53 protein-coding genes and 1 tRNA gene (2 of these 54 running past the window's edge) are annotated in these 57,671 nt (G+C 33.3%); 22 read left to right on the top strand and 32 right to left on the bottom strand.

Annotated elements, in window-relative coordinates:
• Nucleotides 1-358: the 3' portion of a 2-isopropylmalate synthase gene (locus AW729_RS06195; RefSeq protein ID WP_112124290.1), read on the top strand. The gene continues 1,142 nt to the left of window position 1, outside the view; only the last 358 of its 1,500 coding nucleotides appear in the window; its start codon lies beyond the left edge, outside the window; the stop codon is at nt 356-358.
• Nucleotides 359-515: 157 nt separating this feature from the next.
• The gene (albA, locus tag AW729_RS06200; protein ID WP_112124291.1) at nt 516-788 is read left to right on the top strand and encodes a DNA-binding protein Alba; all 273 of its coding nucleotides are present in this window, start codon (nt 516-518) and stop codon (nt 786-788) included.
• Between the two features lie 288 nt (nt 789-1,076).
• On the opposite strand, the gene AW729_RS06205 is transcribed toward albA, so the two are convergent.
• Genes AW729_RS06205 through AW729_RS06220 form a run of 4 tightly spaced genes read right to left on the bottom strand, consistent with a single transcriptional unit; the run spans nt 1,077 to nt 4,949 of the window.
• Nucleotides 1,077-2,315 carry a PQQ-binding-like beta-propeller repeat protein gene (locus tag AW729_RS06205; protein WP_162685823.1) on the bottom strand — a complete coding sequence of 413 codons (1,239 nt, stop codon included), beginning with the start codon at nt 2,313-2,315 and terminating at the stop codon, nt 1,077-1,079.
• Nucleotides 2,316-2,326: 11 nt separating this feature from the next.
• Nucleotides 2,327-3,457: an ABC transporter permease gene (locus tag AW729_RS06210; RefSeq protein WP_112124293.1), complete on the bottom strand. Its 1,131-nt coding sequence runs from the start codon at nt 3,455-3,457 to the stop codon at nt 2,327-2,329.
• Nucleotides 3,454-4,518: an ATP-binding cassette domain-containing protein gene (locus AW729_RS06215; protein ID WP_112124294.1), complete on the bottom strand. Its 1,065-nt coding sequence runs from the start codon at nt 4,516-4,518 to the stop codon at nt 3,454-3,456. Before AW729_RS06215 ends, AW729_RS06210 begins: the two co-directional genes overlap by 4 nt.
• Entirely contained in the window at nt 4,515-4,949 is a 435-nt protein-coding gene (locus tag AW729_RS06220) for a PadR family transcriptional regulator (RefSeq protein WP_162685824.1), read from the bottom strand. Before AW729_RS06220 ends, AW729_RS06215 begins: the two co-directional genes overlap by 4 nt.
• 263 nt (nt 4,950-5,212) lie before the next feature.
• On the opposite strand from AW729_RS06220, the gene AW729_RS06225 reads away from it, so the two are divergent.
• Both AW729_RS06225 and AW729_RS06230 read left to right on the top strand, forming a co-directional pair.
• A complete protein-coding gene (locus AW729_RS06225) occupies nt 5,213-6,322 on the top strand; it encodes a DUF362 domain-containing protein (RefSeq protein ID WP_112124296.1) in 1,110 nt (369 codons plus the stop codon).
• Between the two features lie 4 nt (nt 6,323-6,326).
• Complete coding sequence (locus tag AW729_RS06230) at nt 6,327-7,172, top strand: MoxR family ATPase (protein ID WP_112124297.1); 846 nt, start codon at nt 6,327-6,329, stop codon at nt 7,170-7,172.
• Nucleotides 7,173-7,200: 28 nt separating this feature from the next.
• Here the strand turns inward: AW729_RS06230 and AW729_RS06235 are convergent, their stop codons facing one another.
• The 4 genes from AW729_RS06235 to AW729_RS06250 all read right to left on the bottom strand — a co-directional run bounded on the left by AW729_RS06235 (nt 7,201) and on the right by AW729_RS06250 (nt 12,186).
• A complete protein-coding gene (locus AW729_RS06235) occupies nt 7,201-7,986 on the bottom strand; it encodes an HAD family hydrolase (protein ID WP_112124298.1) in 786 nt (261 codons plus the stop codon).
• 54 nt (nt 7,987-8,040) lie between these two features.
• Entirely contained in the window at nt 8,041-9,684 is a 1,644-nt protein-coding gene (locus AW729_RS06240) for a methylamine methyltransferase corrinoid protein reductive activase (RefSeq protein ID WP_112124299.1), read from the bottom strand.
• Between the two features lie 248 nt (nt 9,685-9,932).
• Complete coding sequence (gene mtaC, locus AW729_RS06245) at nt 9,933-10,781, bottom strand: methanol--corrinoid protein MtaC (protein WP_112124300.1); 849 nt, start codon at nt 10,779-10,781, stop codon at nt 9,933-9,935.
• 19 nt (nt 10,782-10,800) lie between these two features.
• The gene (locus AW729_RS06250) at nt 10,801-12,186 is read right to left on the bottom strand and encodes a methyltransferase MtaB domain-containing protein (protein ID WP_112124301.1); all 1,386 of its coding nucleotides are present in this window, start codon (nt 12,184-12,186) and stop codon (nt 10,801-10,803) included.
• A gap of 462 nt (nt 12,187-12,648) precedes the next feature.
• Between AW729_RS06250 and AW729_RS06255 the strand changes: the two genes are divergently transcribed.
• Nucleotides 12,649-13,248 carry a hypothetical protein gene (locus AW729_RS06255; protein WP_112124302.1) on the top strand — a complete coding sequence of 200 codons (600 nt, stop codon included), beginning with the start codon at nt 12,649-12,651 and terminating at the stop codon, nt 13,246-13,248.
• A 233-nt stretch (nt 13,249-13,481) separates the two neighbouring features.
• On the opposite strand, the gene mtaA is transcribed toward AW729_RS06255, so the two are convergent.
• Nucleotides 13,482-14,495: a methylcobamide:CoM methyltransferase MtaA gene (mtaA, locus tag AW729_RS06260; RefSeq protein ID WP_112124303.1), complete on the bottom strand. Its 1,014-nt coding sequence runs from the start codon at nt 14,493-14,495 to the stop codon at nt 13,482-13,484.
• A gap of 666 nt (nt 14,496-15,161) precedes the next feature.
• Between mtaA and gatA the strand changes: the two genes are divergently transcribed.
• Nucleotides 15,162-16,529, top strand: coding sequence for an Asp-tRNA(Asn)/Glu-tRNA(Gln) amidotransferase subunit GatA (gene gatA, locus AW729_RS06265; protein WP_112124304.1), 1,368 nt, complete (start codon nt 15,162-15,164; stop codon nt 16,527-16,529).
• An 89-nt stretch (nt 16,530-16,618) separates the two neighbouring features.
• Here gatA and tfrA read toward each other — a convergent pair whose 3' ends face one another.
• The 3 genes from tfrA to hisG are packed head-to-tail and all read right to left on the bottom strand — an operon-like array spanning nt 16,619 to nt 19,960.
• Complete coding sequence (tfrA, locus tag AW729_RS06270; RefSeq protein ID WP_112124305.1) at nt 16,619-18,283, bottom strand: fumarate reductase (CoM/CoB) subunit TfrA; 1,665 nt, start codon at nt 18,281-18,283, stop codon at nt 16,619-16,621.
• A gap of 12 nt (nt 18,284-18,295) precedes the next feature.
• Nucleotides 18,296-19,072 carry a fumarylacetoacetate hydrolase family protein gene (locus AW729_RS06275; protein ID WP_112124306.1) on the bottom strand — a complete coding sequence of 259 codons (777 nt, stop codon included), beginning with the start codon at nt 19,070-19,072 and terminating at the stop codon, nt 18,296-18,298.
• An 18-nt stretch (nt 19,073-19,090) separates the two neighbouring features.
• Nucleotides 19,091-19,960, bottom strand: a complete 870-nt coding sequence (gene hisG, locus AW729_RS06280; protein WP_112124307.1) for an ATP phosphoribosyltransferase — start codon at nt 19,958-19,960, stop codon at nt 19,091-19,093.
• Nucleotides 19,961-20,200: 240 nt separating this feature from the next.
• Here hisG and AW729_RS06285 point away from each other — a divergent pair, with 240 nt between their 5' ends.
• Nucleotides 20,201-20,599: a DUF120 domain-containing protein gene (locus tag AW729_RS06285; protein WP_112124308.1), complete on the top strand. Its 399-nt coding sequence runs from the start codon at nt 20,201-20,203 to the stop codon at nt 20,597-20,599.
• Nucleotides 20,600-20,735: 136 nt separating this feature from the next.
• Nucleotides 20,736-21,179: a hypothetical protein gene (locus AW729_RS06290; RefSeq protein WP_112124309.1), complete on the top strand. Its 444-nt coding sequence runs from the start codon at nt 20,736-20,738 to the stop codon at nt 21,177-21,179.
• Nucleotides 21,180-21,300: 121 nt separating this feature from the next.
• Here AW729_RS06290 and AW729_RS06295 read toward each other — a convergent pair whose 3' ends face one another.
• The 7 genes from AW729_RS06295 to AW729_RS06325 form a co-directional block, all read right to left on the bottom strand.
• Entirely contained in the window at nt 21,301-22,803 is a 1,503-nt protein-coding gene (locus AW729_RS06295) for an AAA family ATPase (protein ID WP_112124310.1), read from the bottom strand.
• A gap of 144 nt (nt 22,804-22,947) precedes the next feature.
• Nucleotides 22,948-23,019 (bottom strand) — tRNA-Arg (locus AW729_RS06300).
• Nucleotides 23,020-23,164: 145 nt separating this feature from the next.
• Nucleotides 23,165-24,349 carry a hypothetical protein gene (locus AW729_RS06305; RefSeq protein ID WP_112124311.1) on the bottom strand — a complete coding sequence of 395 codons (1,185 nt, stop codon included), beginning with the start codon at nt 24,347-24,349 and terminating at the stop codon, nt 23,165-23,167.
• Nucleotides 24,339-26,210 carry a right-handed parallel beta-helix repeat-containing protein gene (locus tag AW729_RS06310; protein WP_112124312.1) on the bottom strand — a complete coding sequence of 624 codons (1,872 nt, stop codon included), beginning with the start codon at nt 26,208-26,210 and terminating at the stop codon, nt 24,339-24,341. Before AW729_RS06310 ends, AW729_RS06305 begins: the two co-directional genes overlap by 11 nt.
• Nucleotides 26,211-26,769: 559 nt before the next feature.
• On the bottom strand, nt 26,770-27,882 hold the full coding sequence (locus AW729_RS06315) for an RNA-guided endonuclease TnpB family protein (protein WP_112124313.1): 1,113 nt from the start codon (nt 27,880-27,882) through the stop codon (nt 26,770-26,772).
• 193 nt (nt 27,883-28,075) lie between these two features.
• Complete coding sequence (leuS, locus tag AW729_RS06320; RefSeq protein ID WP_112124314.1) at nt 28,076-30,937, bottom strand: leucine--tRNA ligase; 2,862 nt, start codon at nt 30,935-30,937, stop codon at nt 28,076-28,078.
• A gap of 594 nt (nt 30,938-31,531) precedes the next feature.
• The gene (locus AW729_RS06325; protein WP_112124315.1) at nt 31,532-32,341 is read right to left on the bottom strand and encodes an NAD+ synthase; all 810 of its coding nucleotides are present in this window, start codon (nt 32,339-32,341) and stop codon (nt 31,532-31,534) included.
• A 311-nt stretch (nt 32,342-32,652) separates the two neighbouring features.
• Between AW729_RS06325 and AW729_RS06330 the strand changes: the two genes are divergently transcribed.
• Nucleotides 32,653-33,651, top strand: coding sequence for an ArsA family ATPase (locus AW729_RS06330; protein WP_204355174.1), 999 nt, complete (start codon nt 32,653-32,655; stop codon nt 33,649-33,651).
• A 431-nt stretch (nt 33,652-34,082) separates the two neighbouring features.
• The gene (locus tag AW729_RS06335; RefSeq protein WP_112124317.1) at nt 34,083-34,292 is read left to right on the top strand and encodes a histone family protein; all 210 of its coding nucleotides are present in this window, start codon (nt 34,083-34,085) and stop codon (nt 34,290-34,292) included.
• Between the two features lie 141 nt (nt 34,293-34,433).
• On the opposite strand, the gene AW729_RS06340 is transcribed toward AW729_RS06335, so the two are convergent.
• Nucleotides 34,434-35,504 (bottom strand): hypothetical protein, encoded by a 1,071-nt coding sequence (locus AW729_RS06340; RefSeq protein WP_112124318.1) that lies wholly within the window; start codon nt 35,502-35,504, stop codon nt 34,434-34,436.
• Nucleotides 35,505-35,516: 12 nt separating this feature from the next.
• Nucleotides 35,517-36,608, bottom strand: coding sequence for an oligosaccharide repeat unit polymerase family protein (locus AW729_RS06345; protein WP_112124319.1), 1,092 nt, complete (start codon nt 36,606-36,608; stop codon nt 35,517-35,519).
• A gap of 164 nt (nt 36,609-36,772) precedes the next feature.
• Here AW729_RS06345 and AW729_RS06350 point away from each other — a divergent pair, with 164 nt between their 5' ends.
• Together AW729_RS06350 and hisB are read left to right on the top strand one after the other, a co-directional pair.
• Nucleotides 36,773-38,329, top strand: coding sequence for a flippase (locus AW729_RS06350; protein ID WP_112124320.1), 1,557 nt, complete (start codon nt 36,773-36,775; stop codon nt 38,327-38,329).
• A gap of 25 nt (nt 38,330-38,354) precedes the next feature.
• The gene (gene hisB / locus AW729_RS06355; protein ID WP_112124321.1) at nt 38,355-38,939 is read left to right on the top strand and encodes an imidazoleglycerol-phosphate dehydratase HisB; all 585 of its coding nucleotides are present in this window, start codon (nt 38,355-38,357) and stop codon (nt 38,937-38,939) included.
• Between the two features lie 107 nt (nt 38,940-39,046).
• On the opposite strand, the gene AW729_RS06360 is transcribed toward hisB, so the two are convergent.
• Together AW729_RS06360 and cfbB are read right to left on the bottom strand one after the other, a co-directional pair.
• Nucleotides 39,047-39,904: a F420-dependent methylenetetrahydromethanopterin dehydrogenase gene (locus tag AW729_RS06360; protein ID WP_112124322.1), complete on the bottom strand. Its 858-nt coding sequence runs from the start codon at nt 39,902-39,904 to the stop codon at nt 39,047-39,049.
• A gap of 120 nt (nt 39,905-40,024) precedes the next feature.
• Nucleotides 40,025-41,386, bottom strand: coding sequence for a Ni-sirohydrochlorin a,c-diamide synthase (cfbB, locus tag AW729_RS06365; protein ID WP_112124323.1), 1,362 nt, complete (start codon nt 41,384-41,386; stop codon nt 40,025-40,027).
• Between the two features lie 162 nt (nt 41,387-41,548).
• Here cfbB and AW729_RS06370 point away from each other — a divergent pair, with 162 nt between their 5' ends.
• Both AW729_RS06370 and thiI read left to right on the top strand, forming a co-directional pair.
• Nucleotides 41,549-42,670, top strand: a complete 1,122-nt coding sequence (locus AW729_RS06370) for a VWA domain-containing protein (RefSeq protein WP_112124324.1) — start codon at nt 41,549-41,551, stop codon at nt 42,668-42,670.
• A 9-nt stretch (nt 42,671-42,679) separates the two neighbouring features.
• Nucleotides 42,680-43,831, top strand: coding sequence for a tRNA uracil 4-sulfurtransferase ThiI (thiI, locus tag AW729_RS06375; protein WP_112124325.1), 1,152 nt, complete (start codon nt 42,680-42,682; stop codon nt 43,829-43,831).
• A gap of 129 nt (nt 43,832-43,960) precedes the next feature.
• Here the strand turns inward: thiI and AW729_RS06380 are convergent, their stop codons facing one another.
• Together AW729_RS06380 and AW729_RS06385 are read right to left on the bottom strand one after the other, a co-directional pair.
• Nucleotides 43,961-45,178: a GMC family oxidoreductase N-terminal domain-containing protein gene (locus AW729_RS06380; protein ID WP_112124326.1), complete on the bottom strand. Its 1,218-nt coding sequence runs from the start codon at nt 45,176-45,178 to the stop codon at nt 43,961-43,963.
• A complete protein-coding gene (locus AW729_RS06385; RefSeq protein ID WP_112124327.1) occupies nt 45,168-45,728 on the bottom strand; it encodes a hypothetical protein in 561 nt (186 codons plus the stop codon). The genes AW729_RS06380 and AW729_RS06385 overlap by 11 nt, the downstream gene beginning before the upstream one ends.
• 185 nt (nt 45,729-45,913) lie before the next feature.
• Between AW729_RS06385 and nucS the strand changes: the two genes are divergently transcribed.
• The gene (nucS, locus tag AW729_RS06390; RefSeq protein WP_236951202.1) at nt 45,914-46,675 is read left to right on the top strand and encodes an endonuclease NucS; all 762 of its coding nucleotides are present in this window, start codon (nt 45,914-45,916) and stop codon (nt 46,673-46,675) included.
• Nucleotides 46,676-46,682: 7 nt separating this feature from the next.
• On the opposite strand, the gene AW729_RS06395 is transcribed toward nucS, so the two are convergent.
• Together AW729_RS06395 and AW729_RS06400 are read right to left on the bottom strand one after the other, a co-directional pair.
• Nucleotides 46,683-47,093 carry a hypothetical protein gene (locus AW729_RS06395; protein ID WP_112124328.1) on the bottom strand — a complete coding sequence of 137 codons (411 nt, stop codon included), beginning with the start codon at nt 47,091-47,093 and terminating at the stop codon, nt 46,683-46,685.
• 8 nt (nt 47,094-47,101) lie between these two features.
• Nucleotides 47,102-47,359 (bottom strand): ferredoxin, encoded by a 258-nt coding sequence (locus AW729_RS06400; RefSeq protein ID WP_112124329.1) that lies wholly within the window; start codon nt 47,357-47,359, stop codon nt 47,102-47,104.
• Between the two features lie 73 nt (nt 47,360-47,432).
• Between AW729_RS06400 and AW729_RS06405 the strand changes: the two genes are divergently transcribed.
• The gene (locus AW729_RS06405) at nt 47,433-48,263 is read left to right on the top strand and encodes a carbon-nitrogen hydrolase family protein (protein WP_112124330.1); all 831 of its coding nucleotides are present in this window, start codon (nt 47,433-47,435) and stop codon (nt 48,261-48,263) included.
• Between the two features lie 109 nt (nt 48,264-48,372).
• On the opposite strand, the gene AW729_RS06410 is transcribed toward AW729_RS06405, so the two are convergent.
• Nucleotides 48,373-48,960, bottom strand: a complete 588-nt coding sequence (locus tag AW729_RS06410; protein WP_112124331.1) for a HEAT repeat domain-containing protein — start codon at nt 48,958-48,960, stop codon at nt 48,373-48,375.
• A gap of 447 nt (nt 48,961-49,407) precedes the next feature.
• Here AW729_RS06410 and AW729_RS06415 point away from each other — a divergent pair, with 447 nt between their 5' ends.
• The 5 genes from AW729_RS06415 (at nt 49,408) to dmpI (ending at nt 53,653) form a co-directional block, all read left to right on the top strand.
• Nucleotides 49,408-50,406 carry an AraC family transcriptional regulator gene (locus tag AW729_RS06415; RefSeq protein ID WP_112124332.1) on the top strand — a complete coding sequence of 333 codons (999 nt, stop codon included), beginning with the start codon at nt 49,408-49,410 and terminating at the stop codon, nt 50,404-50,406.
• A 264-nt stretch (nt 50,407-50,670) separates the two neighbouring features.
• Nucleotides 50,671-52,269 carry a sodium:solute symporter gene (locus AW729_RS06420; protein WP_112124333.1) on the top strand — a complete coding sequence of 533 codons (1,599 nt, stop codon included), beginning with the start codon at nt 50,671-50,673 and terminating at the stop codon, nt 52,267-52,269.
• Complete coding sequence (locus AW729_RS11715) at nt 52,266-52,379, top strand: symporter small accessory protein (protein ID WP_335645344.1); 114 nt, start codon at nt 52,266-52,268, stop codon at nt 52,377-52,379. Before AW729_RS06420 ends, AW729_RS11715 begins: the two co-directional genes overlap by 4 nt.
• Before the next feature lie 131 nt (nt 52,380-52,510).
• Nucleotides 52,511-53,407: an exopolyphosphatase gene (locus AW729_RS06425; RefSeq protein WP_162685825.1), complete on the top strand. Its 897-nt coding sequence runs from the start codon at nt 52,511-52,513 to the stop codon at nt 53,405-53,407.
• Nucleotides 53,408-53,458: 51 nt separating this feature from the next.
• Entirely contained in the window at nt 53,459-53,653 is a 195-nt protein-coding gene (dmpI, locus tag AW729_RS06430; RefSeq protein WP_112124335.1) for a 4-oxalocrotonate tautomerase DmpI, read from the top strand.
• Nucleotides 53,654-53,851: 198 nt separating this feature from the next.
• Here dmpI and AW729_RS06435 read toward each other — a convergent pair whose 3' ends face one another.
• Complete coding sequence (locus AW729_RS06435; RefSeq protein ID WP_112124336.1) at nt 53,852-54,544, bottom strand: hypothetical protein; 693 nt, start codon at nt 54,542-54,544, stop codon at nt 53,852-53,854.
• Nucleotides 54,545-54,715: 171 nt separating this feature from the next.
• The gene (locus AW729_RS11755) at nt 54,716-54,835 is read right to left on the bottom strand and encodes a DUF3990 domain-containing protein (protein ID WP_112124337.1); all 120 of its coding nucleotides are present in this window, start codon (nt 54,833-54,835) and stop codon (nt 54,716-54,718) included.
• A 319-nt stretch (nt 54,836-55,154) separates the two neighbouring features.
• Between AW729_RS11755 and dusB the strand changes: the two genes are divergently transcribed.
• Complete coding sequence (gene dusB / locus AW729_RS06445) at nt 55,155-56,153, top strand: tRNA dihydrouridine synthase DusB (RefSeq protein ID WP_112124338.1); 999 nt, start codon at nt 55,155-55,157, stop codon at nt 56,151-56,153.
• Nucleotides 56,154-56,170: 17 nt separating this feature from the next.
• Here the strand turns inward: dusB and AW729_RS06450 are convergent, their stop codons facing one another.
• A complete protein-coding gene (locus AW729_RS06450; protein WP_112124339.1) occupies nt 56,171-56,737 on the bottom strand; it encodes a GNAT family N-acetyltransferase in 567 nt (188 codons plus the stop codon).
• Between the two features lie 400 nt (nt 56,738-57,137).
• Nucleotides 57,138-57,671: the final stretch of an NAD(P)-dependent alcohol dehydrogenase gene (locus tag AW729_RS06455; protein ID WP_112124340.1), read on the bottom strand. The gene runs 534 nt beyond the window's last position; only the last 534 of its 1,068 coding nucleotides appear in the window; the start codon falls outside the window, past its right edge; the stop codon is at nt 57,138-57,140.

Here is a 57,671-nt window from a genome sequence, read left to right on the forward strand (position 1 = left end):
AAAAGTAAAACTGCTTGGAATTAGTGTAATGACCGGAGACCATGTATTACCAACGGCTTCCGTAAAACTTGACTTAGATGGAGAAATTAAATCATGTGCCCATATTGGTGTTGGACCAGTGGATGCGGCACTTAGTGCAATTCAATCATTAATCAAGGAACTAGTAGACATTACCCTGGAAGAGTACCACATTGAAGCAATAACCGGAGGTACAAATGCTTTAGGTGAAGTTATTGTAAAAACAGGGGATGAACAGGGCAATAAGGTTACCGGTAGATCCACCGATGAGGATATTGTAAAAGCTAGTGTAGAAGCAATAATAAGTTCAGTTAACAAATTACTAATGTTACGAAAATAAACATCAAATAATCAATTACAAGTATAATTGAGTAATTTTTATGTAATATTGAATAAAATAATAGTTATTATAATTAATAGATAATATTAAATAGGATAATAGACATAAATTTTAATAACTATTTAATTATAGTTTAGATGAAACGGAGGATACAAAAATGCCAGAAGAAAATATAGTATACATAGGAAATAAACCAGTAATGAACTACGTATTAGCCGTAGTTACACAAATGAACAGCGGAGTTTCAGAAGTTGTATTAAAAGCAAGAGGTCGTGCAATTAGCAGAGCCGTAGATGTTGCTGAAATTGTAAGAAACAGATTCATATCTGATGTTGATGTAAGTAACATTGAAATCAGTACCGAAGAAATTGTTGGAAACGAAGGAACATCATCCAACGTATCCGCAATTGAAATAAAACTCAGCAAATAAAACTATAATATCGGTTAGAAAATATTTTGATATTTTCTAAAACCTTATTTTTTTAAAATCTTTTTTTTAAGCCCCTATTATTTTTCATTAAATTAATCAAAGTCCATACTTAAACTTTTATCATTCCAATCTATGCAATAAACTATTTCATCGAGAATTATCTCCAAAAAAATTATTCAATTTATGTGCTAAAAAAGGCTTATTTTAAAAATAGACTACAATATAATCATTGTTTCTAAAAAATAAAAATTTATATTGATAAAATAAAAAAAAGTGGTAAAAAAAGTTTCATCTTTTTCTACGATTGTACAAAATCTTTGCAGCTACTGCAACAGCACCCAATGCTATTATACCAGCAAGTATATAATAGGTGTAAACGCTTGTCGGTCCAACCTTTTGATCTGTATTCAAGGAATACACATTCCCATCTTCAGATACGAAAAATAGTGAACCTCCACTACTTATTAATGAAGATGATATCGGACTGGCCATTTCCCCAACATATCCAGGATTATAGGACCATACCTCATTTCCCGTGAATTTATTTAACATTACAACCTGACCAGATGATGTTCCGACGGCAATGTTATTACCGAATAACGTTGGAGTGGAGGTTATCTTGTTTGCAATACCTTTATCCCATTTTTTAAGTCCATCCCTCAAATCCAATGCAAATAATTTACCTTTCTGTGTAGCTACATATAATGTGGATTGTCTGTGATCTATTACAATGGATGATGATACCTTTGATTCTGCATTAAAGGTCCATGACTCCGAACCGTCCTCAATATTTAATGCATAAACCTGATTGTCATCAGAGCCAACATAAACCTTATCATCATAGACTGCCGGTGAAGAACGGATGTTATCTCCAGCCGTAAAGCTCCACTTTAAAGAACCGTCATTAACGTCTATAGCATATAACTTATCATCATCAGAGCCCACATACAACACGTCATCGACCACTACAGGTGATGATTTTACACTGTCATCAGTCTTAAACTGCCAGGTTTCATTTCCAGAATCCCTATCGATAGCATATATGATTCCATCATCTGAGCCCACATAAACGTTATTTTCATCAACTGCAGGGGAGGATTTAATGGCGGAACCTGTTTTATACTTCCAATTGTTTGAACCGTCATGAATATTGTTGGAATAGATATATCCATCATTTGATGCTATGAATATATCATCACCAGCTATTGCAGGTGTTGATTCTATAGCACTTTTAATATCATAATCCCAGGATTTATCCCCATCTTGAGCATCCAATGCCTTGATTTGACCATCCATTGTTGATACGATTACTTTATCATTGTATAATATTGGTGAAGCAAGTACCTGACTGTCCACGTTTGTTGTCCAGGTTTGTGTTGAAAAGGACGTATCCTGTATTACATAACCCGTATGTCTTGGATTGTTTTGATACATAATCCAGTCTGATGCGGACAGACAGTTAAATGAGCTTATTAATATACAGAACAATACAAGAAGTATTGTCAGTTTCTTCATATTACTTTTCATCATTAAACCTCCTAAATATCCCTATTGAATCTCATAACACCTACTGCAAAAAACAGCAGTGTGAATAACAGCAGTATTAACAAGTCATATGCCACTATATCGAAGCTTGCTCCCTGTAGCATTACCGCCCGTAATGCATCATTCGCGTATGTTAATGGCATGAAGTATGCAATCTTCTGAAGAATCCATGGCATTGTTTCTGTTGGGAAGAATACTCCACATATAAACATCATAGGCATTACTACCGGCAGTATTATTTGAATATAATCTTCCTGTGTTTTGGCTGTTGCTGAAAACATCATTCCAAATCCTACAAAACATAATGTGGAAATCAACAATACTAAAAACAATAGCAGTATGTTTCCATTTATTACAACATTAAATAATAATACCGCCACGACAATCAGTAGGATTGTTCTTATCATTTCACGCAATAGCTGTGAAATAATTTTTCCACCTATTACTGTGGATACACTTGTTGGTGTCATGAACAGTCTTGCCAATTCCCCCCGTTCACGTTCTCCGGCTATTGAATTTCCCATTGTCATCATTGCAGACATGGATATTGTCATTGCAAGAACACCGGGCAGTAAGAAGTCTATGTATTTAATGTCACCATAGATTTTGTTTACCTGTAATTTAATTGCCTGTGCAGTCCGAGTCAATGCATTCATATTTTGATAGGATGATGCCATCTCTTCCATCCTTACCTGTTCTGATAGAGAAGCAAATACCTTCTGGGTTGTTGGAACAAGTGTTTGTGTTGTTAATTGATCTGAGGAATCTATATAAAGAACCGCACTTCTTGAATCGCTATCCTCAAAATTGCTCGACAATATTATTGCCGCTTTTACCTCACCTTTATCGACCTTTTGTTTAGCCTTATCGGCATCATCGATAATGTCCTTAACATCATATGTCGTATCAGATTTTATAGTATTTATCGCTTCATCGGTTATGTGTCCGGAGGTCTGTTTGACTATTATAACGGGGGTATTTTCTACCGTTCCACCCATTCCCCATCCACACAATGCTACCATCACTACCGGAAACAGTATTAAGGAGACGAATTGAACTTTATGTCTCCATAATGTTAAGAGATCTTTTTTAATCATCCATTTGAATTTATTGAATTCCATTATTTAATCCCCTTTCTTTTTTTAGCCGTTATTGCTACAAAAACATCTTCCAATGTTGGATCGTTAGTCTTTATGGAAGCTATGTTACCATCATTTTTTAGAATTGCCGTGACCACATCGTTGACTGACGTTTCAGAACGTTTTAGGTTGATGTTTAATCTTCCCTCTCCAATGTGTGAGACATCCCTTACAACATCCAAGTTTTCCAGTGCATTGATCATGTCAACATTGATATGGGATACCATCACGGTAATGAGTTCATCTTCACTTGTCAATGATGATTTAAGCTGGTTTATCTCTTCCAGGTTTTCATCATTGCCCTCCTGTTCCAATTCCAATATCATCTGTCTTATGTGGTTGTTGTTTTCTTCCTTGTTTTTAAGCAGCTGATCTTTCAGTCCCTGTGGAGTATTATTTGCCACAACCTTTCCTGAATCTATGATATTTATGGTATCACAGATTTTATCCACCTCATACATGTCATGTGAACAGAGTATGATTGAACGTCCTTCCTGGTTTAGTTCCACCATCAAATCCCATAATACCCTTTTTGTAGTTGGATCTAGTCCTACTGTCGGCTCATCCAGAAACAAAACATCAGGACTATGTACCAAACTTGCCACTACCGATGTTTTTTGTTGCATTCCACCTGATAACTGTTTTACATATTTATCTTCGGCATATTTTATATCAACCAATTCCAGCAGGTCATCTATCTTTTTATCTTTGATTTTTTGATCTACATTATAGAAATCAGCACATAACTCTACATTTTCACGTACTGTCAAATCCTGATATAAACTCACCAATTGCGGAACCATACCTATATGGTTTCTTACCTCATTGGCCTGAGTAGTCACGTCAAATCCTGCAACTGTTGCTTGCCCACTAGTTTTTGGTATGAGGCAGGTCAACATTTTTATTGTGGTCGTTTTTCCGGCACCATTCGGTCCCAATATCCCACCGATTGTTTTATCTTCAATAAACAAGTCCAAATTATCCACTGCCTTAAAACCGTTGTCATATACCTTTACCAGGTCATGAGTTTCTATAGCGTACTTCATCCAACATCACCTCCTTTTAAATTAAATGTTTTTTCATTAAACATCATGTCATCCATAAAGGATATCAGATAATCATTATGAGGTTTTGATTTGATGCACTGCTTTAATGAGTTTAACATCATTATGCCCTCATCGGTTATCTCATACATCTTTACTTCATTTTTTCCATTTAATTCCATTGAGCTTTTTATAAGTCCCTCCTTTTCTAATGAATGTAATATGGGATATACTGTACTTCCATGTATTACTTTCTTATTAGATAATGAGGAGATTGACTCGTTTAGTTTGGATATTATACCATAACCGTGAATCTTTTTTTGACTTATAATCCACAACAGGAATACATTTCGCACACCTTTCAATAGTGCTTTTTCAAAGTTAGAATTATCCTGATAGTTTAAACCAGATTTATTATCATCATCCTCTTCCAAAAAAATAATCCCCCTTTATAATGTTATGATAATTACATATGTATAAAATATTATATGTATAAAATAATATATATAAAAAATTATATATATAATTTTTTAATAGGCCACCTTTGTCAAAAAATCCTTGAAAAAAAGTGGACATTTGCCATTAAAATTCATAATGGATATCCAAATATGTTTTAAAGAAAAAATATTAATCATACATCTATCAAATATATTCAACAGTAATATGAGAAAGACCTTAAAAAAGGATGTTGTGTTCTATGACAAGTAAAGTTTTCTTTATGAGAATAACAGATGATGATGAAGATAAAGATAATGCGGCAAAATTAAATAAATTGTTTGACAAATCAGATTTCATAAACAATCTTGAGGAAGATGATAAGATAGCCATTAAGACTCATTTTGGTGAAAGAGGAAACAACACTTATCTAAATCCCGCGTTTTCACGGAAGATAGTGGATATATTGGAGCCGGCAAACGTGAAGGCATTTTTGACGGATACCAACACATTATACCATCATTATAGAACAAATAGTGTGGATCATTTGGAAACTGCAAACAGGCATGGATACACCTATTCTGTGTTGAACGCACCTGTAATTATAGCCGATGGGTTAAATGGAAATAATGAGGTTGAAGTTGAAATCGACCAGGATCTATTCAAAAAGGTAAAAATTGCGGGAGACATTTATGAAAGTGACGGGTTGATTGTATTAAGTCATTTTAAAGGCCACTGCATGTGCGGATTCGGTGGTGCTATTAAAAACTTGGCCATGGGATGTGCTTCAAGAAACGGTAAGAAAGATCAGCACAAATTAGTAAAACCAATAATTTCAAAAGTCAGATGTCTTGCATGTAAAGTATGTGAACAGATGTGTCCTGAAGAGGCAATTACCGTTACATCACATGCCATAATTGATAGCACAAAATGTATCGGATGTAATGATTGCATTGATGTTTGTCCTGCACATATCATTAAATTAAATAGATTAAACAGTGATGAATTTTGCAAAGCCCTAGCCGAATATGCCCTTGGCAGCATCATAAATAAAAAATTTAATAAAGTAGTTTATATAAACTTTTTAACAAACATCACTCCTGATTGTGATTGTAATAACTTCGAACAAAATAAAATGATTGACGATATAGGAATCTTGCTTAGCTATGATCCTGTTGCCATTGACAAAGCATCATATGATTTGGTTAACAGACAGGAACATGGCTTGGATTCACTATTCGACTCAGATTATGTTTCGGGTGAGGATAAATTTAAGAGATTGTATAGAAATATTGACTCCACAATTCAACTTAAAGAAGCAGAAAAGTTAAGACTCGGAACACAAGATTATGAATTAATAGAAGTAATGTGATAATATGAAAGAAATTGAAGAAATAAATGAGAAATTAGAACAACATAATTACATATCTAATGATCAAATCAATACAACACTATTCTTAGCATTCGCCCTGAAAAAACCCATATTGATTGAAGGTCCACCTGGTACCGGTAAGACCGAACTTGCAAAGACAATTGCAGAATGTTTTGATAGAGATTTCTTCAGAATCCAATGTTATGAAGGAATTACTTTTGAACAGGTTGTTGGAGAATGGAATTATCAGAAACAACTGTTATATCTGGAGTTGGCCAGAGAAAATAAAGAGGACATGACAATATTTTCAAATGAATTCTTTATACAAAGACCGTTGTTAACGGCTTTCAGTAACCCGAAAGATTCCGTTTTACTTATTGATGAAATAGACAAGGCAGATGAAGAATTGGAAAGTTTTTTATTACAGGCTTTGGGGGAAAAAGAGATAACCGTTAATGATTTGGATACTTTTGAATTGAAAAATGATTTGATTGTAGTGTTAACATCAAATGCACAAAGATCTTTACTTGATGAAACCAAGGACAGGTGTTTGTATTTATACATTGATTATCCTGAATATGACAGGGAAATAAATATTGTTAACAAGAGAGTTCCCCTTGCACAGGAAAATTTGGTAACTGAAATTGTTGAAAAAACTCAGAAAATCAGAAAACTGGATTTGAGTAAGAAACCTTCAATAAGGGCTACCGTTGATTGGGTCGAATCACTTATAGCATTAAATCAGATACCTCCAACCAGGGAAGCTCTTGAAAATACATTAAACGTTATTGCAAAAAATGAGGATGATAAGGAAAAAATCATCAAGGAAGTTTTAAATAGAATAATGTAATAGATTCTCATTATTTTATTAATTTTTCCTAACTTTCTTTTTTTACGACGTCAATCACCATATCTATAGATGAAATTACATAATCTGCCTGTGATACCAATCGTTTTGGCAGCAACTCTTTTTGTTGTAATGTTAAAATTCCAGTATCCGCTTTTTTTATAGCCAATATATCGTTTGTATGATTTCCCACCATATATACATAGTATCCTTCTTTCTGTAACTTTTCAACAACTGACTCCTTGCAGTTGACATTACAAGTACTGTAAATATTGTTTTTAGCTATCTTTAAAATGGATGCTATTTGGTTAAGTGAATGTTTATTGTCACCTGAAGCTATGTATATTTCAAAACCTTCGTCTTTCAAATAATTTATCACGTCTGATGTATATTTGAATAACAAACCACCGGCAGTATAGACATAAGTAATGATTCCGCTTTGACTATCTACGATTAATGCTGCACCACTTATTACTCGGACATCCCTAGTAAGCAAAACCTCATATGTCTCGAGGATATCTCTTATTTTTGCATCATCCTGTAATACGTCCAGTAACTCTTCATTGCTGACTTTTATCTGAGAGTAAGCTATTTCAAATGAAGAGTTAAATTTAAGCATATACTCTTTTATGGACATATCAGCATAGTCATATAATTCATCAACGGGTGTTTGAAATACAACTATAATATTTTTATCATTTTTATTCGTGATCCCTATAGTATCCGTATTGAAAAATACTTTTTTTGTAGACATGTCCTTTATAACGTTTTTACGTTCAAGAATTGTACCTGCATTATCAAAAACTATGGCTTTCATAACAACACTTTATAATTAAATCAAAAAAAATAACGGGGGAGAAAAATGAATAATTTATAAACTGACCGCATCTTCCCCTTCGATGTATAACATTTTATCATATGAAAATACTTTTGAAGGACAGATTCTTTCACATCTTAAACATGCACTACCGTTACAGTAATCAGAACGGATGGTGATTACACCGTCTTCAACTTTTAAAGCACTTTCTGGACATTCATTTTCACAGGCCTTACAGCTGATACATCCATCCATTTCTGCAGTAAGTTTTGTACCGACTTCTTCAATAATGGATAAACCGTTTCTACCAATATCCGGAATATCACTTTCATATATTCTGTGTATTTCTGGGTCTTCTTCAAGTTCAGGTACATTACCGTATCCGTAACTTTCCAGCCATTCATCATATTTCCACATTGGCATGTTTTGTTCACATACCGCTAATTCCAGACCATATATTTTTTCAAATATTTCAGATGTAGCAAGTGTTATGTGATTTCCCTGCATTCCATCTGCTACTTCCTGTAATTCCTGCAACAGGTCAGGGTTTTCAACGATATCTCTAGCCATAGCAAGGGATGTGTTACCTATCTGATAAATTTCCCATGAACATGCAGGTATTTGACCTACTGTTAAAGATTTGAGAGGGTCTACATAGAAACCGGATGCTCCTGCCATGTAAACAGCGTCAATATCTTCAATATCAATATCTGCTTCCACACATAATGTGAAGTGTGCTGCTCTGAAAGCTCCTAATGCCTTACCTATTTCGGTCATGTCTTTTTCTGATAAGTAAACTCCATCTTCTAAGTTGATTTTGTCGTTTGGTGTTTGGATATCGGGTATTGAAATCAATCCTTGTTCCGTTCCTAAACTGTATGATGAAATTACACCGGTACCTGTAATACCTTTAGCTTTGGTATCGGTAGTTCTTGTTTGTTTAACATCCCCTGTGGAAACATCCATCAAATCTCCGGATTCTACTTTCAATTCACTGTTTAGAACTTCTATTTGCCAGTCGTCACCTACAGCCGTTACGTCACAGATAGCTCCAGGAGATGCTAACATACCACATTCAATAGCTTGTCCTTCCATAGCAGGACCTGCTGCTGCTGAACATGAGAATATTTCACCATCAATTACCAATGCAATTTCAGCGTTTGTACCGAAGTCTGAAACCAGGTAGATACCTTCTTTGTTTACCACATCAGATTTTACTAACATAGCAAGTGCATCTGCACCTATTTCGTGTTTAATTGCAGGTGGTATGAATACATCTGCATCAGGGTTAATGTCCAAATCAACATCTGCAGGTTTAAGAATTTGTGAATTTCTTTTTGGAGGTTCTATGTTTAACCTTTCCATTGCATTTGTACCCCAGAATGCTAAATCCCTTATTTCAATATTTTGGAATAGGGATAACTGTATAGGGTTACCACAGACTGCAAATCTTTGAACTTTTGATTTGTCAATTCCTAATTGATCAACTACTTTATTTACAGCTTCAAGCATTAATTGGTGTGCTTGTTCAGCACCCACGTTAACTGCAAAGTGTAAATGGTCCATTACGTTTGCACCAGGAAGTGGATGTCTTAATGTTACAGTTGTGGAAATTGTACTGTTATCTGCCATGTCAATTGCTTGAGCACGAATACCACTAGTTCCAATATCCATTGCTATTGCATATTCTTCTGCCATATAAATCACTTTATTAATTATACTCCAATTTTACATTTAATCAGTAAATAGTTTTAAACATATATAACTTTTTTACTCTAATTAAAATATAGTCTTTTTTAGGATATAAATATAATTAAATTATGTTAAAAAAAGTAGTTAAAATAAGTTAATACAATATCAAAAATTAATTGATTAATAAAAATAATAAAAAAGGGGCAATCTAATATATTGCCCTCCCAAAAAATTATATGTCAAGTGGTTTTAGATTAGGAGTATGCTGCTACATATTCTCCAACGATTTCAGCATATTCTTTTCTGATGTCCTCCCATGTTTTTCCTTTATCTACTATTGCATCTGCTAATTTAGGCGTGTGGTAAGCTTCTACACCGTAGAATGTTTGAGGTGTTTCTTCTACGAAGTCACGACGTACAGCTCCCCCACCACATCCAATAGGAGTGTCTACACCTTGTTCCTGCATGATGGCAACGATTTTACCGAAACCTGTCATGGTTGTTGTCATTAAAGCTGTTGCAGTGACGAATGCTGCGTCGTTTTCAACCGCCGCCTTTACCACATCTGCATGAGGTACATCACGACCAAGGTCTACTGCGTTGTAACCGTTTGCATTTAAGAACATACAAATTAGGTTTTTACCTATGTCATGAGGGTCACCTTCCACTGCACAACATACAACGTTTGCCTTGGAATCCGCTTTGTGTCCTAGTTTTGCTTCACATAAAGCTACTCCACTCATCATGGCATCCCCTGCCAGCATCAAGTCAGGTAGGAAAAATTCACCTTTGGTGTATAAGGCACTTACTCCATCCATACCTTTCATCAATGCATTGTTGATAAGGTCAATAGGATCGGCACCATCATCCAACGCCTTTTGTACTTTGGCATCACAGTCATCTTTGTCACCATACAGGACCGCTAATGCCAATGTTCTGTGAACACCTTCTTCTTTAGGTAATATTTCAACTACTTCAGGGTCATCTTCAGGTTTTAAAGCCGGACCCTCTATTTTTACATTGTATCTTATAGCAATTACTTCATAATCTTCAACGTTTTCGAAATTATGATAATATTGTTCTAATGGACTAGTTTCAGGCATAAATAACACTTCCTAAATTTTATAACTCATATTCTTTTGGATCATGTTCTTTTACTTTTCTTCCATACCTTTTGATACAAGTTTTTACAAATTTATCTTGATCGTCAGGTAGTTGCTCGTATGTTTTTTGGGTAGAGTCAAGGGTATCCCTTTCGAATCTGGTTAGCAAGATTCTTCCCTGATCAACTGCTTGATTGATTAATTCAATAGCTTTAAGTGCTGCTGCACGAGATCTTAGATAGATATCTTCCCCTTCTTCGGTTATTGCTTTTCCTATTAAGTATGCATTGTCGTATGCCAATATTACACCTTGAGGGTCTCGATATTTATCTGCCAATACATATGTATCCCTTAACTGTTTTGCTGTTCCGATTTGAGTAGCTGTGTTCATTAATGCACATTCGTAACCTAAGGATTGTAACCATACACCAGGGGTTGGTCCACCCATTTCTTCTCTGTTATATACAGATTCGTTACTCCATACATCACATACACCAGCGGTTAAGTTACCCATTAAGTCTGCGTGAGCACAGGTAGCGTTTTTACCTTCTGCACAAATAGGTACAGATGCAATTGATTTAACAATAGGGTTTTCATATCCACAATCTTTTGTAGGTCCGGTTGCACCACATTCAATAGCTACTAAACTTCTTGCACCTGCAATAGCTCTAGCTACTGCTGCGATTGTGTGTGATACGTTTTTAGCTAATAATCCACCAGCTAAGAACATTGCAGTGTTAGCTTGTGCACAGTCTGTGTCTCCACCAGCAACTACATTGTTTCTTTTTGCACAGTCTACAATTTTAGTCCACATGTATTCCATATCGTTGGAACCGAGTACACCTATACCGTAGAGTATAGCTCTTGCGTCTCCTCTTGAAATACCGTAGTCTGATACAACTTTTCCACCAACGGTTTCGATACATAACATGGAAGCACCGTTTTGAGCACATGCTTCGAATGATTCATCCATAGCTATGTCGAATTCGGATCCTCTTAATCCGTTTTCTTCTTCTCTCATATCTGCTACTGTACTCATTAAGGATACTCTTGTACCGAATTTATCGTGTAATTCTTCGAGTTGTTCCCATGTTACAGCTGTACATCTTTCGGATGCTTCTCTGCTGATAGATTGTTGCTGTACGTGTTCAGTTTCAATCTGCATTGCAGGTAATCCTATATCTGCTGCACGTTGAGTTGCTGCAAAAGCAATGTTTTTTGATGTTGCTTCTAATCCATCAATTGTTTCTTCTGATCCTTCTGCTGGAGCTACTTTAATGTTTGGATAAACAAGTCCTCCACCTGCTACTTGGTCTAATCCTAATTTAACAGGATGTTTGGTTTCCCCAAATAACATGTCGTCTGCTGATTTAGTTTCCATTTTTGTAAATGCTTTTCTTGACATATAATTTCACCACTAAAAATTTTTTTAATCTTATACCCACATAGTTATTACTTTAGCCCTTATGGATATATAATATATTACCTTATTAACAACAATTATGATTGAAAAGTGGTAAAGTTTTTTTTAAATCGGCAGTTTATGAAAAAATAAAAAACGAGTAAATCCCCATAAAATCAAAAATAAGCGATTTAATCAATTTAAAATTATTAAATTAATACCATTATTTATGAAAAATTCGGAAAAAAATGGTTAAAAATACCTATATCAAAAAAGGATGCGTGTAAAAAAAAGTAATAAATTAATAAAAAAATGAGCTATTTTTGAATTTGTTTAATAAAGTCCAGTTGAAAAAAAATCAATAGTCCATTTGGATTTGAAGAAATTACTTAAGATAACAAAACACAAATATTAATATGTACTTTAATAAAGTATTATTTAGAACATTAAATTAGAGATGGTTAAATGACAAAAACAGGTGACGAAGTACTTCAAGAAGTATTGGATACTATAGAACCCCTAAGGGGAGTTTTAAATGTAGGAGTTCTTAATGATGAGGTAAGAGCAAATATCCTAAAAATAGAAATGGAAAAAACGGGTGAATTAATTCCTGTAATAAACCTTGGTGTAAAAGAATGCCTGGAAAGGGATTATACAGTAGCCATAATAAAAAATGCTTCATTCAGACCACCTCCAACTGCAACAGTGCAATTTGTAGACAACCATGGAAACTTGCTTGGTGAAGAAATTGTTAATGTTGACCAAAAGAAAAAATATGAAAACGATGAGAAAGCACAATTTATACACCCAGACTTTGTTCTTCTGAAAAACCAACAAGAACTTCAAAATGATTTGAAACAAGAAAACATTCAAGAAACTGCTAAAAAACAGGCATTCGTTTTACCTCCAGTTCAATTTATAGAGGTAGAGGAATTGGAAGATACATGTGATGTAGTATCAAGTAGTCCTGATCCATTAGCAGATTTGTACTTGAAGGAATACTTTAACTTTGAAGATGATCCTAAACTAGCATCAATACTAGTTGGATTTAACGTCAAAAAATAATTTAATCCCCACTTTCTTTTTTTTAGAAAAAAATTGCTTATTTTAAAACAAACTTTCAGTAAGTTGTCAATAAACTCTCAAGTAGTAAATAGCAACTAATTACCTCAAGAGCATAGACACAAATAAAAAGTCAGTTTAATATTTAAAAAGAGTAATTGTTTTTGTAATGATAATATAAAAAATAGTTGATTGAATTAATAAAGTAGAAAAAAGAAAAAGAAAATGAAAATTATCTATTGATAAAATTCATCTCTTGCTTCTACAAATGCTTTTAAGTTTTCAAGAGGTGATTTAGGTGCAATACCACAACTTGGAGCTAAAACATTTATTCCTTTTTCTAAAGCTTGAGTTGCTTCAGCTTTTACTTCGGATGTAGGTTTACTGAATAAGGTTTGACTTGTTGATACGTTACCAACTAATACTGAGTCTGAACCTTCAGCAGCTCTTACTTGTTTAGCTTCTTCTACATCTACAGCTTCTTCGAATGAAATTCCACTGAAACCACAGTCTAACATACCTTCCATAATAGGTCTTGAGTTACCACAGATGTGGAGAATACTGTCACATTCAAATGCATCAGATAAATCTTCTAATGCAGGTTTTGCGAATTCATCAAAGTCATTAGGGTCTAATAATTCAGGTGAGGATGTTGGGTCTGCTACACAAATAACATCTACACCAGCTTCATTAAATGCTTCTACTAATTCGGTTTGTGCATCTAATGCAACTTCTACTACATCTTCTACTACGAAACTGTCAGTTTTTAACATTTTTACTAAATCTTCTACACCTAATAAGTGTCCTGCTAATGTGAATGGACCAGCCATACCTACAACTACAGGTACATCAGGGTATTCTTCTTTGGTTTTTTCAATTGCTTGAACAATAATTGGTAATCTACCTTGTTCTACATAATCATCAGGTACTTCTAAATCCTCTACATCATCAAAAGGAGCATGTGTTCTTAATGTTGGAGTTGATTCCATGTCACCTAAGTCAACTTCACAACCAAATGCTTCTGCTTCTGCGGTTAAGTCGAAAGGAATTCTTGCACATTCTAATCCTGCTTGTTCGTGTAATGATACACCTAATCTTACCATTTCATCAACATCTTGGTGTGCTTTAGGCCAGGATACGTTTGCTGCAGGGAAAGCATCTTCAATTGCTGCTGCTGTTGCACTTATTACAGGTACTTTTTCTACTTCTTCGTCGTTTAATGCTGCTTTTAAATTTTCTATAAGATCCATTTGTTCACCTTTATTATAATATATATTATGAGTCTATATTTTTTTTTAAACTCTTCAAATTTTAAATGTTATAATTATAAACATTGTTAATTGAACTTCCAATCTGTAGAAGATATGGATTCAAGGGTTATTAAAATCTAACGATTTTAAAGGTTACCAAGCTATCCCCCCAGTTCCTGAGGTTCATAGTATTAATGCATTATTTATTTAAACATATCTAATCAAATTTTTAAGAGCTTTTTTACCCTTAAATAATTTTAAGTATTTTTTGATAACACATCGATAAATGTTCAAATTAGTAAAATACATTACCACATTAGATATTTAACAAGCTAAAGCACATAATACTCTAACATGTGAAAATTAGTTCAAAATGTGAGTATAAGACTAATTTTACAGTTATTATAAATATTTTTTATAATCATATTTTTAGCATTAACTTGTTATTGGTATAATATATAATCTTCAATACATATATAATTTAAGAAAATTTCTATGATTATAAACTATTTTTTATATACATGAAAAAAAAATTTTTGTTGATGAATAGTATACAAGAAAAAATAAAAAACAACACCAAATTATATTAATTTCATTAATTAAATATATTATACATATAGTAATTTTCTAGAGTACTATTTCAAAAATTTTACTAAAGGTGACTAAATGAAAGTAATAGAAAAAGTTGAAGCGATTAAGCAACAAGAATTAACTGCACAAGAAAACTTAGATCAGATGTATAGCGTCATCGAGGAAAAAAATGATGATATAAATGCATTTGTAGAATTAGATTATGAACGAGCACAAAAAGTAGCACAGGATATTGACAACAGAATAAAAAATAACAAAGAAACAGGTAAACTAGCAGGTTTAGTTATTGGAATCAAATGTAATATAAATGTCGAGGATTTCATTGTATCAGCAGCATCCCCTACACTCAAGGAATACTATGGAAGTTACAATGCCACTGTGATAAAAAATATAATTAAAGAAGATGGAGTAATCGTCGGATTAACAAACATGGATGAATTTGCAGCCGGAAGTTCTACAGAAACGTCAATGTATGGACCTACAAATAACCCTAATGCTTTAGGACACATCCCTGGTGGTTCAAGTGGAGGTTCAGCAGCAGCTATTGCAGCAGACATGTGTGACATAACACTTGGTTCTGATACAGGTGGTTCAATTAGAAACCCTGCATCACACTGCGGAGTTATGGGATTTAAACCAACATATGGTATGGTTTCACGTCAAGGATTACTTGACTTATCAATGAGTTTAGACCAGATTGGTCCATTTGCAAATGATACAAGCGGTATTGCATTAATGCTTGATGTCATAACAGGTTATGACCCATATGACCCTACAACATTTGAAAGGGAAAGTGGAGAATTCTTAGATGACATTGAATGTGAATCATTGGATAATACCACTGTCGGTGTTGTTAAAGAATTTATGGACGTTACGGATGAAAAGATTGATTCCCAGATAAACAAATCCATAGACAATCTATCATCACTAGGTGCAGAAATCAAGGAGTTAACCTTTGAGGACATTAACCTTGGTCTTCCTACATACTACCTTATAAATTACGTGGAATTCTTCTCCGCTACCAGAAAATATGATGGACGTAAATATGGTGAAAGAATTGAAGAAGTATGTGGTCCGGAGGTTGCACGTAGAATTCAAATCGGTTCATACATAAGCCAAAAAGAATTCAGTGGAAAATATTACAAAAAGGCACTGCAGGCAAGATCCCTCATACGCAACGACTTTAACGCACTGCTGAAAGATGTTGATATAATAGCAGGTCCTACAGTTCCAAAATTACCTCACAAGATTGGTGAAAAACTGGAAACAATGGACATGTATGCTTATGATGTGTTAACCGTTCTTGCAAACATCACCGGTATTCCTGCAAGCAGTATGAATGCTGGCAGAGTAAATGACATACCTGTAGGTCTACAGCTACAGGCAAAACCTGAAGAAGATCATAAAATATTAAGTACAATGAGTGCTTTAGAAAAATTATAAAACATAGCCACTTTTAGTAAAGAGAAAAAAAAATTAGATGTTATTTTTAATAATAACATTATAACTTATTTTTTAAAAAAAAAGATTTATTAGAATAAACCCCTTTCAACTGTTTTAACATCTTCATCCTTATTTAAAACAAAGCTTTTGAGGTATTCTTCATCGTTGAGCTCAGGATAATCACTTCTGAAATGAGCACCCCTACTTTCTTTTCGGAGCAATGCTGATTTTACTATTAATCTAGCTAGTTGAAGCATGCTTATTACTTCAAGGGCAATCATCAGTTTAGAGTTGTATTCCTTGAATGATGGTACATCCATATCAAGTGTCTTCTCTTCCAATTGCTTTAACTGACTTTGAGCTTCAAGCAAACCTTGTTCATCCCTGACAATTGCAACGTATTTCCACATTATATCTTGAATTTCTTCCTTGATGTCTTCAGGATTATATTTTCCCTGAGTCCATATATCTTCAATACGTTTAATTTCATCATCCACTTCACTCTGAGATGGAGCAGTCAACTTCAATGTTTGAATATTTTCAGAACATTTCAATCCGGCCCGATTACCAAATACCTGCGTATCGGCCAGTGCATTACCGCCCAACCTATTTGCCCCATGTACTCCTGAGGTAACTTCCCCTGCAGCATATAGGTTTTCGATGTTTGTTTCACAATCAGGGGTTATCCTTATACCGCCCATGAAATGATGGGCCGTAGGTGCTACTTCCATAGGTTGATTGACTATATCAACACCCACATCCTTAAACTGTTGAACCATGGTGTGCAGTTTTGTCATTATCTGCTCTTCCGGCAAGTGTTCAACTGACAGATAAACTCCACCTAATGGTGTTGCCCTACCTTCTTGGATTTCACTGTATATTGCTCTTGCAACAACATCCCTTGTAGCCAATTCCTGACGTGAATCATAATTTATCATGAAACGTTCACCTTCTGAATTGATTAAATGACCGCCTTCTCCCCTTACAGCCTCTGTGATCAATACACCTCTACGAGATTTTGGTGAAAGCATACCGGTAGGATGGAATTGGACCATTTCCATGTCCATGACATCTGCACCGGCATTATATGCTATCATTACACCATCCCCGGTTTTTTGTGATGCATTTGAAGTAACAGGATACAGCCATCCACATCCACCTGCAGCGATTACGGTAGTTTTGGAGTTATATATTACAATAGATGAATCATTTAGATTTAAACCCATTGCTCCGACAATTTTCGTATGATTTTCATCAAACAACAATTTGGTAATCATTATTTCATCATGTGTTGTGATGTTTTCACGGATAATCTCTTCCCTTAATCCCAACATCATTTCATGACCCGTTTGATCCCCTTTAAAACATGTTCTTCTATATGATTGACCACCAAATGCCCTTTGGTTTAATCGTCCATCATCCTGTCTGTCAAATAGTGAACCGTAGTCTTCAAGTTCTATTAAACGTTGAGGGGATTCTGTTACGAGTTTATGCACCAATCTCAAATCATTTAAGAATGCTCCACCTTTTAACGTGTCCTGGATATGTAACTGTAATGAATCCTCTTCATCAACATAGCCAAACACCGCATTATAACCACCTTCGGCTAGCATTGTACATCCTGATTTAAAGGTAAGTCCTTTCGATACAATTATGACATTTGCATCGTTTTTACTAGCCACAATTCCACATTTACAACCGGCCCCTCCAGAACCGATTATTAATACATCACATTCATATCTTTTAATATCCATAATCACACCTCTTTATTTAACTGTATTTTCCAATGTACCTATACCTTCAATAGTGATACTGACTGTATCGTTTTTATGTAACTGACCAACACCGGGAGGAGTACCTGTCGCAATAACATCACCCTTATTTAATGTCATAATTGACGATACGTATTCAATTAATTCCATTGGTGAAAATATCATATTGGACGTACTTGAATTTTGTCTTACTTTTCCGTTTACTTCCAACTTAATATCCAAATTAGATGCATCCATATCAGTTACAAGACACGGCCCAATTGGACAGAATGTGTCAAAATTCTTTGCCCTTGTCCATTGTCCATCTTTTTGTTGTAAATCCCTCGCCGTAACATCATTGACGATAGAGTAAGCGAATTTAACGTTTTCGTTAAATTCATCGTATTTCACATCCTCTAAGAGGACAATCGCCAGTTCTGCCTCATAATCAACTTGCTGTGATATTTTTGGATATATGATTTCATCATGATGTGCTATCATGGACGTGGATGATTTCATAAACAGCAATGGCTCATCAGGTAATTTCATCTTCAGTTCACTGGCATGATCCTTATAATTCAAACCCACACAAATTATCTTAGAGGGAATTGTAGGTGTCAAAAATTTCACATTATCCATATCTTCCACATATAACTCCTTTAAATAATTATTCTGACAATATTCATCATATGCCTCATAAATACTGGAATAATCAATTTTTACTATTGAATCATCCCTTATTATCCCTATAGATTCAGTATCATTTGAATCTTTATATCGAACGAATCTCATGTTAATCGTTATATATCCTTAATAATCCTGCAATATTCTTTCAATAGGCACTACAAGTATATCCTTGGCACCAAGTTTTCTTAATTTGTTCAAAGTGATGAATACGTCCCTTTCTGAAATAACTGAGTTTACCGCTACCAACTCATCATCGCCATATATTTCAGATATCGTCGGTCCTCCCATACCTGGTATGGCTGCCTTGATTTCTTCAAGTTTATCCTTTTCAACGTTTATCATCAGAAGTTTTTTACCTTCAGCATGCAATACCCCTGATATTCCCAGTTTAATCTCATTTATTTTAGTGGTCTTTTCTTTAAAGCTATCCTTATTGGCTATTAATACAATTGAACTTTCAAAAATCGTGTCAATTTCCCTTAAATGGTTGGTTTTAAGTGTAGTACCCGTACTTGTTAAATCCGATATTACATCTGCCACTCCTATTAATGGTGCTACCTCTGTAGCTCCAGTCAATGCCAATATCTTAACGTCAATACCCTTTTGTTTAAAGTACTGTGAAGTCAAAAATGGAAACTCCGTTGCCACCGTTTTGATATTTTTCAAGTCTTCAACACTTTGTATATCAGAATCTTCCGGTGCTGCAATAACCAGGCGGGTTTTACCAAAACCAAGATCATATAAAATTTCAACATCAGCATCTCTTTCTGCAATCAAATCTTTACCTGTAATACCCATATCGGCAGCTCCGTCTGCAACATAATCAGGAATATCTGCCGCCCTTGTAAACATCACATCTATATCCGAATCAAATGTCTTGGAAAATAATTTACGATTTGAATTATCAACCAAACCGATTCCCGCTTTTTCTAGCAAATTTACTGATGGTTCACTAATACGTCCCTTTGATGGAATAGCTATACGAATCTGCATTATAATATCCTCCCTACTCTTTTAATAAAAATTGTTAACTTAATATTTTTTTTTGTTTTTATATTTATTCATATTATTTTAAAGATAATAATTATTTATATGTTTCTTTACATATTTTTCTTTTTCGTAATATGAGAATATTTTAATGTGAAAATACAAAAACAGATAAGAATTTTAAAACAGATATAATAGTATAAAGAACATTTTTAGCATATATATAAAAAATAATAAGGTAAAAACATGTTAAAATTTAAAGGAAAAATAACATCAGGATTGAATAGAGCCAGTGAATTTATGAAAAAGGAGATATACACCGGACAATATCAGGACAAATTGGGTTATGCCCCATATTTTGGAACATTGAATATAACATTGGATGATGACATCCATTTGGATGTTAATGGCAAACTTAAAGAAGATTTGAAAATTATTCATGGAAACTCCGAGTATGGTGATGTGTTCTTTTTAAATGCGAAAATAACGAATCCTAAAAATAACATCAGCAAAAAAGGAGACATACTGTTTCCTACAAAGACTGTATATACCTTTAATACCCTGGAATTTGTTGCTGATGAAAAGCTACGTGAATGTTTAGATGTTAAGGATAATGATTGTGTTATCATAGAGTTAATTTTGTAGTCATGAAAGAATAGTTTAGATTTTTACAAAAAATATTAAGTATAATAAAATTGAAATATTATAGTATATTAAAAATATTTACGGAAAAAAAATAATTGCATAATTAATTACAGTATATTTCAGGAAGCAAGATATTATGGTAACAGACTACAAACTGGTTAGCGAGGCAAAAGTGGACAAATCAATGATTCGGAAAATAGGAGAATACGAATTCATTAAGATTATCCCTGGCGAAAAAAATGTCCAAGTAAGTAAAATAACACAAACAAAGATTACAGAACCTATCGTCCAAGAAGATGAGATAATCATTAAAGCATATCCCCAGGAAGTAAAATTATTTAAAAACGAAAATAAAGACGTTAAATATGAAACCCGATGGTTATCCATGGACAATAAACGGTTTGATATTCCATTAGCAGATATTAAAACCATTCATTCATTATTACAAGCTAAAAATATCATGGACGGCAATATATTACATTTATCCAATGTATTGAGTTTAGTCATTAAACAAAATACGCTTAAGGAAGAAATAAATAAGATAAAACATGAATATAATGCTGAAGAAGAAAAAATTTAAATTATGCAAAAAATAATAATAAAAAAAAGATTTGAAATATCTTTTTTTAAACCCTTTTTTTATAGAAAAAATTTCATTTACTACTGATTCCCTTATTTACCAAACACCCAAATAGTTAAGATTACTCTTTATACAATTTACATATTTCTTCATGAGTCAAATATCCTCTGAACTCAGGTTTTTTAGCCAGTTCATATATTTTCATCACATCAATGTCCTTATTGACAACGTCCATCGCTGCCTGAGTAAATGTTTCCAGTTGCAGGTAATCCTCAGGAACCCTTCCCTTATTTTCAACCTTGGCCTTTGTAATGCTCCAAATATTCTCACGGCTGACATTGGACTTGTTGGATAAAAATTCACTTACATGATTTACTATTTTCTCATCATAAGTCCTGTTTAATATTATAGCACTGGTATCCACGTCCAACTTATCCAATAAGTCTATGTGTGCCTTAATGTCTATTGCGGCCGTTTCAATACCACCCTTACTTACACTTGATACCATGATTACCGGAATATTACCTGCACGTGCTATTTCAACTGTGGAGTATGGTGTTTTCTCATTTAACAAACCTGTTGCCGCACTCATAACACCCTCTACCAATACAAGATCATATCCTTTATTCTTAACCTGTTCAAGCACATCCTCCAAAGGCGTCCATCCTATGTTACTTATTTGTATTGAAGCATAATCCTCCAATTTTTCCTTGTTGACATATAATGATGGAGACAAATCCCTGATATCAGGTCCTACCTTAATGACATACGTATGTATTCCACGTTGTCTTAAGGCACCTACGATACCGCTTGCCAAAAATGTTTTACCTGACTCAGAACCCGTACCCATCAACATTATCATAGGAGGTACTTCGGGTTTTTTTCTATTAAATACACAGATCTCATTAGTGCCAACGGCCAATTCATGGAATACCCTGTCATGAAGCTTCTTATTTCTTTCCTGTATATCCTCATATTCATCTACAGCATCAATATACTCGAGGATATTATTTACCACCTGCGGATTATTATCCAAGAGACAATGAACGGTAGTACCAAGGATATTACCTTTCTTATTGGATACACCTGATAAAACCCTTTCCGGCTTATATTTATAATTTGATCGTTCTATGTTGGAATAAATTACGTTCTTATCTTTGGATTCTATTTGTCCATAAGTGTGACAGTGAAAACCATTGACTGTTGTATCCTTTAAATTCTTTGTAAATAATGTGGAATCATCAACAATTTCCGCATTTATCCTGTTGGTATTTATCAATGGTTTAAATGAAACATCCAATAAATTCAATCCTTTTCTAATAATAGGCACCGGAGAGTTACGTCCAACATCAGTTTGTCTGCCCAGTATCTGAAAACCAGCACACATTCCAAATATAAATCCATCATTATCATTTATGAGATTTATTTCCTCTTCTAACTCAGGAGTTATCGTCTCTGATTCTACCAGTGTTCCCCCGGGAATAATCAGTCCATCCAATTCTTCATGTGCCTTATTACCATTTTCTATTGTTCCGTCAGATTTAACTATATCGGTTGGTAAATGTCCGAAATGTTCATATAATGGTAAAGCACCTTTTACTTCAAGTAATCCTATTTTTTTCATTAATAATCACGGCTATCAATTTTTTCGTATATGTAAAATTCATTCATTATTATAAAATATGTATAATATACTTAAAAAGAATTACTTTTATCAGCAGATAAAAATCAGAATCAGTTTAAAAAATATTAAAAAAAGTAGAAATAATGCCCTGACGGGGATTTGAACCCCGGTAAAGGGATCCGCAGTCCCTCGTGATATCCGCTACACTACCAAGGCATAAAAAAATTATGCAATATTACAATTACAATATACTATTTGTCATTGGCATTTATTAAATTTTTCGTTTATTTTGGAAAATATAAAAAATCAAAAAATATATTTTGTTGGGAGAGAGTTTGGAAAAAAGATAAAAAAGATTAAACTAATCTCGTTTAATCAATTTTTTAATCTGTATCGATACCTTTAACTTTTTGGAAAGATAATCCTTGGGATAATTATTTAAAAAATAATGGATATGTGTTTGTGAGCTTCTATCAAATATTTCCGTACTTAAACGTTTATCATTTAATAAAATGTCACATTGAGCATCCAATGGCATGATTCTTAAAGCCGGTATGTCAATCCATAAATGTAAGGTTCCAGGTTTAATCAGTTCCAACTTATTGATTTTGACATTGGATGCAAGTAATGAAAATGTTCCATCATCTTTAACTATGCCCTTTATTGGATTTGCAATGAAACGTTCCGTTCTTAATTCAATAACATCATCAGGATCAAAGTATTCAATAAGATCACTGTCAAAATAATAATGATCCCAGTAAAATATTATTTCATGATAATAGGCTGCAAATACATGTATCATTTTATCTGTTGTGGAATCCCTTAATATTATAGCTTTTTTATCGCTAATGCTGTTGTTGTTTTTGTAATAGATACTTTCTCTTGAACCCATCTTATTAAATTCAGGAGGCAGTTCTTTTTCAATTAATTTAGTAGAATCCATAGGTACGTATCTTTGTTTTACTGATGCATAATACTTCTTGAATACGGGATGATCTCTGCCGTACTGCCAATTTACCGGAAAGAGCAAATCACCAAAACTTTCATATTCTTCAATGGAAAGTCGAGCATTTAACTCATTTTGATACTCATCTACGGTTATTTTTGGATGCAATTTATTTAAGATGTATGAAACGATTTTTACTGCCGACTTTTCGGATACATGTGTATCATCATACTGATAATCCTCAGCATCAAGAATATCTATAAAATCAGTTATACTATCACTTATTTCATCAACACATCTGACCGGGTCTGGCGTGTCAAAAGGAAGAAGATTTCTTAAGATGATACTTTTATCGGGCACTACAAAGAATTCATAATTGATATTTTTTTTATTCAAATAGCTCTTTTTAGATAATAGCATCTTTTTGAACAATCTTCCATCAAATGTATTGCCAGTATAATTTCTGTCGTAATGCTGCCTGATTTCATTTGATGCATCATTAACCAAGAAGATGCAGTCATCCTTTCCTATCATCGAACGTTTGAATTCTTTGAAATATCTTTCAAAATCAATATCATTTATCGTATCTTCAGATTCCATTGATAATTACCTCCCTTATTACAGCATCATTTATATTGAATTGATTACTCTCGTCAATATCCAAAAGATTGTTGTTTGAGGGTACTGTTAGTACTGCATTATTCCTAACACCATTAAAGAATACACTACCGGCATATACTGATTCAATAGTATATGAGGGTTGAGTCCAAGTTAATGGTATTTTAAATCTTAAGGTAGCTTTTCCATTTATAACATTGACTTTGATAACTGAATTATTCTCATCTTTTAACGTTATGCCGTTTATTTTAAAAATCACATAACTTTCATTCAATTTACCATTCCAATCTGTATTGACATTAGATGTTAAATTTACATATTCCCCCACATTCGCAGATGCCGAATTGACAGTAATTATAGGGTTGGTTTTTATAATATTCGATATTCCAACGATACCATCTCCTTCTGATGGATTAAGAACATCTGAATTGTATATGAATTTCTGTAAGGTAGAGTTACAGAATACCGTTCCATTTATTTTAGAGTTAAATAAATTGTTTGTGACATCAATAATACCATTGACATCATTGAAAATGGTTAACCCAGTAACCCTATAACCATGTACAATGTTATTGAATGTATTGTTAACTATGTTAATCATGCCCATATTATTGAATATGACTCCACCTCTAGTATAATTTCCAGTAAAATTCGTTTGGAATATATTACCATTTATTTCAATAGTAGAATTCCTATTGAATATCACTCCACCTTTACTACATGTTTGATTGCTTAACATTCCTTTAGCAATATGTTTATTTGAAAAAGTATTATTCTTTAAAAGCAAATCACCTATTTCATTATATATTATTCCTCCACGAAGTTCACCTTCCGTTATTCCACTAAAAGTGTTGTTGATAACATCAATGGAAGCTTCATAGTTATCAATTACTCCCCCACGGATAATATTCACATTATCTGTGAAATTATTCGATATGAATTTATTTGAATGAATAATAGAATGAATGTTATTATAAGCATGAATACAACGTCCTGTATTATTTCTGAAGGTATTGTTTGTTATATTGGATATTCCTCCAGATACTGCATAAATAATTGATGTTTTATCATTATTTCCCAAATTATTAGCTATATTATTTCGAAAAGTATTGTTAACAAATTTTATATTACCTCCATATTCACCAGTACTCCAAATTACAGCTCCCCACATATCAACAGTATTATTTATGAATTTAGAGTTCATTACCATGGTATTTCCCCTATTTGTAATTACTCCACCTTTCAATCCACCATGATTGTTGGATAAGGTACAATTATCTATTGTTAAAGTTCCAGGACCTATCATGACAACAACTCCAGATGAATTTGTAGACCCTTTAACCGTATTTTTAATTATCAAATTTTTCAAGGTTAAATTATGTTCTCCTGCTAAATTAATAAATTGATACGTATGTTGTCCATTTAAAGTACTTCCATGACCATCTATTGTGAGATTTTTTATATAATTTGAACTTCCCCAAAGTAATGTACGATTAATATTGTATGTTTTTTTAACTAAATTAATTGTATACGTCGATCCAATAGTATTTCTAGCATCATGTGTAATTACATCATCCAATTCACCATAATTGGAAACTGTTGTTTCAATATCAGTCAACATATTCCTTTGTTCTGGGGAATATTCAAAAGAATTATCTTGTAAATTTGAATTAGTATCTACTTCTACATTATCAAAATTGTTCCACTCATCCAAATTAACATTTTCTTCAACTTGTGAATCATCACATTCTATTAAACTATCCCCATCAACAGTATTTGCAGTAATACAAGTCAATGAACAAATAAATATAAAAAACACCATTAATAGATATATTTTTTTCATCAATAAGACATCCTATTATTTTAATAAAAAAACCATGTTAGTTAATAATATCTATTGAAAAGGAAGTATTTAATGATTTGGAGTGATCATTTTATTAATTCATTTTAAATAAGGTGGAATATATTTATAAAAATCAATACTTTAAAAGAAAAGTAAATCGCTAATTAAAAAGAAAACAACAATTACATTTCAGGGTTCTTTAACATAGTTTTATTAATACCATGTTTATAATATTATACATCATATTGTTTTTTTGTTTAGAATGTCTGATTATAATATGTACAATTAACATAGAAAATAATTGTCGCACATCATCTAAAAAGGGCTCTGTAGAAAACCTTGCTTTGAGTGAAGTATGAGTAATAACTCAAATATAATTTTTTACAGAGGGAATATATTCTATTTCAATATTATCCTTTCTTCATCAATATACAATTCTCACTCATATTGAGTAATTGTATTTGTCATTTGATTCCTGCCTAATTGCCGCCAACGCAGCATAGTAAGTGGTACAGGCGATCCCCGGGAAACCCTCGGTTCATATAAATAAATATAGTAATCAATATTGTATTTGATTAATTATTTTTAATCCTTCCTGATGTATATTTTTGGCAGCATTAATGTCCCTATCATGTCTATTACCACATAGGGGGCATGTCCATGTTCGGTTGTTTAGTGTTAGGTCTTCTTTGTGGTATTGGCAGTTGTTGCATGTTTTGCTGGATGGGTACCATTGGTCTATGTGTATTAGTTTTCGTCCGTGTTCGTATGCTTTTTGTTCTAGTATTTTGGTGAACATGTGCCATGATTTTTCTTGTATACTTCGTGATAGTCTGCTGTTTTTTAGCATGCCTTTGATGTTTAGTGTTTCCATAGAGATTATGTGATATTTTTCTGTTAATCGTTGTGCTATCTTATAGAAATGATAGTCTAGTATGTTATGTCTTTTTTCATATGCTAGGGCTATCTTCTTTTTGATTTTATTGTAGTTTTTGCTGCCAATTTCTTTTTTGGATAGTTTTCTTTGTAATCTTTGTATTTTCTTGTCTAATTGTATGATCTTGTTTTGTTGTGGGAAATGTATTATTTCGCCCGTGTTTATTGTGACAAAACGTGATATTCCCAAATCTATACCACAACTGCGATTATTAATCTTAAAAACATGTCTTGTGACATCTTTACATAAAATAGATACAAAATATTTACCGGATGCTTTTTGTTTAACAGTGACAGATTGTATTTTGCCGGATATCTTTTGATGTGTACGAAATCGTATCCAACCTACCTTGGGAAGACGAATACGTTTACCTTCAATTCTGATGTTGTTATTGATATTATTGGTTTTATAAGATTGTACTGGATTATATTTACTTTTATAGCGTGGATACTTGTTAAGGTGTTTAAAAAATCTGTCAAAAGCATTTTCTAAATTTTTCAACGATTCAATCAAAGCTTGTGAATCAACTCGTTTTAACCACGTCTTAGACTTCTTCAACTCAGTCAACATAGTCGAACAATCATAAAAAGACAAATACTCTCCATTATCTGAGTATACCGTCTTTTTAGCATCCAGAAAAGTGTTAAAAACAAAACGGCAACAACCAAACTGATTAATAAAAAAACTCTCCTGAACCTCATCAGGATAAATACGAACAACAAAACTCTTATACATAACAACTATCTACACACCAAAAATAATGAAATATTAAATACATATAATAAAATATTACTAATGGTATAGTTAATAATTTTATTTAAAGTAGTATATAAATATTTTGATAAAAGTATTACTTTTAATTGTTTTTTCATAGGATTTCTACAGAGCCCTAAAAAGGTTAAAAAAGGGGGTTAGAATAATATGAATATTATTCTAAGTATATGGCAGGTTTATATGGGGAAGCATTTTGTGCCTTGTTCTGTGGGTCGTATGTTGGCTCGTCATAGACAACTATTTTAGCACCCACTTCACTTTCAAGGTAATCCAATGCATCAGTTATTATTGCAACTTCATCAATTTGTCCTACATAATTGATTTTGTTGAATGTTTTACCTGCTTTTGTAGCAAATTTAGATAACTCCTTCTTGTTATCATATAGGTTTGCCTGCATTGATTTTTTAATGATTTCACCCACATTAGGTTTTCCCACTTCCTGGGCAATTTCATAGACATCATATTTCCATTTTGGAGCCGTGTAGATATGGATTGTTTCAGGGTTGGATTTTGTTATTTTAATTACTTCCTTGATATCCTTTGCCAGATCCTGAATCATCTCTTCAGCCTTTTCGATTTTATCGTCAACTGCTGTTTCATCCATTTGTGGCCATGACAACTCGGACATTAATATTTCATCATCATTGTATTCATCCCATATTTCCTCTGTGGTATATGGTATGAACGGAGCAAGCAATCTAATCCATACGTTTACTATGTAGTTTAACGTGTCTTTTTCCTCAGAGGATACTTCTGTGATTCTGTTTAGGTAATGATCCACATCCTTTCTAAATAAAAACAGGCTGGACTGTAATGCTTTTCTTGTCTGGAAGCCTTCTAATGCCTGGGTGGCTACACCTATGTTCTTGTTTACCTGACTGATGATCCATTTGTTTATTGCCTTATTCACTTTAGGTACTTCATTTTCCACAGTCAGTTGAACTTTCTGGCCGGTTATATCCTCAACTTTTTGTGCAAACTGTTGTATTGATTCCAGTCTTCTTTGTATACCGTTTACCTCGGTTTCTCTCCAGTCAAAGTCTTGCCATGGCTCTGCTGATGACATTAAAAAGAGTCTTACCGTATCGGCACCATACTTGTCTATTGCCTCGCTAAGTAGGATTACGTTTCCCTTGGATGAGGACATTTTTTGTCCTTCGAGAAGTCCCATACCAAATACCGTTATTCCTTTTGGCCAGTATTCTTTAGGAAATATTGCTGCATGGTGGAACATGTGGAATGATAGGTGGTTTCCAACCAAGTCTTTTGCTGACAGTCTCCAGTTAAGTGGATACCAGTATTGGAATTCTTCCTGTATCTGTTTTGTTAAGTCTTCATCTATCTTGTTTACTGAGCCATCGTTTGCCCCTTCCTGATTTAAAAATACTTTGTTGAAGAATGCATCGTTTAAATCTTCAGGATTTATTTGGTTCATGTATTTTGCTATTGTATAGTATGACATATAGATTGTTGAATCTGTTAACGGTTCTATTAACCATTTTTCATCCCATGGCATGTGTGTTCCCAGTCCAAGTCTTCTAGAACAGGCCCAGTCTTCAAGCCAGTCAAGGTAGTATTCGAAGTTTGATCTTATTTCTTTTGGCACTACTTCCAATTGTTCAAGACAGTCATATGCCTTGTTTGTCCATTCTTTATCGGAGTATTTTACAAACCATTGATCGTGTAATTCCTTGACTACACACATTGCTCCACATCGACATTTTACTGGTTTTTCGGCAAATTCATAGAGTTTGTCGGCTACGTTTTCATTGATGAATTTTTCAATTACTTCATTTCTTACATCTGCAACCCTTTTACCTGCAAATTCGCCTGTATTTTCTTTCATTATACCTTTGGCATGTTCTAATTTATAGATTTCATTTGTTGCCTCTTTTAGGTTTTCATCTTCCTGACTGGTTACGTTGTATTGTTCGATGAAATCTTTTGCAGGATATTCTGAGTATCCCTTGAGATTTACCAGGCTGATTAGTTGAATATTATCCAGCTGTTTTTGCAAGTCATATTTTGCTATCAGTTCACTGTTGTTTTTTAAGTCCTCTAATGCTATGTAATCTGCCGGTGCGTGTGCAGGTACTGAGAATACTACTCCGGTTGCATAGTCAGGGTCTACGAATGATGCAGGGAAAATAGGTAGTTTTGTACCGTTCATTGGATTTAATACGTAGTCACCTATGAATTCATTTGGATTGACATCTTCTATAATCTTCATTGATTCCTTCTGGTGGATTATGTTGGAGTATGACTGTTTACTTATTATCCATTCTTCACCTTCGTAGTCCACTTTAACATATTCTGCTTCAGGGTTTAACCAGAAGTTTGTTGCACCGTATAATGTTTCCGGTCGGAATGTTGCCGCTACTAGGAATGAATCTTTATATGGGAATTTGATTAACGTTAATTCATTTATTCCCACTCCTTCTCCTTCGAGCAGGTCATGATCTCCTACTGGGTTATCGTCATCGGGACAGTATTTTACGGGATGTGATCCTTTGTGTATTAAATCCTTATCCTTAAGTTGCCTTATTTGCCATCTTATAAACTGTTTATAGTGTGGGTCTATTGTTCTGAATTCTCTTCTCCAGTCGATTGAGTAACCCATGTTTGTCATGTCGTCATGGTATTCACTGCTGAAGTATTTTACTATGTATTCTGGATCGGTGAATTTCTGTAATTCATCATCAGGTACTCTGTGTACATTTTTGTAGATGTTTAATGTCCATGGATCCTGTCTTTCTATTCTTTTTGCTATACCTACTACCGGTGCTCCTGTTACGTGCCATGCCATCGGGAACAATACGTTGTATCCCTGCATTCTTTTAAATCTTGCATATACATCAGGTACTGTGTATGTTCTTCCATGTCCTATGTGCATTGCACCACTTGGATATGGGAATGCAACGGTTAGATACATTTTCTCTCTGTCATCCGGGTTGGATTCGAATATTTTTGAATCCTGCCATTTTTTCTGCCATTTTTTCTCTATTTCTGTTACCATCAAAAAACTCCGTTTAATAATAATTAATTAGTTATATTGAAATATTAATTTGAATTGTCTACTATAATTATATTTATATTTGAATGAATATTTTAATTTTAGTATTTGATGACATAATTAAAAGATTATAAAAACAATATTTCTTATTAGAATAGACCGGTCTACAAACATATAATCATAACAAATAATTAAAAAAAATAGCATGAATGAGAATAATTAAAAAAAATAATAAAATAATTAAAGAAAAGCATCAGATTCAAAAATGATATAACGAAGATAAAGAAATTTTCAAAAAAAAGTCCCATTTTTGATGGAAAGTTTATATATAATAGTTATTATATAATTAAGTGTATTACCAGAATAGAAACACAATTAATAACAAAAAAGGTTTTATCATAAAAAAAATTAACATTCTTATTCAACATAAATTTTTTTAACTCATTATATTAATTAATTGTATTCTATTTCTTTCTTTTTTAAACAGATTATTTTCTTAGATACAGATTACATCGAGTTTTGCCCACCGTTTGAATAACTATTTTTCAGATAGATATTACAATACATATATACATGAAGATTTTTAATTTCTATTGGTTAATTCCTATAACTATTATTTTTAAATACAGGTGCCATTAAACGTTTATGTTGTGAGTTATCTATCAATTTAATGATATGTTCCACATCATTTAACAAAAGATCCAACTCTTCGGATATTTCATTTGCATCCATATTCCGTTCAACATACAAATAAACTATCCTGTCAACATAGTAATATGATAACCCAAATTCAGATTCATCAGTTTGATTGGATGCCAAACCAGCAGTGGGAGCCTTATCAATTATGGAAGAGGGAACACCCAATCTTTTAGCAACTGCCCTTACATCTTCTTTATATAAATCGGCTATTGGTGATAAATCCACACCGCCATCACCATACTTAGTGAAATAACCCACATAATACTCCGTCTTATTACCCGTACCTATAACCAAGGAACGGTATATGCTGGCAAAGTAATATAAAAATGTCATTCTCAACCTCGGTTTGACATTCATTTGAGCTAATTTCATATTATCCGTAGGCAAATGCTCAATATCACATAACGATAAAAATTCCTCGAAAATATCATCCAATAATACATATTCCACCTGAATATCCAACATTGTTTTAATCAAATCCGCATCAAATAAATCCTGATCAGATGTTGTTGAAGATGGAAGAACAAATGCTTTCACATTATGAGAACCCAACGCCTTTACGGCCAAACATGCTACAACAGTAGAATCTATTCCACCACTTAAACCTAATACCACACCATTTGAGTTTGACTCGTCAACTTTCTGCTTAATAAACTCACAAGCTTCTTCAATGAAAACATCTGGATTAAATTCCGGTAAATCTATCATATAATACACCTAATTGAAAAATTCATTAATTATATACTATTTATAATTTGAATAATAATAAATTTAACTAAAGATAAATTGCAATAAGGAGATTATCCGACAATATGCAAATAGCAACATTCAACCAAAAAAATGAACAAGTATTTAAATAAGAAGTTAAATAATAATATTGGACTATAAATAATATAACAAAAACAATTAAATAATTGATAATTTAATCAGATAATCTTAATTTGATATCCGATAGAAAAAATAAAGATAAATAAATTAAGAAAAAATAATCAAATACTTAAAAAAATTAAATTTAAAAAATGGAGAATCGATACATGGCTATTACAGATTTAGTTAAATTCAATAAATCAAAGACGACATTCATATTTATCGGTGGAAAGGGTGGTGTTGGAAAAACAACCATCTCTGCTGCTACAGCATTGTGGTGTGCCCGAATGGATAAGAAAACACTCATCATTTCAACAGATCCGGCTCATTCATTAGGTGATTCATTTGATAGGCTAATCAAACATGTTCCAACACCTATCACAACAAATCTATCCGCTATGGAGATAGATCCGGATATTGCTATGGAGGAATATAAGGAAAAGTTTGCCATGCAACAACAATACAACGATGCACTGGGAATGTTTTCAGACCAACTGGATGTTATGAGTTCATCTCCAGGTATTGATGAAATAGCTGCTTTCGATAAGTTCATGCAGTATATGACCAATGACGAGTATGATGTTGTAATATTCGATACTGCTCCTACAGGACATACGTTAAGACTGCTGTCATTTCCGGAAATGATGGATTCATGGATGGGAAAAATGATTAAAACCAAACAGGCCCTAGGTTCTGCCGCACAAAAATTAAAAAACATAATACCGTTTATGGGTAGCGACGATGAGCAACTGCAGAATACCGCAGAGCTTGAACAGATGAAAAGTCAAATCATTGAAGCACGTAATATCTTGACAAATCCTGACAGAACATCGTTTAAGACCGTTCTTATTCCTGAAGAAATGTCAATAATAGAATCAACAAGGGCTATGGATGCTTTAAATAAGTCAAACATTACTACCGATGGTATTATTGTCAATAAGATACAGCCGGATAACAATCATTGTGATTTCTGTAAAGCAAGACGTGAAATTCAAAATAAACGATTGGAAACAATTAGAGATGTTTTCTCAGAACAGATCATTGCTGAAATACCTCTTCAGGCACATGAAGTACGTGGTATAGACCAGTTATATGAAATATGTGATATCCTATATGGTTCCGACCCAAGTAATGGTCCTATAGCATTGTAAATATTTTTATAAATATTTATAATCTTCTTTTTTTATCAAGATTGTTTTATCACCCAATTTTGTGCGTCAATTTCTTTCCGGAATTTCAATTAGGGCAATTTTTCATTTTAGTAAACATAAAAAGTGTTAAATTCATATGATTTCTACCATTTATTTTTAATAATAAGAGTTATAAATTTAGGTATGACTAAATAATATGTTATTAAAAAGCCTTTGGGAATATAATTAAGCGTGGAAAAATAAAAATGGAAAATAACAGATTAAAATAAAAAAATATAAGTTAAAAGGATATTAAATTTAAATAAAATAATAACCCATTAATTATAGAAGTTAAGAATAAATAATTTAAAAATATAGAAAAAAATAATGGATTTAAGATAACTTTAAATATTACTACAACATTAAATATAATTAATAACGGAGGTGAAAAAATGAGTGAACTACCAATTGCTCCAGTAGGAAGATTAATAAAAAAAGCTGGTGCTGAAAGAATAAGCGATGATGCCAAAGAAGAATTAACTGCTGTTTTAGAAAGCATAGGCTTAGAAATTTCAGAAGATGCTATAAAAGCTGCAAAACATGCTGGAAGAAAAACAGTGAAAGCAGAAGACATCGATTTAGTCGCAAGAATCAAATTTTAAATAAGATACCCTGATCAAAAGATAATTAAGAAAAATCTTTTGATATCTTTTTTTAAGAAAAAATGGTTGAAATAGGAATTCAACCCATGTAAAAACAAGCTTTTTGATATAACATAAAGGAAAGTTAATCTATTTTTCCATTTATCTATACTTTTTTCGTTGATTCCATATCTTTCTAAGGCTACTTAATCCACCTGATTTTCCACTGAACATATTCATATTTTTAGCCAATTCTGCAACCTTATAGCTGGCCTTTGAACCATTTTTAATCAAACGGCTACCAAATGGAGTCTGCATATGTTCAACGGCATTGTGAATTTCATAGATGGATACTACATTGATTCCTAAAGACAATGCCAAGTCATTACTGGCATGTTCCCTGTGAAAACCCAATATTTTAACGGCCGGAACGGATAAAGCTCCCACCTCAATGGTTACACCCATACCTGAACAGTAGATGACACCCTCTGATGCATTCATCAGACTAATTAAATCAACATCCCCATCGATGATATAAACGCCTTTTTTTGTAACGAACTTACTCACATAATTCGCATCAAAACGATATGGAACTACAAGCACATTATGATTCAATAGTTCCACCTGATGAATAATCTCAGGTATATCTGCAGGTCTTGTATCTCCACCCAAAAACAAGACATAAAAATCACTGACCCCATAATGACGATACATATCATCGGGGTCTTTTAATATGTGTCTTAAAACATATTCTGCTTGAGGATAACCCTTAATGTTTACCGTATTTTCAATGCCGTATAATTTTTTAAGCTTCTTTTTATATTCGTTACTTGGAACTGTGATTAAATCAGCGTATGCTATCATCTCTATAGGGTTATAAATGTCCTGTTCAATATGCAATCTAGGAATACCCAGTTTTTTTGCTGCTGAAATACCCTTTCTTACATCTCCAGCGTTTCCACAAGTCAATACCAAATCCAATTTTTTATTCTTGAGAGCATTATAAGCAGAATACGTGTCTTGAAGTACCAATTTAGCTATAGTAGTATTACTTCTTTTAACTCCACTGCTACGTCTTCCCTGACCAATAGATTTCATCTCTAAACTATATGGTTCCAATAACTCCCTTGCCATATCACTATGAGTTAAACTCAATACGTTAGCATCCAACTTTTCAATAACCGGTATTATTGTTTTAGCTGGTGCCGTTTCCGCTACTACTGCTATATTCACCTTTTTCACCCCTTATTTATTTTTTATATGCATACTATATGCAACCAATATCAGTGACAATAAGAAAAATAAAGTTATTACCAAATCTGTAGGACCCGTTTCAATCCATATAATCGTATGTGCAAGCAACATTGCATATAAACCTATAAATATACCTTTATATTCCATTTGAATGTCATGAAACAATTTCAATATCAAACCCAATATGAACATTTGAATCAGCATTGCCCATAATCCAAAATCAAGCAAGGCTGGTCCGAATATGGTTGATGTGGTTGAATGAGCATAACCTAATGTGGTTGATCCCACTATAACCCGTGGATCTGTTGATTTGAAAAATCCCGTCAAAGTATTGTATAATAACTGTCCGTTAGTACTGTGTTGCATAAATACCGCATGATCCAATACCTGTAAAGTATAACCTGCCCTGTAAAATATCAATTCCAATGGATTTAATGTCCAGGTCTGCCATTCAATGGATTTTACCGCTACATATCCCACCACCATCAACAGGATAAATATTGACACAATGGACAGTATTATATACTTCCATGGAAGGTCTTTTGTATAGTAAACGGTTATGAAAACACTCAATACTATGGCCATTGCAGTTGTTCTGTAACCTGTCAATGCAAACAGCAACAAGCCAATGATAAAAAGGACATAATACTTTTTATCATCATATTTAGCCAGCAATAGATTTATTGAAGGTAAAAACAACAGATATGAAGCTAGCCAAATTCTGGTTACGGCTTTAGCCTTTAAATATCCGCTGAATAATGGAATACCACCCAAATAAATCATGTTAATTACTTGAAATAGAATTCCCAACAACACTATGCTAACCAGTACTTTCTCTGAAGTTATTTTTTCAAGTTTAGACTCGTTTATCTCAAATTCATACTTAGCCAACAGGTATTTACTTGCAAAAATACCAATCATATAAGTGATTAATCCCAAAAATATTACGACCAATGTATAATTATGTATGCCCACCAACTCTTTTAAATGAAATTCAAATCCTATAAAAGAAAACAGTAAATATACCAATACAAGAATTACCAATATTAACGGATTAAAAATATCTAATTTTTTTATATTCATATTAACCACTATGAGAAATAAGTAGTAAATTTATTTAATATAATTATATATATAATTAAAGTAGTATAAAGAGTTTTTTAATATTTAAAAACAAAAAATATTAACAAAATATTAAAGAGATTAATTAATATTGACCAATACCTTAACGTACAAGGTGAAAAGATATGTCAAATAAAATTTTAAAAAACAGTTTTATCCTAATAATAGGCAATTTGTTATTCCGTGTAGGCGGATATATAAACCGTTTATTGGTAAGTAGGATGTTGGGACCTGAAGGATACGGATTATACGGATTAACATTGCCCTTCCAGGGAATATTCCAGATATTGTCTGCAGGAGGCCTTCCACCGGCAATATCCAAGTATGTTGCCGAATACAATGCCAAGGATGAAAAGCAGTTAACCAGACAGGTTATCGTTACCGCTACGAAATTCATGATAATGATGGCCATACTCCTTAGTATTGTCCTGTTATTTTCATCAGATTTCATAGCAAATGTCATATTTCACAAACCAGCAGTCGTATGGCCACTGAGAGCTGTTAGCCTTATAACACCATTTAGTGTAGTGGTTGGAGCCATGCGTGGGGCATTTCAGGGATTTTATAAAAACGAGTATACCGTGTACAATAGACTAGCCGAACAGATATCTACAATAGTATTTGCATGCTTATTTATATCCGTAGGTTTATATGCCATGGGTGCCGTTTTAGGTACTGCATTTGGTTTTGTTGTATCGGCCATTACGGCAGTGTTTTTATATAAAAGATATATCAGTCCCCTGCTTGCAGATGCAACCCCTCTTAAAATATCATTCAGGGATGAGGTGAAATTATTATGGACTCTCATTAAATTTGCTGTTCCCGTAGCCGTTACTGCACTATCAGAAATGGCAATATATGATATTGGAACCTTCGTTATAGGTGCGTTGATGCTGTCTACAGATGTGGGTTTTTACAATGCGGCCGACCCCATATCAAGGATACCTCTTGTAATATCATTGTCAATATCAACCGTACTGCTTCCTGCAGCCAGTGAGGCATATGCTCTAAAGGACAATGCACTTCTGCAGGAGTATGTTGTTGACTGTTTAAGATACAGCATATTGACGGTTCTTCCATTATGTGTACTTATCAGCATATTCAGTCTACCTATAATGATTATATTATTCGGAAGCACTTATGCCCCTAGTTCAGGAGTTTTAAGTATTCTTGTTATTGGAATGAGCTTCTATACGATATATATGATTTGCAGCAGCATACTGCAGGGAATTGACAATCCAAGAATACCAATGTACATACTCTTGGTCGGTACGGTAATTAACCTCATCAACAATTACTACTTTGTAAAGGTTTATGGTATACTGGGAGCGGGTATTGGTACGACCATTACTACCGCGATACTTATGATTATAATATTATTCATAGTTGTTAAAAAAACGGACATACACATTCCATGGAAAAATATATTACGTATAATTCTCGCCAATATCATACTGGCATTGGTATGCATATTGATTCCTAAAAGCATTATCGGATGTATCTTAGGATTTGTTATAGGTGCAGTGGTATATTTAATATTAATCCTTGAATTGAAGATTATGACCAAAAGGGACCTTAACTTCTTCATGAGCTTCCTGAATAAAATACCGTTCATGAATAGATATAATGAAAAAATAGTTAAATATATAGAAAATAAAAATTTAATATATAAAATAGAATAAAATAATTGTGCAGGATTGTTATCTTATGAATGATGATAGAAAAATAACATTAACCAGAAAAACTAATGAAACGGACATTAACATAACCCTAAATATAGACGGTAATGGAAACAGCAATATAGACACGGGACTTAAGTTTTTAGACCATATGCTTAGCTCTTTTGCAAAGCATGGTTTTTTTGACTTGGAGGTTACATGCAAGGGCGATATTGAAGTTGATGATCATCATAGCGTTGAGGATATTGGAATACTTCTTGGAGAATGCTTTAAAGAAGCTCTTGGTGATAAGGTAGGTATTGAACGTATGGGTTACGGTGTTGTTCCGATGGATGAGGCCATAAGCCATGTTGCAGTAGACATAAGCGGTCGAAGCTATACGGTTTTTGATGCCGACTTTGAATACCAACTAATAGGAGATGTTAATTCTCAGAACATCAAACACTTCTTTGAATCCTTTGCAAACTCATGTAGGATAAACATTCATATAACTGCCAAGGGAGAAAATGACCATCATATTTGTGAAGCCATATTTAAAGCATTTGCCCGTGCATTAAATGATGCGACAAAGATAACACATGACCAATTATTAAGCACGAAAGGAAAATTATAATAGCATTGATGCTATTGTTTTTTAACTATTTTTTTAGATTTAATTAAAAGTCACATCCCCCATTTAAAAAAAAAGAAGATTAAAGTAAAAAAGAGGTAATTGGTAATTTAATCCTCATGATAGTCAAAAGTCTCTTCAGTTTCATAGTTATGCAGCAATTTGCTCTTGAATACAATTGAACCATCACGTTTATGGGGTGTTCTGGTAACAGTATCATTGCTTTTTTCAAGTTCCCTTGCCTCTTCTGCCAATATTGAAGCGGCCTTCATCATTTCATGAGCAGCTACAACCAATGGAATATATTCTTCAGGATCATTAACCCTGAAACAAGCGGTTACATCCATTTCAGAAACCTGTGTTGCTATTTGATATGCAGCCATGGCCTTGGCCTCGGCATAAGGATTGTTAAATCTTGCATAGCTGACTGCCTTTTGAGCCGTGACTATTATCTCTGGAAATTCTATAGGAGCATCATCCTTAACCGAATACAATACCTTATCGATTTCCTCGTGTATCAATCGGATGACACCAGTTATTGACAATACATTCAATACGTATGAATTGAACAATGCCATTTCGGTTGAATCCAAAAATTCCCTTCTTGCACCTATCATAGCATCTGCACGAATCAGGATATAACCAAGATGATGTTCCTTCATAAATGGAATTGCCCTTTCACCCGGCTTATCCCCTATAATTACGAGGGGAAGATTAAGTTTTGTAATCTCTTCAATTGCATGTTTAATTTGTCTTGCCCCAGGATTAGGACTTATAAATACCAATAAATCGACGTCAATATTTTTAACCCTGCGAATTATATCATTTACCTCATTTTGTCCCATTTTAGAACCAGTACTGATAGTTCTTATATGAAAATCATCCCTGTCAGCCCTTTCATCCAATATCAAATCTATGATTGTTGATATACCTATATTACCTACCTTTACTACACCTACTTTAATCATCTAATCACCAATATACATTATTTATCATTCAACAGTCAAAGAATCGGCACACTAGCCAATTTGTCTTGCAATTCAATCGTTACTCCTAAAAATGTCCCGTCAATCCACCATAATAACCCGTTAATCATTTTCATATGCCTTTCGTGTGAAGTTATATGCGAAGTCCGGCAAACACGCCGTGTGTGTATGAATATAACTTGCCACAGTATTTTTATACAGCAATCCATCATGTGTACCGTTTATTCCCACACCCCTTTGCATTTGGAATGCGAAGTCATTTACGTTCTTGCCGGTATAGTCTACCTTGGAGTAATGAAATTCATGTCCGTGATAGGTTGATCCGACTTTTTGAATAGGATTGTCCCGCACCACCTTAGCTATGGTATAACTTAATCCCTGAACTTTCTTTGTTAATGTGGATTCATATGGATATACTCCCACCATCTGCCTGTTGTCAATCGATTTTGTTAAATACATCAAACCTCCGCATTCAGCATATATTGGATTGTTATTATCTGAAAATTCCTTTATGGATTTTAACATGCCTTTATTATCACTTAACTGTTTATTGTATATTTCAGGATATCCTCCACCGATATATAATGCATCGACATCTGGAAGTTCTTCATCATGTATTGGACTGAAATAGATTATTTCTGCATTGTTATGCTCCAGTGCCTCCAAGTTTTCATGATAGTAAAAATTGAATGCCTCATCAAATGGTACTGCTATTTTTGTCTTTTGTCTTGTTCTTTCTGTAGCCCATATGTTTTCATAATCATCCGGTATATCCTCAGAGTTGTCCATTATCTCAATCAACATGTCCAAATCCAGATTATCCTTAACAAGTTGTCCCCACTTTTCTATTAATCCCTTGATTCTTTCCTCTTCAACTGCAGGTATTAATCCCAAGTGTCTTTGTTCCATTGTTATGGAAGGGTCCCTTATGATTCCACCAATCACCGTGGTATTTGATAATTTTTCCACGGATTCCTTGGTTTTAAGATAATGCCTTTGACTTTTGACGTTGTTTAATATTACACCCTGTATGTTTATTTTAGAATCCAATGCTTTAAAGCCCAGAGTCATTGCAGCAGCACTTCTAACCAAACTTTTACTATTAATTATCAATACAACAGGTGCATTTAATGCTTTTGCTATAGATGCCGAACTTCCAACATCCGTAATTGGACTTATACCTTCATATAATCCCCTTACACCTTCAATTATAGCGTAATCCGCTTTTGATGTTTGCATAGCATTCCTGAATGAACATCGAATCTGTCCATCAGACATGAAAAAGGAATCCAAATTACGGGAAGCTATACCCGTTGCACAATTATGATAGGACGGATCTATATAGTCCGGCCCAACCTTAAATGATTGAATTTTATGTTCATCAGATAATGCCTTCATGATACCTGTAGAAATAGTTGTTTTACCTACACCACTGCCTGTTCCTGATAATAATATTCTCTTCATGGAAATAACCCGTTGATTCTAAAAATTAGAAATTAATTATATATGTTAATATATTTTAATATCATAGAATATAGATTTACCTATAAATTTCTACAATACCAATAATAAAATAACATCACATATAAAGATAATAGTATAAGTTAAATTGGAGGAATAAATCATATGCTTAATGAAAGAATAGTTGCTCTTTCACATCAATTAAGAGAGTCGGGAGTAAATGTCAGTATTAGAAGTACTCAGACGGCATATCAGGTATGGGATTTATTTAAAAACGAAACTGAAATCTCAAAGATGAAAACCGCCCTGAAGAGTGTATATGTCAAAGAGCCATATGATGAAAAAAGGTTTGATGAAATATTTGATGAAATATTCCAAATCGAAAGCAAAAATCCTCTCAGATCCATAAGAGAAGACCCTGCAGTGCAACCTGAAGATATTATGGGACTGCCAGATACGCAACAATCAGAATCTGCAATAGAATCAATGATGCCTCCCGAATTTGACTTGAATGAATTAACAGAAATTAAAGTACATGAAAAAGATTTATTGAAGACCGACATCAGCAATATTAATACATTTGATGAACGTATACTTGACTTATGCCGTAAATTAAGTGAAAAAATAAGAACAAGAAGAAGTATTCGTAGAAAAAGAATGCACTCCAACAACATTGACATGCCGAGAACCATCCGAAAAAACCTTAAAAATGGTGGGAAACTAATCAAGCTGGAACATGCAAAGCCACATATCCATAAGAACAAACACATATTCTTAAGTGATGTGAGCGGATCATGCGACTGGATAAATAACTGGTTTTTCACAATATTATATGGATGTCAAAAATCATTTGACAAGATTAACTGTTACGAATTTGACAATTCAATCCTAGAAACAACTGATGCCTTAAAGCTGGAGTCATACTATGAATCCTATCAGGATATCTATTCAAGAAGGATGAAAAAGGGAATGATTCATGGCAAATCAGATATGGCAAATTCATTTAAAGAATTTATAGATGAAGCTAACCTAAACCATAGAAGTATTGTGATAATATTAAGCGATTGTCGTGACTGGAATGGAAAACGAGAAAATGGTGAATTAGAAAGTGCAAAGCTATTGAAAGAGATTGTAAAGCAAAGCAACAGGGTAATGATATTCAACCCAGAACCTAAAATAAAATGGGACACACCCACAAGTTGCGTTAAAGACTATATTGAAGCCGGAGCACAAATGTATGAAATTAAAAACTTAGAAAACCTTGCAACATTAATAACAAACCTATAGGTGAATGAAATGAAATATTTTGTAAGATATGGAGAAATAGGTACTAAAAGCCCTAAAATAAGACGTAAATTTGAAAACAATCTAATTAAAAACATCCAATCAGAATTAGATTGTACCTTTGACAACAATCAAGGAAGATTAACATTAATAACTGATGAAGAAGACTGTAAGGTCAATGATATTTTATCCCGAACATTCGGTATAGTATCATATAGCCCCATACTTGAGACCAATACAAATAAAGATGATATAACCAGCCTTATAGAGAATACTATGAGAAAAATTATTAAGGAGGACAAGTTCAATCCCGAAAAGGATACTTTTGCCGTTAGATGCAGACGGGTTGGAAATCATAACTATACAAGTCAGGAAATAGCCGCCTACTGTGGAGGTGTAGTGATAAAAGTATGTGATGCTACTGTTAACCTATCACAACCGGATTTCACATTATATGTGGAGGTACGTGATGACAAAACATATATATATCATGAAAAAATCAGGGGATTGGGTGGTTTACCTGTAGGTAGCCAGGGAAAGGTTGTCTGTCTAATCTCTTCAGGTATTGATTCCCCGGTAGCAGCATATCAAATGTTAAAACGTGGCTGTCAGGTAATATTACTTCACTGTGATAATCATCCATACAGTGAGGGTTCTGTTGATAAGGTTCTTAAGAATGCGGATAATCTCAGAAGATACTCCATTGGAAATCCGATAAAGGTGTATTCGATTAAATTTGGAAAATATCTTGAAAAAGTGTTGAATGAAGCTCCACCACGTATGACATGTGTACTCTGCAAGAGTGGAATGTATCAGTCGGCTGCACTTTTGGCCAAAAAGGAACATGCAAATGCAATAGTTGATGGTAGCAGCATAGGACAGGTTGCATCCCAGACATTAACCAACCTTGAAGCTACACGCTATCATTGTAGAATGCCGATATTCAGTCCATTAATATCCCTGGATAAACTTGAGATAGAGGAAATTGCTAAAAGAATCAACACGTATGAAACATCAATCATACCTGATGGCGGATGTAAAGCAGTACCTAAGCATCCTGAAACACATGCAGACTTGAAATTGGTTAAAGATATCGTAGAGGACATTAATCAGATGGAATGTCTGGAAAAAATCAGCGAATCTATAGTCAGATTAGATTCATAATTTACTTTTTTTATTGAAAATTTTTTTATTAGAAAATATTTGGAAGGATGGTCAATAAAGCACTATTAAAAAAAAAGGCAATCAGTACTCACGAGTAAAAAAAAAAGATTTAAAAAAAAGAGAAAATAGCTATAACCTATCTGCCAGATATTGGCCTAATCTTCTGGATAATGCCAGTATTGTATATATTGGAGGTAATCCCGGAGCTTCCGGCAGAACCGATCCATCGGCAACATAAAGGTTATCGAATTCTGTTTTCAGGTTTTTGTCCACAATATCGCCAATTCTGGCTGATGATATCAAGTGTGCACCCCTAACGTGTGTGGAGGATATGCTTTCAATATCGGCTCCCGCGGTTACGAGAATGTTACCTGCTATTGCAGCCCCCCTTGCAAGGTATGCTGCATCTTCAAAGTCTATTGTCTTTTCTACCTGATTTAGATAGACGTGTCCATTGACTTTATCCGGTATTTTAATCATCAGACTTATTATGTCATCAACCGTAGCATCTGGGTGTGTCTCCTGTATTTTTGCCAATAAAAATTGACTGGTATGTGGAGATATAACTATATGAGGCAATTTGATGAACTTATTCATTTGTATTTCATTGTCCTGTCCGGCATCCTTCAGGTATCCTCCAACTGTTATGAAGGGATCTACTGCAAATGTTTCACCCGCCTTAATGCCTGCTGTTCGTAATAGTTTAGGTGTCATCATACCACCCGCCGCCAATATTACGATATCGGCAAAGTATTGGGTAGCCTTGTCTGTTTTAATTCCCTTGACTTTGTTGTCTTCAACTATTAAAGCTGTTGCAGCTTCCTGTGTAATGAGCTTTACGCCATTTTCCTGTGCTACTTCCAAATCAGATAAGCTGCTCCATTTTGCTCCATGAGGACAGCCCCATGCACATTTACCACATTGTTTACACTTTGACGGGTCAATTGCCTTAGGCATGTCCTGCATATCCAATCCCAATTTAGTTGATGCTTCCTTTAATAATTTGGTTATTTTTCCCTCATGTGTTTTAGGCATTGTTTGTATGTGTAACTCTTCTTTTAATTGTTCGAGCTGACCGGTTATGTCAATGTCATATTCCTTTAGTTCATCAACCAATGATGGAACAAGATTACCTGCAATGACTAACGATGAACCGCCTACAACATCTGTCTTTATCAGTTCCATTTCATTTTTGTCCCATACATCATAATACTTGTATGCTTCTGATGCATCAGACAAGACTCCTTTTTCTACGATTGTGATGTCGACATTTGGATTTTTTGATAACTCTCTTGCTACGCTTAATCCTCCTGTTCCAGCACCTACAATTAATACATCAGTCTTCATCCCATTCTTCCTCTTCTTTTTGTTTTTCTTTTCTCATCTTAGCCTTATGAATCGGAGTATAGTTCAATAATTCCCCTTTATCATCCACTTCTACATAATCACGCGTTTGATTCTCTTCATCCGTGAATACGACCTGATATGTATTATCTTCAGGTTCTTTTGTATCCGTACTTCTTTCATGGACATATTTTGCAATGTTGGATCCGATTATGGCAGTGACTCCACAGACTATTATTGCTACACACATAGGAATTAATGCTCCCAGCAACAAGTCCATTATCATGGTAGTGGTGCTTGTCTGTACGGGGATGGTATATGTGGGCATGTAATCTTTCAGGATTAATCCTGTTGGATAGCTTAATATGTAACCAATTAATGCATAGAGTACTCCCGTAATTATTGCTTCACGTTTTCTTCTGTTGATGTATGAGACAATCAATCCTATTAGCACTAAAATTAACAGATAACCAAATCCACTCCTTGATAATATTAATGCCAGTATTACAAAGATTATTATTGAAAATTTCTTTAAAAAATCAATTAAAGACATATCTGAACTTCCTTAATATCTAATATAAATTGATATAAACTTTTATTCTATATATATTATTAATAAAGAATTATTTAAATACTTTTGTAACTAATAGTTTAATGTATTCTTAACTCCGATGAAAAATATTTGTTTTTTGTGACAAAAAATTTTAGTAATTAACAACAATATAATAACTAGGAGGATTGTGTAAAATTAAATTTAAGACGCTGGAAAATCCAAGTTCCAAGGAGAGTTATGAACTCATAAGGGAAGGCTTGGACAAAAAATCAATGATTATATTGCTTGTTAAATGTCATGTTGAATATAATGGACGTGCCAGGAGTAAACTTGATGTTGGAGACCGATTGGTTGTTATTAAAAAAGACGGAACCTTTATAATTCATCAGGAATTAAATTTAGATCCGGTTAATTGGCAGGCCGCGGGGTGTAAAAACAAAGTCAAACTGGAAGATGACATGGTAATATTAACAAGTAAAAAAACAAAGCCTACCGAGGAAATAATAGTCTACATAGATGAAACATATAGCGTTACATACTATAATTGTGTTGATACTAAAAACCTTGAAATAAGGGGTTATGAAAAACATATGGTTGATTTGGCCTGGGAAAAACCGGAACTTATTGAAAAGGGTTTCAGACCGACAAGACGTGAATATCAGACAGAGAATGGATTTATAGATTTGATGGGTAAGGATAGTGAAGGTCATCTGGTAATCCTTGAATTTAAAAGTAGAAAGGCCGGTACTAATGCTGTTAAACAGTTAAAGGGATATATTGATTGTTTTTTAGATAATAAGGAGTTTGTAAGGGGAGTTATTGTAGCACCAAGTATTACTGATAATGCACTTGAAGAGCTTGAGAAATTAGAAATGGAATTTATTGAGATGAATCCGCCATTGGATTTATTAAAACAAAAAGCATCCACATTAGATTCATTCTTCTAACAAAAAATTACATTAAAAATTCATAATCTTCCCCATTTATCGCTATCAATATTGCATCAACAATACATGCGGTGTTCCATCCCACCACTTTTGTTGCCACTTCCTGCAAGTCAAGAGGTATTTCTTCAGCACCATATGGCCGGATTATTATTATGGCCTTATCAAATGTCTGGGCATAATTGATATGCTCACTTATCTTATCCTTATTGCTATCCCATAGACCTGAAAGTACTATCAATGCGTCACAGTCGGCTATCTTCTCTGAAAAATTATCGCCGGTATCTGTTATATCCACCCATTTAAATGCTTCCGTTGCAGTGGACAGTCTTTCCATAAATGTATTGTAATCCTGGCTATCTACAGGATATGAAACAAATAGTTTCCATGTTTTGTTTTCTTCGGGAAATAAATCCAACATTTTATCACCTATATCAATGCACGTCTTTCTATTTCTATTTCTTCTGTCGTATCATAATCGTATACTGTAAAGCAATCGTTTGGACATATGCTTGCAGGAGTTTCTATCTCATATAATGTTTTTACTACACCTTCAACACTTTCATCATCCATGAATGCTCCCTGCATTGCAATAACGTTATCATCGTCCAAGTATAATAATTGACTTGTCTTTGTACATGCCCCACATCCTTTACAGTTTGTTCTATCAATTTCTACTTCATACATTATAACACCTATATATAGTTATATACTTTGAACATAAATAAATAATTATACAATAAATATTGAAGGGATATTCATGAAAGAATTTAAAATTGCAAGTTGTCAGATGGATGTTGTCGATGACAAAAATAGAAATATCCATCATGCCATCGAATTAATAAAGAGAGCCTCCAGTAACAATGCAGATATCATAACTCTACCCGAAATGTTTAACACTCCTTATGATAATAACAAATTCATCGAGAATGCCGAAGATGAAGAGGCCAGCCCTACATTGGATGCCATGTGCCAAGTGGCCGGCAAAGAGGAGATATATCTGCAATGTGGTTCAATTGCAGAAGTTGACGATGACAAGATATACAATACGGCTTATCTAATCAGTCCTGATGGTGAGATAATAGCAAAACATAGAAAGATGCACCTGTTTGATATTGACTGCGATACGATGAAGTTTACTGAATCGGATACCCTGTCTGCGGGGGATAATATTACAACCGTAAAGACCCATCTCGGTAGAATATCCCTGGCAATATGTTATGATGTTCGATTCAATCAGATGTGGACATTGATGAATGAGAACGAGACGGACATAGTACTGCTTCCAGGAGCATTCAATAAGACAACCGGCCCCCTTCACTGGGAAACACTTTTAAGGGCACGTGCAATCGACAATCAGTTCTTTGTTGTTGCTACAAGTCCCAGTCAACTTGATAATCCGTATTATGTTGCATGGGGTCATTCAATGATTGTTGATCCATGGGGAAATATACTGGCAAATGCCAAAAGTAGTGAGGAAATAATTTATTCTGATTTAAATCCGGATTTGATAACATCGGTACGAGAGCAGATTCCAATATTGAAAAATAAGAGAGATGACATTTATCAGACAAAATATGTTAAAAAATAACTCAGTGCTAAAAAAAGGAGGGTGATTTACCAGTTTATTCAATAAAAAAATTAAAAAGAAAATATCGATAATTAAATATCCTTATCGTTTTAAATAGTATGTTAAACAGTTATTTTTTAGCTTTTTTCTTTTTAGGTTTAGGATCTATTTTTTTAAGTGCCTTATTTGCTACTTTTTTGAATTCCTTATCCCCTGTTGCTGCTCGTCTTGCTTTTTTGATTGGGTCTATTGCTTTTTTATCTTTGATATCCCCTAACGCTTTTGTAGCTGATGTTCTAACTCCCCAATCCTCATCAGTCAATAATTCGATTAACGGATCCACAGCATCGGCAACTTCCATTTCACCCAATGCTTTGGCTGAAAATTTCCTTATAGCAAAGTCATCTGATTTTAATGCATCGATTAACTCTGTTGCAACGGTATCGTCCCCAATATCCTTTAATGATAATATTACGTATTTTTGTATTTGAGGGTTGTCAGTGTTTAATGCGGCTATTAATGGTTTAATAGAATCAGCACCTATATTGGCTAATGATTTGGCTGCTTGAAACCTGACATGAGGATTTTCATCAGAAAATGTTTCTATCAATAAATCTATCGCTTCATCAGGGTATTGTTCTAATTCAATACACGTTTGTTTTCTAACTTCATAATCGTCATCATTCAAATTTTCTTTTAATGTATCAAAATCGCTCATATAACTAACTCCAATTAATTATTTTCTTAGGCATTAATTATATATTTTAAGGAAATACTATTTAATTGTTTTTTAAATATTTATCCTTAATTTAAGAAGATGGCCTAGCTCCCAATATAATCAGTAGGATTTTTTGAACATGGGATGATAAATAATGATAAAATATATATTCTTAGAAATGAATATATACTATTAACAAAAATAGAATTTTTGTTTATATAGATAAAAAGAAAAACAAGGTAATATTATTAACTGTCGGTTGAGAATATTACTTAATGAAATGCAAATTAGATAACTAATTATTTGAAAAGGATATACTTATGCGACAAATATCCTTTTTCAATACCCTATTTTTAATGATAATAACAAACTTTATAATAATCCAATACATAATTAATAATATACATAGCTTAATGTATTAATCATAAATATGAGGAGAGTAGTTTAATGAATGATGATAAATATAAAATAGAAAGGAATGTCCTAAAACAATATTCTCCTTATACTAACTGTTATTATGATGAAAAAGGTGTTAAACATGTTTGTATAAACGTTCCAGCCAAATTTAAATTCCATATGATGGAATATGAATTATTACCCGGAATTATAGCATATTTCAACATGTGTGACTTCATACAACGATATACAAATAAAGATCCAGTTTTTAAATTAAAAAATACTGAAGAGTTATCTGTATTTAATTACATGGTCAGTGGACAAGCACAAATAGGTGTAGATGAGAATAAATATATCCCAATAAAAGAAAATGACATATTTATTCATACAAAACCAACAGAAAATTCATTATACAGTTTTTATGGAAAAACAAGCTTTATACATATAGTAATCATAGAAAGCGAGATTTACAAGCATAAAGAAACATACACTATAGAATATTACAAATTAATAAACAAACTATTCTTGTTAAGTAAAAAAGAAGAAAATATCATATTTAAATCAGAAAATCATATTAAAGAAATCCTTGAAGACTTGAAAAAACATACTTTCAAAGATGAGATTTCACAAAAAGTCTACTACCAGATAAAGATTATTGAGATAATTACTTATTTATATGAATTGAATATCGGTGAGATTAAAAACGACTATAAAACATATACCGACGCACAGATACGTGTTGTTAGAAAGATTAAAAATCACCTGTCAAGGGATATTGCCAGTTATATCTCATTGGAAGTGTTGTCCAACAGTTATGGTATCAATCTAACAACCCTGAAGAATTGTTTTAGAGACATGTACGGTAAACCGTTGTACACATGGTATAGGGAATATAAATTTTTAAGGGCCAAAGAGTTAATTAAAAATACTGATTATCCCATATCCAAAATAGCCAATATGATAGGATACAAAAGTAGCAGTAAATTTACAAAAGCTTTTAAAAAGGAAATGGGAGTTTTACCTTCCAGTTATCGTAAAAAAAAGAAATAACCACCCTTTAACTATTTTTTAAAGATTTAACTAATATTCTAACAATAATCAAATATTTAACTGATAAAAATAGAATATGTACAACAAATCATGTAAAATTATATAAATGTTTAATAAAAAATATTTTTTTTAAAATAAATACAAAAGACTTAAAGTAAAGTTTAAATAGTAATTGAAATATTTACAATAAGATAATAAAGGAGTTTAAACAAAAATAGTATCATTAAAAATAATAAAATTAGAAAAATAAAAATAGGAGATAACATGAATTATTTATTAGCAATAATAATACTTATTTACATTGCAATGATGGTTCTGGTAGGATATATCGCCTGGAAACGTACCACAAGCAACGAAGATTACTTGGTTGCCGGTCGTGAAACAAATCCATACATTATGGCATTAAGTTACGGTGCAACATTCATAAGTACCGCGGCTATTGTAGGATTTGGCGGACTTGCAGGTACAAATGGTATGGGTATCCTATGGCTGGTATTCTTAAATATTGCAGTTGGAATATTCCTAGCATTCATATTCTTTGGAAAACCAACAAGGGCAATAGGAAAATACCTGAATGCAATGACATTCCCGGAATTCTTATCAAAAAGATTTAACAGTAAATTCATACAATACTTTAGTGGATTGTTAGTCTTTTGTGCAATGCCAGTATATGCAGCTAGTGTATTGATAGGAGCTGCAAGATTTTTAGAAACAACGTTAAGCGTGGAATTCCAGTTAGCAATCATAATACTCGCAGTAATTATAGGATTCTACGTAATATTTGGTGGTTTAAAAGGTGTAATGTATACTGATGCAGTTCAAGGAATAATAATGTTCTTTGGAATGCTTGTACTGCTTATAAGTATATACTGGATGTTAGGCGGAGTGACAAATGCACACACGGCATTAAGCAATATGGCACCGCTATTTCCGGCAAGTGCCAAAGCCACAGGAGCAACGGGTTGGACGACATTTCCTAAAGTCGGAAGCGTATTCTGGTGGAACCTTGTAACGTCAATTATTCTCGGTGTAGGGGTAGGAGCTATAGCCCAACCTCAACTGGCAGTCAGATTCATGACAGTAAGCAGTAACAGAGAATTAAATAGAGCAGTGCTTGTTGGTGGAGTATTCATATTTGTAGCAACATTCTCCGCATACGTGGTAGGTTCCCTTTCCAATGTATACTTCTATCAGACGACAGGTCAAATTGCCATTCAAGCAGCCGGAGGAAATGTGGATAAAATCATACCGACATTTATCTCATCATCCATGCCACAATGGTTTACATACATATTCACATTAACGCTACTATGTGCAGCGATGAGTACTCTCAGTACCCAATTCCATGCACAGGGATCTGCTATGGGACATGATGTATTCTCTGCAACAAGAAAAGATGAAAGAGGAAGTCTACGTTTAAACCGTATCGGTATCCTTGTTGGAATCATAATTGCAGTGATATTGGCATTTATACTACCGGCAGGGGTAGTTGCTCAAGGAACTACAATCTTCTTCGGTATATGTGCAGCAGCATTTTTACCAGTATATGTATGTGCATTGTTCTGGAAGCGTACAACCAAACAGGGTGCAATTGCAGGTATTGTAGGTGGAACAATAATCAGCCTATTCTGTCTGCTATTTACCCATCAAAAGGAAGCGGCAGGTATTGGTTTATGTAAGATGTTGACCGGTCAGGCCGTGCTGTTTACATCAATGCCATGGCCATATGTTGATCCGATGGTAATAGCACTTCCACTGTCATTTATAATCACCATAGTGGTTACACTTCTTACACATAACACTAAAGAAGAGGAAGAAGAGATTGATGCTATGTTTAAGGCTAAGGATGGTGAATCAGCATGATTGAAGTATTAGGTTTATCTGATCCATGGATTATCGGTGGTTACCTTGGCTGCATAATCATTACATTAATATGTATAGCTTATGGTGCATTAAATTGGAATAACGAATAATACATCTCCTCCCCTAAATTTTCTTTTTTTATAATTAAAAATATTATTTAATCAAAATTACCAAAAATAATTAAGATTTTATATAGTAAATTAAACAAATATAACAGTAAAGCTAATATATGAGGATAATAATGAAATATGCAATTATAGATATTGGTTCAAGCATAATAAAATATAAAATATATGAATACAAGGATAAAATAATAGAACCAATAATAAAAAATGATGAAAGGGTAGGTTTAATATCATATCGCCAAGACAATAAGTTAACCCGGGAAGGTATAGACTTACTGCTATCAACCTTAAGACAATTTAAGGAATATTCATCAAAACTGGATATAGACAAATCATACTACTTTGCAACCGCAAGCCTAAGAAACATAGAAAATACCCCGGAAGTATTGAATATCGTCAAAAACGAACTGGACATAGACATCCAAATACTAACCGGACATGAAGAAGCAAATTATAGCTTCAATTCACTTAACATGGTCAAAGTACCATGTGATGATGGAATCTTGCTTGATATTGGTGGAGGAAGTAGTGAAATAACACTATTTAAAAATAAGGAAGTGGAAGTGCAGGAAAGCATTCCAACAGGAGTACTTAAAATATACTACGAACATGTTTCATTATTATATCCCAACAAAGAAGAACAAAAAATAATCATAAATGACATAACAGAGAAGATTAAAGCGTTCAATATTGAAAGTTATGAAAAGGAATACATATATGGTATAGGAAAAACATTTTCAACGATAAAAAAACTGATAGAACACATGAAAATTAAAACCGACACGACAAATACCATCGACATCGAACTAATAGACATACTGCTGGAAAAACTGTCTAACAATACAAAAGAATGCTTCAGCCCTCTGTTGAAGGTGGACTCAGAGAGAATACACACTATACTTCCAAGTCTTCTTATTGTAAAGGCACTTGCATTAAAATTCAATGTTAAAAAAGTATATGTGTGCAATGTAACACTACAGGATGGGATAATTTACAATATTATAAATAAATAAAAAATCATATATATTAATATTCAAAAAAAATATAAAAAAAGGAGATTCGATATGCCTGTAATAACAATATCCGGACCTGAAAACGTGTCCAAAGAAGCAAAAAAGGAAATAATAGAAAAAACATCAAAAATAGTATCTGAAGCCTATGGACTTCCAATACAGACAATAACCGTGATAATTGAAGAAACAAATTCCGACAATGTTGGAGTAGCAGGAGAACAATTATCTGAACGTTTAAACAAATAATCTCTTTTTGAAGCTGTAATAGCTTCATCAACCTTTTTTTTAAAAAAATACTTATTGCATTTTCTTAACTCTTTTTATTACCATAATATTATTACCCATTACATTAAACTAAACATAATACTCTTAATTTCTTAAAAAGGAATGAAAAAAAGTGGATTTGATTTTGAAATGATATCATGAAAACAAAATCATGCCCCCTTAGAACAACAATTCATAACACTTAGCCAATAAATCATGAGTCCTTAGTGTGGATTCCTGACTTAAAATATCCTCCGGAATCTCATATACCAGTGTAGGATAACCAGCCTGTGCTACCGGTTTAGATACAAGAACCGCTGATGTACTTTTGTACTCTTCATTTCCGGTTCTTGGATAATAATTAAAGTCAATTCCACCATTTTTGATATCATTTGCCAATTTTACAGATGCTTCATCCATCTCAGGTGTTGCCACATAATAACCTTCACCATATGTTGGAATATGCGAATGACTTATTATAACCACCTTGGCATTCGTTGTCTTTATATCGGGTACAACATAATCTGCCACCAATTTCTCACCATTAGCTCTTCCTTTCGCATAATCGGTGGGATCCTTTGTAACAGTCACATTATATATAATCATGTTAACCTGATTATGCAATGCAAATAGTCTTGCCGACTCTATCTCCGGATCTATCGCCAAAGTCTCCCTTGGATGAATACCCGTAATAATAACCATAGTCTTATCAGATTCATAAAGATTATCCACCTCTTTGGTTACATATCCAGTATCAGTTTGAGCAATAACACTGGTCGTATGACCCGTAAAATAGGTATAACCCAACAGTGCAACACAAAACATCAAGATTATAAAGATTATTGCCAGTGCCTTTTTAATTATGTTATTCATCGGTACACATTCCCCTAATTTCGATAATATAATTAACTATATATAATTAGATACTTAAATAATTAACAATGAGATTAATCTCACATAATCCATTAAACTAAGAAAAAATAGTAAAATTATTTAATAGAAAAAATCATTAATAAAAAAACCATCCCCCCAATGTGCTGCCCATCAAATCACCTGTTTTTCAAGAAATATGCAATAAAAACCATGATAAAAATCCGAATTGTATTTTCCAATTATAATTTCTGGTTTTTTAACTGTAACAGAACTTTCATGATATATTTCCATAAATAAACTCCCCTGTAGATATCCTACCTTTTAATAGTAAAAAAGATTTGAGAAATCAATATCAGCAAATTATAATATCCATTTTATTCATATTTATACCTAAATGAGATAGACACCACTATTCTGCAAACATAATAATCCATTAATCCCCTCTGGGATAAACACAATTTATGATGACATTTCTAAGTGGAAAAAAAACTGAAAATCTTTAATAATTAAAATATAGACTATTGCCCTTTTTACAGATAAATATAATTAACTAAAACAATATAAAGAATAATAACAAGATTACTTCCCTTTTAAAGTTGACGTGAAAGATATGAAATGGAAAATAGATAATGTAAAAATAGACAATCAGATAGTTCTTGCCCCGATGAGTGGCATATGTGATTATGCATTTAGACATATCATTAAATCCATGGGATGTGGGCTGATTGAAACAGAGATGATATCCGAAAAGTCCGTAATTCAATTGAATGAAAAAACACGTGAAATGTTACAGATAGCTGATTATGAAAAACCAGTAGCGTTGCAGTTGTTTGGGTCAGATAAGGAAGCATTTATAACAGCCGGCAAATATGTTGAAGAAAATACCTGTGCCGATATCATCGATATCAATATGGGTTGTCCGGTTCGGAAGGTAGCTGAGTATGGAAAGGCGGGAAGTGCATTTCTTAAAAATCCTCAAAAAGCATATGAAATCGTGAATTCAATTGTAGATGCTGTGGATATTCCAATTACCGTTAAAATAAGAAGCGGATGGAATGAATACTGCATTAATGCTGTTGAAATGGCACGTGTTGTGGAAGAGGCCGGTGCATCAGCTGTGTGTGTTCATCCACGTACAAAACAACAAAGATATGAGGGTATAGCTGATTGGTCTGTTATAAGGGATGTTAAGCAATCGGTTGACATACCTGTCATTGGAAATGGAGATGTTACCTCATGTTATGATGCCAAGGATATGATAATCCAGACCGGCTGTGATGCCGTGATGATTGGACGTGGCGTTCTTGGAAATCCATGGCTTGTAACTGAATGTGTTGATTACCTGGATAATGACAAAAAGCCTGAGCCAACAGGTTATGACAAGAGGATGGAAGTTATTAAAAAACATGCACAACTGCTTAGTGATTATACTACAAAGGAAGTAACACTTATAAAAATGAGAAAACATGCGGCATATTACGTTAAGGGATTGTATGGTGCAGTTAAGATAAAACAGGAAATATTTAAAACAAATAGTGTCGATGAGTTACTTTATTTGCTTGGAGAATATTTCTTAACACTGAAAGAATATGAAGAAAATAAAGTATAAAAGAATGATAGGGGAGATTAGTTTTCACAATCCTTTTTTAGGATAGCATATAACAGTAGATTACTGTATGTTCCATCCAAATTTCTTTGTCCATCCCTTAATAATCCTTCATAGGTCATTGATACCTTTTCCATAACCTTTTTTGAGCCAATATTCTCTTCATGACATGATGCGTAAATTCTGTTAAAACCAATCTCATTAAATGCATACCCAATTACGGCATCACATGCTTCTGTTATAAATCCATTGCCCCACCATTTGCTACCGAGGCTGTAACCTAATTCTCCAGAGTTATTATTATCATTCACATTAAATATTCCGATTGATCCGATTAGCACATCATTCAATGTTATGACCCATGAGTAAAACTTTGGATTTGATTCATATTCTTTTAGATTAAAGTTTATGAAATCTTCACATTTTTCTATTCTATCACAGGGCACCCATGATATATACTTGGTAATGTTGATATCGCCGCCATAATTGTTATAAACATCTTCCACATCACTTTTTTTAAATGGACGTAGGGTCAACCGTCCTGTTTTAATTATTAAAGTTCCTTTATGATTCATGATTTTTGCCATATGAGTACCTCCAATAATAATAAGTTATTAAGTAATTTAATGATATTATATCATAAAATTATAGTATATACCATTATTTGTATTAAATCATATAAATATTCTTAAAAAAAAATATAATACAATCACATATTATATGTTTTATTGTAAATAACAGATCATGAAACAGGAAACATCCTATAAGATTGATGATTTAATGAAATTTATATCATTTTATGAAAACAAGTTAGATTTATGTGTTAAAAGAATACTAAAATAAGCCATAGAACCCCATTAACGGCATATAAGTAAGAATAAATGAATATATAAAAATTTTAGTGCATAAATGCATTGCCAAAAAAATAAGAGAAAAGAGATAATCTTAATAGAATAGATTTTATTAAGATTATAATAGATTAATTGTCTAATCACATAAGACGACTGGTTTAATTAAGTCTTTTGGTTTGTCTTTCATTAACATTAAAGCATCTTCTACTTTATCGAATCCTTTGAATTTATGGGTTATAAGGGAATCTGGATTTATTCTTCCGTATTCGATTAGGCTTGCCAGACGTTCCATTCTTACTCTTCCACCAGGACATAGACCTGTTGCTATGTCGATATTTGCCATTCCACAACCCCATGCTTCACGTGGTAATGGTACTATATCTGCTCCACTTAGATAATTTACATTTGATATTACTGATCCTGCTTTTGCCATTTTTACTGCTTGTTTCCATGTTTCCATGTTTCCACCGGCAATAATTACTGCATCTACCCCTTCATTATCTGTTGCTTCCAATATTTGTTCATCTATTGGTCCTTCTTTATAGTTGACAATGTCTGTTGCACCGTATTCTTTTGCTACTTTTACACAATTTGGTCTTGTTCCTACAGCAAATATTCTTCCAGCTCCGAGGTTTCTTGCTCCTGCTACTGAACATAGTCCTACAGGACC

Source organism: Methanosphaera sp. BMS (assembly GCF_003268005.1).
In the GTDB taxonomy this organism is placed as follows: Archaea; Methanobacteriota; Methanobacteria; order Methanobacteriales; family Methanobacteriaceae; genus Methanosphaera.

What these genes read in the sequence shown, in the direction of transcription:
- albA (WP_112124291.1), top strand. Translation starts at nt 516, where the DNA reads ATGCCAGAAGAAAATATAGTATACATAGGAAATAAACCAGTAATGAAC.
- AW729_RS06205 (WP_162685823.1), bottom strand. Translation starts at nt 2,315, where the DNA reads ATGAAAAGTAATATGAAGAAACTGACAATACTTCTTGTATTGTTCTGT.
- AW729_RS06215 (WP_112124294.1), bottom strand. Translation starts at nt 4,518, where the DNA reads ATGAAGTACGCTATAGAAACTCATGACCTGGTAAAGGTATATGACAAC.
- AW729_RS06225 (WP_112124296.1), top strand. Translation starts at nt 5,213, where the DNA reads ATGACAAGTAAAGTTTTCTTTATGAGAATAACAGATGATGATGAAGAT.
- AW729_RS06230 (WP_112124297.1), top strand. Translation starts at nt 6,327, where the DNA reads ATGAAAGAAATTGAAGAAATAAATGAGAAATTAGAACAACATAATTAC.
- AW729_RS06235 (WP_112124298.1), bottom strand. Translation starts at nt 7,986, where the DNA reads ATGAAAGCCATAGTTTTTGATAATGCAGGTACAATTCTTGAACGTAAA.
- AW729_RS06240 (WP_112124299.1), bottom strand. Translation starts at nt 9,684, where the DNA reads ATGGCAGAAGAATATGCAATAGCAATGGATATTGGAACTAGTGGTATT.
- mtaC (WP_112124300.1), bottom strand. Translation starts at nt 10,781, where the DNA reads ATGCCTGAAACTAGTCCATTAGAACAATATTATCATAATTTCGAAAAC.
- AW729_RS06250 (WP_112124301.1), bottom strand. Translation starts at nt 12,186, where the DNA reads ATGTCAAGAAAAGCATTTACAAAAATGGAAACTAAATCAGCAGACGAC.
- AW729_RS06255 (WP_112124302.1), top strand. Translation starts at nt 12,649, where the DNA reads ATGACAAAAACAGGTGACGAAGTACTTCAAGAAGTATTGGATACTATA.
- mtaA (WP_112124303.1), bottom strand. Translation starts at nt 14,495, where the DNA reads ATGGATCTTATAGAAAATTTAAAAGCAGCATTAAACGACGAAGAAGTA.
- gatA (WP_112124304.1), top strand. Translation starts at nt 15,162, where the DNA reads ATGAAAGTAATAGAAAAAGTTGAAGCGATTAAGCAACAAGAATTAACT.
- tfrA (WP_112124305.1), bottom strand. Translation starts at nt 18,283, where the DNA reads ATGGATATTAAAAGATATGAATGTGATGTATTAATAATCGGTTCTGGA.
- AW729_RS06275 (WP_112124306.1), bottom strand. Translation starts at nt 19,072, where the DNA reads ATGAGATTCGTTCGATATAAAGATTCAAATGATACTGAATCTATAGGG.
- hisG (WP_112124307.1), bottom strand. Translation starts at nt 19,960, where the DNA reads ATGCAGATTCGTATAGCTATTCCATCAAAGGGACGTATTAGTGAACCA.
- AW729_RS06285 (WP_112124308.1), top strand. Translation starts at nt 20,201, where the DNA reads ATGTTAAAATTTAAAGGAAAAATAACATCAGGATTGAATAGAGCCAGT.
- AW729_RS06290 (WP_112124309.1), top strand. Translation starts at nt 20,736, where the DNA reads ATGGTAACAGACTACAAACTGGTTAGCGAGGCAAAAGTGGACAAATCA.
- AW729_RS06295 (WP_112124310.1), bottom strand. Translation starts at nt 22,803, where the DNA reads ATGAAAAAAATAGGATTACTTGAAGTAAAAGGTGCTTTACCATTATAT.
- AW729_RS06305 (WP_112124311.1), bottom strand. Translation starts at nt 24,349, where the DNA reads ATGGAATCTGAAGATACGATAAATGATATTGATTTTGAAAGATATTTC.
- AW729_RS06310 (WP_112124312.1), bottom strand. Translation starts at nt 26,210, where the DNA reads ATGAAAAAAATATATCTATTAATGGTGTTTTTTATATTTATTTGTTCA.
- AW729_RS06315 (WP_112124313.1), bottom strand. Translation starts at nt 27,882, where the DNA reads ATGTATAAGAGTTTTGTTGTTCGTATTTATCCTGATGAGGTTCAGGAG.
- leuS (WP_112124314.1), bottom strand. Translation starts at nt 30,937, where the DNA reads ATGGTAACAGAAATAGAGAAAAAATGGCAGAAAAAATGGCAGGATTCA.
- AW729_RS06325 (WP_112124315.1), bottom strand. Translation starts at nt 32,341, where the DNA reads ATGATAGATTTACCGGAATTTAATCCAGATGTTTTCATTGAAGAAGCT.
- AW729_RS06330 (WP_204355174.1), top strand. Translation starts at nt 32,653, where the DNA reads ATGGAGAATCGATACATGGCTATTACAGATTTAGTTAAATTCAATAAA.
- AW729_RS06335 (WP_112124317.1), top strand. Translation starts at nt 34,083, where the DNA reads ATGAGTGAACTACCAATTGCTCCAGTAGGAAGATTAATAAAAAAAGCT.
- AW729_RS06345 (WP_112124319.1), bottom strand. Translation starts at nt 36,608, where the DNA reads ATGAATATAAAAAAATTAGATATTTTTAATCCGTTAATATTGGTAATT.
- AW729_RS06350 (WP_112124320.1), top strand. Translation starts at nt 36,773, where the DNA reads ATGTCAAATAAAATTTTAAAAAACAGTTTTATCCTAATAATAGGCAAT.
- hisB (WP_112124321.1), top strand. Translation starts at nt 38,355, where the DNA reads ATGAATGATGATAGAAAAATAACATTAACCAGAAAAACTAATGAAACG.
- AW729_RS06360 (WP_112124322.1), bottom strand. Translation starts at nt 39,904, where the DNA reads ATGATTAAAGTAGGTGTAGTAAAGGTAGGTAATATAGGTATATCAACA.
- cfbB (WP_112124323.1), bottom strand. Translation starts at nt 41,386, where the DNA reads ATGAAGAGAATATTATTATCAGGAACAGGCAGTGGTGTAGGTAAAACA.
- AW729_RS06370 (WP_112124324.1), top strand. Translation starts at nt 41,549, where the DNA reads ATGCTTAATGAAAGAATAGTTGCTCTTTCACATCAATTAAGAGAGTCG.
- thiI (WP_112124325.1), top strand. Translation starts at nt 42,680, where the DNA reads ATGAAATATTTTGTAAGATATGGAGAAATAGGTACTAAAAGCCCTAAA.
- AW729_RS06380 (WP_112124326.1), bottom strand. Translation starts at nt 45,178, where the DNA reads ATGAAGACTGATGTATTAATTGTAGGTGCTGGAACAGGAGGATTAAGC.
- AW729_RS06385 (WP_112124327.1), bottom strand. Translation starts at nt 45,728, where the DNA reads ATGTCTTTAATTGATTTTTTAAAGAAATTTTCAATAATAATCTTTGTA.
- AW729_RS06395 (WP_112124328.1), bottom strand. Translation starts at nt 47,093, where the DNA reads ATGTTGGATTTATTTCCCGAAGAAAACAAAACATGGAAACTATTTGTT.
- AW729_RS06400 (WP_112124329.1), bottom strand. Translation starts at nt 47,359, where the DNA reads ATGTATGAAGTAGAAATTGATAGAACAAACTGTAAAGGATGTGGGGCA.
- AW729_RS06405 (WP_112124330.1), top strand. Translation starts at nt 47,433, where the DNA reads ATGAAAGAATTTAAAATTGCAAGTTGTCAGATGGATGTTGTCGATGAC.
- AW729_RS06410 (WP_112124331.1), bottom strand. Translation starts at nt 48,960, where the DNA reads ATGAGCGATTTTGATACATTAAAAGAAAATTTGAATGATGACGATTAT.
- AW729_RS06415 (WP_112124332.1), top strand. Translation starts at nt 49,408, where the DNA reads ATGAATGATGATAAATATAAAATAGAAAGGAATGTCCTAAAACAATAT.
- AW729_RS06420 (WP_112124333.1), top strand. Translation starts at nt 50,671, where the DNA reads ATGAATTATTTATTAGCAATAATAATACTTATTTACATTGCAATGATG.
- AW729_RS11715 (WP_335645344.1), top strand. Translation starts at nt 52,266, where the DNA reads ATGATTGAAGTATTAGGTTTATCTGATCCATGGATTATCGGTGGTTAC.
- AW729_RS06425 (WP_162685825.1), top strand. Translation starts at nt 52,511, where the DNA reads ATGAAATATGCAATTATAGATATTGGTTCAAGCATAATAAAATATAAA.
- dmpI (WP_112124335.1), top strand. Translation starts at nt 53,459, where the DNA reads ATGCCTGTAATAACAATATCCGGACCTGAAAACGTGTCCAAAGAAGCA.
- AW729_RS06435 (WP_112124336.1), bottom strand. Translation starts at nt 54,544, where the DNA reads ATGAATAACATAATTAAAAAGGCACTGGCAATAATCTTTATAATCTTG.
- AW729_RS11755 (WP_112124337.1), bottom strand. Translation starts at nt 54,835, where the DNA reads ATGGAAATATATCATGAAAGTTCTGTTACAGTTAAAAAACCAGAAATT.
- dusB (WP_112124338.1), top strand. Translation starts at nt 55,155, where the DNA reads ATGAAATGGAAAATAGATAATGTAAAAATAGACAATCAGATAGTTCTT.
- AW729_RS06450 (WP_112124339.1), bottom strand. Translation starts at nt 56,737, where the DNA reads ATGGCAAAAATCATGAATCATAAAGGAACTTTAATAATTAAAACAGGA.